General features: G+C 71.3%; 55 protein-coding genes and 3 tRNA genes (1 of these 58 only partly in view). 16 read left to right on the top strand and 42 right to left on the bottom strand.

Annotation, left to right across the window (positions count from 1 at the left end):
- The 4 genes in view from E1212_RS17095 to E1212_RS17080 are tightly spaced (at most 57 nt apart) and all read left to right on the top strand, a layout consistent with a single transcriptional unit that may run on beyond the window.
- Positions 1-5: the 3' end of a hypothetical protein gene (locus E1212_RS17095; RefSeq protein ID WP_131984575.1), read on the top strand. The gene continues 469 nt to the left of window position 1, outside the view; only the last 5 of its 474 coding nucleotides appear in the window; the start codon falls outside the window, past its left edge; the stop codon is at positions 3-5.
- A 45-nt stretch (positions 6-50) separates the two neighbouring features.
- Complete coding sequence (locus E1212_RS17090) at positions 51-680, top strand: hypothetical protein (RefSeq protein WP_131984573.1); 630 nt, start codon at positions 51-53, stop codon at positions 678-680.
- Between the two features lie 57 nt (positions 681-737).
- Positions 738-1,964 carry a pyridoxal phosphate-dependent aminotransferase gene (locus E1212_RS17085; protein WP_131984571.1) on the top strand — a complete coding sequence of 409 codons (1,227 nt, stop codon included), beginning with the start codon at positions 738-740 and terminating at the stop codon, positions 1,962-1,964.
- Between the two features lie 10 nt (positions 1,965-1,974).
- A complete protein-coding gene (locus E1212_RS17080) occupies positions 1,975-3,003 on the top strand; it encodes an adenosine deaminase (protein ID WP_131984569.1) in 1,029 nt (342 codons plus the stop codon).
- A 581-nt stretch (positions 3,004-3,584) separates the two neighbouring features.
- On the opposite strand, the gene E1212_RS17075 is transcribed toward E1212_RS17080, so the two are convergent.
- Both E1212_RS17075 and E1212_RS17070 read right to left on the bottom strand, forming a co-directional pair.
- A complete protein-coding gene (locus E1212_RS17075; protein WP_131984567.1) occupies positions 3,585-4,382 on the bottom strand; it encodes a PIG-L family deacetylase in 798 nt (265 codons plus the stop codon).
- A 192-nt stretch (positions 4,383-4,574) separates the two neighbouring features.
- Positions 4,575-5,015 carry a winged helix-turn-helix transcriptional regulator gene (locus E1212_RS17070; protein ID WP_131984565.1) on the bottom strand — a complete coding sequence of 147 codons (441 nt, stop codon included), beginning with the start codon at positions 5,013-5,015 and terminating at the stop codon, positions 4,575-4,577.
- A gap of 82 nt (positions 5,016-5,097) precedes the next feature.
- On the opposite strand from E1212_RS17070, the gene E1212_RS17065 reads away from it, so the two are divergent.
- Positions 5,098-6,501 (top strand): MFS transporter, encoded by a 1,404-nt coding sequence (locus tag E1212_RS17065; RefSeq protein WP_203416937.1) that lies wholly within the window; start codon positions 5,098-5,100, stop codon positions 6,499-6,501.
- A 40-nt stretch (positions 6,502-6,541) separates the two neighbouring features.
- Here the strand turns inward: E1212_RS17065 and E1212_RS17060 are convergent, their stop codons facing one another.
- The 7 genes from E1212_RS17060 to E1212_RS17030 form a co-directional block, all read right to left on the bottom strand.
- The gene (locus E1212_RS17060; RefSeq protein ID WP_238992382.1) at positions 6,542-7,630 is read right to left on the bottom strand and encodes a UDP-N-acetylmuramate dehydrogenase; all 1,089 of its coding nucleotides are present in this window, start codon (positions 7,628-7,630) and stop codon (positions 6,542-6,544) included.
- Positions 7,627-8,073, bottom strand: a complete 447-nt coding sequence (locus E1212_RS17055) for a MaoC family dehydratase (RefSeq protein WP_131984561.1) — start codon at positions 8,071-8,073, stop codon at positions 7,627-7,629. The genes E1212_RS17060 and E1212_RS17055 overlap by 4 nt, the downstream gene beginning before the upstream one ends.
- Positions 8,066-8,530 carry an FAS1-like dehydratase domain-containing protein gene (locus E1212_RS17050; RefSeq protein ID WP_131984559.1) on the bottom strand — a complete coding sequence of 155 codons (465 nt, stop codon included), beginning with the start codon at positions 8,528-8,530 and terminating at the stop codon, positions 8,066-8,068. The genes E1212_RS17055 and E1212_RS17050 overlap by 8 nt, the downstream gene beginning before the upstream one ends.
- Positions 8,531-8,598: 68 nt before the next feature.
- Positions 8,599-8,769, bottom strand: a complete 171-nt coding sequence (gene rpmG, locus E1212_RS17045) for a 50S ribosomal protein L33 (protein WP_026877526.1) — start codon at positions 8,767-8,769, stop codon at positions 8,599-8,601.
- Positions 8,770-8,868: 99 nt separating this feature from the next.
- Positions 8,869-8,945, bottom strand: a tRNA-Met gene (locus E1212_RS17040).
- Positions 8,946-8,988: 43 nt separating this feature from the next.
- Positions 8,989-9,061: transfer RNA gene (locus tag E1212_RS17035), tRNA-Thr, on the bottom strand.
- A 116-nt stretch (positions 9,062-9,177) separates the two neighbouring features.
- A tRNA-Tyr gene (locus E1212_RS17030) sits at positions 9,178-9,259 on the bottom strand.
- A 98-nt stretch (positions 9,260-9,357) separates the two neighbouring features.
- On the opposite strand from E1212_RS17030, the gene E1212_RS17025 reads away from it, so the two are divergent.
- Positions 9,358-9,852 (top strand): YajQ family cyclic di-GMP-binding protein, encoded by a 495-nt coding sequence (locus tag E1212_RS17025; protein ID WP_131984557.1) that lies wholly within the window; start codon positions 9,358-9,360, stop codon positions 9,850-9,852.
- A gap of 89 nt (positions 9,853-9,941) precedes the next feature.
- Entirely contained in the window at positions 9,942-12,185 is a 2,244-nt protein-coding gene (locus E1212_RS17020) for an esterase-like activity of phytase family protein (protein ID WP_131984556.1), read from the top strand.
- Between the two features lie 176 nt (positions 12,186-12,361).
- On the opposite strand, the gene E1212_RS17015 is transcribed toward E1212_RS17020, so the two are convergent.
- The 4 genes from E1212_RS17015 to E1212_RS17000 form a co-directional block, all read right to left on the bottom strand.
- Positions 12,362-12,916: a hypothetical protein gene (locus tag E1212_RS17015; protein ID WP_131984554.1), complete on the bottom strand. Its 555-nt coding sequence runs from the start codon at positions 12,914-12,916 to the stop codon at positions 12,362-12,364.
- Positions 12,917-12,972: 56 nt separating this feature from the next.
- Positions 12,973-13,821: a M48 family metalloprotease gene (locus tag E1212_RS17010; RefSeq protein ID WP_131984552.1), complete on the bottom strand. Its 849-nt coding sequence runs from the start codon at positions 13,819-13,821 to the stop codon at positions 12,973-12,975.
- Positions 13,822-13,928: 107 nt separating this feature from the next.
- Positions 13,929-14,132 carry a YbdD/YjiX family protein gene (locus E1212_RS17005; RefSeq protein ID WP_131984550.1) on the bottom strand — a complete coding sequence of 68 codons (204 nt, stop codon included), beginning with the start codon at positions 14,130-14,132 and terminating at the stop codon, positions 13,929-13,931.
- On the bottom strand, positions 14,129-16,357 hold the full coding sequence (locus tag E1212_RS17000) for a carbon starvation CstA family protein (RefSeq protein WP_131984548.1): 2,229 nt from the start codon (positions 16,355-16,357) through the stop codon (positions 14,129-14,131). Before E1212_RS17000 ends, E1212_RS17005 begins: the two co-directional genes overlap by 4 nt.
- Before the next feature lie 140 nt (positions 16,358-16,497).
- Here E1212_RS17000 and E1212_RS16995 point away from each other — a divergent pair, with 140 nt between their 5' ends.
- The 3 genes from E1212_RS16995 (at position 16,498) to rarD (ending at position 20,523) form a co-directional block, all read left to right on the top strand.
- On the top strand, positions 16,498-18,465 hold the full coding sequence (locus E1212_RS16995; protein ID WP_131984546.1) for a 2-oxoacid:acceptor oxidoreductase subunit alpha: 1,968 nt from the start codon (positions 16,498-16,500) through the stop codon (positions 18,463-18,465).
- Positions 18,466-18,479: 14 nt separating this feature from the next.
- A complete protein-coding gene (locus E1212_RS16990) occupies positions 18,480-19,520 on the top strand; it encodes a 2-oxoacid:ferredoxin oxidoreductase subunit beta (protein ID WP_131984599.1) in 1,041 nt (346 codons plus the stop codon).
- Between the two features lie 76 nt (positions 19,521-19,596).
- The gene (gene rarD, locus E1212_RS16985) at positions 19,597-20,523 is read left to right on the top strand and encodes an EamA family transporter RarD (protein WP_203416936.1); all 927 of its coding nucleotides are present in this window, start codon (positions 19,597-19,599) and stop codon (positions 20,521-20,523) included.
- Between the two features lie 116 nt (positions 20,524-20,639).
- Here rarD and E1212_RS16980 read toward each other — a convergent pair whose 3' ends face one another.
- The gene (locus E1212_RS16980) at positions 20,640-20,921 is read right to left on the bottom strand and encodes a GntR family transcriptional regulator (protein ID WP_131984542.1); all 282 of its coding nucleotides are present in this window, start codon (positions 20,919-20,921) and stop codon (positions 20,640-20,642) included.
- A gap of 81 nt (positions 20,922-21,002) precedes the next feature.
- On the opposite strand from E1212_RS16980, the gene E1212_RS16975 reads away from it, so the two are divergent.
- The gene (locus tag E1212_RS16975; protein ID WP_131984540.1) at positions 21,003-21,272 is read left to right on the top strand and encodes a hypothetical protein; all 270 of its coding nucleotides are present in this window, start codon (positions 21,003-21,005) and stop codon (positions 21,270-21,272) included.
- Between the two features lie 4 nt (positions 21,273-21,276).
- Here the strand turns inward: E1212_RS16975 and E1212_RS16970 are convergent, their stop codons facing one another.
- From E1212_RS16970 to E1212_RS16885, 19 genes are all read right to left on the bottom strand, one after another.
- Positions 21,277-22,317 (bottom strand): polyprenyl synthetase family protein, encoded by a 1,041-nt coding sequence (locus tag E1212_RS16970; RefSeq protein ID WP_131984538.1) that lies wholly within the window; start codon positions 22,315-22,317, stop codon positions 21,277-21,279.
- Between the two features lie 5 nt (positions 22,318-22,322).
- Entirely contained in the window at positions 22,323-23,849 is a 1,527-nt protein-coding gene (gene nuoN / locus E1212_RS16965) for an NADH-quinone oxidoreductase subunit NuoN (RefSeq protein WP_131984536.1), read from the bottom strand.
- Complete coding sequence (locus E1212_RS16960; RefSeq protein ID WP_238992377.1) at positions 23,846-25,372, bottom strand: NADH-quinone oxidoreductase subunit M; 1,527 nt, start codon at positions 25,370-25,372, stop codon at positions 23,846-23,848. Before E1212_RS16960 ends, nuoN begins: the two co-directional genes overlap by 4 nt.
- 11 nt (positions 25,373-25,383) lie before the next feature.
- Positions 25,384-27,237, bottom strand: a complete 1,854-nt coding sequence (gene nuoL, locus E1212_RS16955; protein WP_420814388.1) for an NADH-quinone oxidoreductase subunit L — start codon at positions 27,235-27,237, stop codon at positions 25,384-25,386.
- A gap of 121 nt (positions 27,238-27,358) precedes the next feature.
- Entirely contained in the window at positions 27,359-27,658 is a 300-nt protein-coding gene (nuoK, locus tag E1212_RS16950) for an NADH-quinone oxidoreductase subunit NuoK (RefSeq protein WP_131984532.1), read from the bottom strand.
- Positions 27,655-28,509 carry an NADH-quinone oxidoreductase subunit J gene (locus E1212_RS16945; RefSeq protein WP_131984530.1) on the bottom strand — a complete coding sequence of 285 codons (855 nt, stop codon included), beginning with the start codon at positions 28,507-28,509 and terminating at the stop codon, positions 27,655-27,657. Before E1212_RS16945 ends, nuoK begins: the two co-directional genes overlap by 4 nt.
- Positions 28,509-29,060: an NADH-quinone oxidoreductase subunit NuoI gene (gene nuoI, locus E1212_RS16940; protein WP_131984528.1), complete on the bottom strand. Its 552-nt coding sequence runs from the start codon at positions 29,058-29,060 to the stop codon at positions 28,509-28,511. The genes E1212_RS16945 and nuoI overlap by 1 nt, the downstream gene beginning before the upstream one ends.
- Entirely contained in the window at positions 29,029-30,342 is a 1,314-nt protein-coding gene (gene nuoH / locus E1212_RS16935; RefSeq protein ID WP_131984526.1) for an NADH-quinone oxidoreductase subunit NuoH, read from the bottom strand. The genes nuoI and nuoH overlap by 32 nt, the downstream gene beginning before the upstream one ends.
- On the bottom strand, positions 30,339-32,795 hold the full coding sequence (locus E1212_RS16930) for an NADH-quinone oxidoreductase subunit G (RefSeq protein ID WP_131984524.1): 2,457 nt from the start codon (positions 32,793-32,795) through the stop codon (positions 30,339-30,341). The genes nuoH and E1212_RS16930 overlap by 4 nt, the downstream gene beginning before the upstream one ends.
- The gene (nuoF, locus tag E1212_RS16925; protein WP_131984522.1) at positions 32,795-34,114 is read right to left on the bottom strand and encodes an NADH-quinone oxidoreductase subunit NuoF; all 1,320 of its coding nucleotides are present in this window, start codon (positions 34,112-34,114) and stop codon (positions 32,795-32,797) included. The genes E1212_RS16930 and nuoF overlap by 1 nt, the downstream gene beginning before the upstream one ends.
- Entirely contained in the window at positions 34,111-34,824 is a 714-nt protein-coding gene (gene nuoE / locus E1212_RS16920) for an NADH-quinone oxidoreductase subunit NuoE (protein ID WP_131984520.1), read from the bottom strand. Before nuoE ends, nuoF begins: the two co-directional genes overlap by 4 nt.
- A complete protein-coding gene (locus E1212_RS16915; protein ID WP_131984518.1) occupies positions 34,821-36,179 on the bottom strand; it encodes an NADH-quinone oxidoreductase subunit D in 1,359 nt (452 codons plus the stop codon). The genes nuoE and E1212_RS16915 overlap by 4 nt, the downstream gene beginning before the upstream one ends.
- Positions 36,179-37,123: an NADH-quinone oxidoreductase subunit C gene (locus E1212_RS16910; protein ID WP_131984595.1), complete on the bottom strand. Its 945-nt coding sequence runs from the start codon at positions 37,121-37,123 to the stop codon at positions 36,179-36,181. Before E1212_RS16910 ends, E1212_RS16915 begins: the two co-directional genes overlap by 1 nt.
- A 53-nt stretch (positions 37,124-37,176) precedes the next feature.
- Positions 37,177-37,731: a NuoB/complex I 20 kDa subunit family protein gene (locus E1212_RS16905; RefSeq protein WP_131984516.1), complete on the bottom strand. Its 555-nt coding sequence runs from the start codon at positions 37,729-37,731 to the stop codon at positions 37,177-37,179.
- A 9-nt stretch (positions 37,732-37,740) separates the two neighbouring features.
- Complete coding sequence (locus E1212_RS16900; protein ID WP_131984514.1) at positions 37,741-38,100, bottom strand: NADH-quinone oxidoreductase subunit A; 360 nt, start codon at positions 38,098-38,100, stop codon at positions 37,741-37,743.
- A 49-nt stretch (positions 38,101-38,149) separates the two neighbouring features.
- On the bottom strand, positions 38,150-39,475 hold the full coding sequence (locus E1212_RS16895; protein WP_131984512.1) for a geranylgeranyl reductase family protein: 1,326 nt from the start codon (positions 39,473-39,475) through the stop codon (positions 38,150-38,152).
- Between the two features lie 174 nt (positions 39,476-39,649).
- Positions 39,650-40,507, bottom strand: a complete 858-nt coding sequence (locus tag E1212_RS16890) for a DUF1707 SHOCT-like domain-containing protein (RefSeq protein ID WP_162605520.1) — start codon at positions 40,505-40,507, stop codon at positions 39,650-39,652.
- Positions 40,504-41,148 (bottom strand): hypothetical protein, encoded by a 645-nt coding sequence (locus tag E1212_RS29535; RefSeq protein WP_162605519.1) that lies wholly within the window; start codon positions 41,146-41,148, stop codon positions 40,504-40,506. The genes E1212_RS16890 and E1212_RS29535 overlap by 4 nt, the downstream gene beginning before the upstream one ends.
- A gap of 20 nt (positions 41,149-41,168) precedes the next feature.
- Positions 41,169-41,861: a demethylmenaquinone methyltransferase gene (locus E1212_RS16885; protein ID WP_131984508.1), complete on the bottom strand. Its 693-nt coding sequence runs from the start codon at positions 41,859-41,861 to the stop codon at positions 41,169-41,171.
- A gap of 86 nt (positions 41,862-41,947) precedes the next feature.
- Here E1212_RS16885 and E1212_RS16880 point away from each other — a divergent pair, with 86 nt between their 5' ends.
- The gene (locus E1212_RS16880; RefSeq protein ID WP_131984593.1) at positions 41,948-43,174 is read left to right on the top strand and encodes an isochorismate synthase; all 1,227 of its coding nucleotides are present in this window, start codon (positions 41,948-41,950) and stop codon (positions 43,172-43,174) included.
- A gap of 42 nt (positions 43,175-43,216) precedes the next feature.
- On the opposite strand, the gene menD is transcribed toward E1212_RS16880, so the two are convergent.
- On the bottom strand, positions 43,217-44,881 hold the full coding sequence (gene menD / locus E1212_RS16875; RefSeq protein WP_131984506.1) for a 2-succinyl-5-enolpyruvyl-6-hydroxy-3-cyclohexene-1-carboxylic-acid synthase: 1,665 nt from the start codon (positions 44,879-44,881) through the stop codon (positions 43,217-43,219).
- On the bottom strand, positions 44,878-45,441 hold the full coding sequence (locus tag E1212_RS16870) for a CGNR zinc finger domain-containing protein (protein ID WP_131984504.1): 564 nt from the start codon (positions 45,439-45,441) through the stop codon (positions 44,878-44,880). Before E1212_RS16870 ends, menD begins: the two co-directional genes overlap by 4 nt.
- Before the next feature lie 55 nt (positions 45,442-45,496).
- On the opposite strand from E1212_RS16870, the gene E1212_RS16865 reads away from it, so the two are divergent.
- Entirely contained in the window at positions 45,497-46,789 is a 1,293-nt protein-coding gene (locus E1212_RS16865; protein ID WP_131984502.1) for an MFS transporter, read from the top strand.
- Between the two features lie 22 nt (positions 46,790-46,811).
- Here E1212_RS16865 and E1212_RS16860 read toward each other — a convergent pair whose 3' ends face one another.
- Together E1212_RS16860 and E1212_RS16855 are read right to left on the bottom strand one after the other, a co-directional pair.
- Positions 46,812-47,963, bottom strand: a complete 1,152-nt coding sequence (locus tag E1212_RS16860; RefSeq protein ID WP_131984500.1) for a hypothetical protein — start codon at positions 47,961-47,963, stop codon at positions 46,812-46,814.
- A 97-nt stretch (positions 47,964-48,060) separates the two neighbouring features.
- Entirely contained in the window at positions 48,061-49,071 is a 1,011-nt protein-coding gene (locus E1212_RS16855) for a hypothetical protein (protein ID WP_131984498.1), read from the bottom strand.
- 164 nt (positions 49,072-49,235) lie between these two features.
- On the opposite strand from E1212_RS16855, the gene E1212_RS16850 reads away from it, so the two are divergent.
- Complete coding sequence (locus E1212_RS16850) at positions 49,236-50,156, top strand: 1,4-dihydroxy-2-naphthoyl-CoA synthase (protein WP_131984497.1); 921 nt, start codon at positions 49,236-49,238, stop codon at positions 50,154-50,156.
- 78 nt (positions 50,157-50,234) lie between these two features.
- Here the strand turns inward: E1212_RS16850 and E1212_RS16845 are convergent, their stop codons facing one another.
- Together E1212_RS16845 and E1212_RS16840 are read right to left on the bottom strand one after the other, a co-directional pair.
- The gene (locus E1212_RS16845) at positions 50,235-50,630 is read right to left on the bottom strand and encodes a PIN-like domain-containing protein (RefSeq protein ID WP_131984496.1); all 396 of its coding nucleotides are present in this window, start codon (positions 50,628-50,630) and stop codon (positions 50,235-50,237) included.
- A complete protein-coding gene (locus tag E1212_RS16840) occupies positions 50,608-51,297 on the bottom strand; it encodes a DUF433 domain-containing protein (protein WP_203416933.1) in 690 nt (229 codons plus the stop codon). The genes E1212_RS16845 and E1212_RS16840 overlap by 23 nt, the downstream gene beginning before the upstream one ends.
- A gap of 820 nt (positions 51,298-52,117) precedes the next feature.
- Here E1212_RS16840 and menE point away from each other — a divergent pair.
- Positions 52,118-53,326 carry an o-succinylbenzoate--CoA ligase gene (gene menE / locus E1212_RS16835; protein WP_131984494.1) on the top strand — a complete coding sequence of 403 codons (1,209 nt, stop codon included), beginning with the start codon at positions 52,118-52,120 and terminating at the stop codon, positions 53,324-53,326.
- Entirely contained in the window at positions 53,326-54,201 is an 876-nt protein-coding gene (locus E1212_RS16830) for a 1,4-dihydroxy-2-naphthoate polyprenyltransferase (RefSeq protein WP_131984492.1), read from the top strand. The genes menE and E1212_RS16830 overlap by 1 nt, the downstream gene beginning before the upstream one ends.
- Positions 54,202-54,330: 129 nt before the next feature.
- Here the strand turns inward: E1212_RS16830 and E1212_RS29530 are convergent, their stop codons facing one another.
- From E1212_RS29530 to E1212_RS16820, 3 genes are all read right to left on the bottom strand, one after another.
- Complete coding sequence (locus E1212_RS29530) at positions 54,331-54,504, bottom strand: hypothetical protein (protein WP_162605518.1); 174 nt, start codon at positions 54,502-54,504, stop codon at positions 54,331-54,333.
- A gap of 105 nt (positions 54,505-54,609) precedes the next feature.
- Positions 54,610-54,840, bottom strand: coding sequence for a hypothetical protein (locus E1212_RS16825; RefSeq protein WP_131984490.1), 231 nt, complete (start codon positions 54,838-54,840; stop codon positions 54,610-54,612).
- Positions 54,841-54,919: 79 nt separating this feature from the next.
- Positions 54,920-55,189, bottom strand: a complete 270-nt coding sequence (locus E1212_RS16820) for a DUF4229 domain-containing protein (RefSeq protein ID WP_131984488.1) — start codon at positions 55,187-55,189, stop codon at positions 54,920-54,922.
- Positions 55,190-55,971: the final 782 nt, after the last annotated feature.

Below are 55,971 nucleotides of genomic sequence, written 5' to 3'. Positions count from 1 at the left end.
GCTAGGGTGCCTTGCCTACAGGTACCACTCGAGACGATGGAGATTCGACCATGAGCGGCACCACCCCTCCGCCGGGCTCCGGTCCGGGCGACCAAGAGAACCCCTATGCGCAGTCAGGTCAGGGCCGGCCGCCGGAGCAGCCGTGGCAGTCCGCGCCGCCGCCCTCGGGCCCGCCCGCGTGGACCGGCCCCGTCGACGGCGGCTCGGCATGGGGCGACCCCGCCGTGCCGGCCGAGCCGCCGCCTTCGATCAGCCGCGCGGTCATCCTCATGTACGTGGGGGCAGCCATCTCGGCCGTCACCGCGCTGATCCCGCTGCTGTTCCGCGGCTCGATCCGCGATGCGATCGAGGAGTCCGACACCAGCCTCACCGCCGACGAGGTCGACGCCGCGGTCAACGTCACCGTCGGCGTCGGCCTGGTCGTGGGCCTCATCGGCGTGGCGCTCTGGCTGTGGATGGCGTCGGCGAACAAGGCCGGCAAGTCCTGGGCCCGGGTCGTCGCGACCGTGCTCGGTGGTCTCAACATCCTGTTCACGGTCCTCTCGCTGAGCACTGGGGGCGGCGGCATCGCGCTGATCGTCAACCTGATCTCGATCGGTTTGGCCGGGTACATCCTCTATCTGCTCTACCGGCCGGAGTCGAGCCAGTACTACGCGGCCCGGAGCGGCAAGCAGCGCTGAACGCCGTCCGGCTGAAACGCGCAACCCCTTGGCGTGGCGCGGCGGGATGATGCCAGGATGGACCGCATGATCTCGCCTGCGCCCGCCGGCGCCACCGCCCGCGTCTCTGCCCGCATCGCCGCCATCGCCGAGTCGGCCACGCTCGCGGTCGATGCGAAGGCGAAGGCGCTCAAGGCGGCCGGGCGGCCGGTCATCGGCTTCGGGGCCGGCGAGCCCGACTTCCCGACGCCCGACTACATCGTCGAGGCCGCCGTCGAGGCCTGCCGCGACCCCCGCAACCACCGCTACACCCCCGCCGGCGGCCTGCCGGAGCTGAAGGAGGCCGTCGCCGCGAAGACGGCACGCGACTCCGGCTACCAGGTCGAGGCCGGCCAGGTGCTCATCACCAACGGTGGCAAGCAGGCCGTCTACCAGACCTTCGCCGCCCTGCTCGACGCGGGCGACGAGGTGCTCATGCCGACGCCCTACTGGACCACGTACCCCGAGTCCATCGCGCTGGCCGGCGGCGTCCCCGTCGAGGTCCTGGCCGACGAGACCACCGGCTACCGCGTCAGCGTCGAGCAGCTCGAGGCCGCTCGCACCGCGCGTACCAAGGTGCTGCTGTTCGTGTCGCCGTCGAACCCCACCGGTGCCGTGTACCCGCCCGAGACGGTCCGCGAGATCGGCCGCTGGGCACACTCGCACGGGCTCTGGGTCGTCACCGACGAGATCTACGAGCACCTCGTCTACGGCGACGCGACGTTCTCGTCCATCGTCACCGAGGTGCCCGAGCTGGCCGACACCTGCGTCGTCGTCAACGGTGTGGCGAAGACCTACGCCATGACGGGCTGGCGGGTCGGCTGGATGATCGGCCCCAAGGACGTCATCAAGGCCGCCGCCAACCTGCAGTCGCACGCCACGTCCAACGTCGCCAACGTGTCGCAGCGGGCCGCGCTGGCCGCCGTCGCCGGCGACCTGTCCGCCGTCGCCGACATGCGGGCGGCGTTCGACCGGCGCCGTCGCACCATCGTCGCCATGCTCAACGAGATCGACGGCGTCTACTGCCCGGAGCCCGAGGGCGCGTTCTACGCGTACCCGTCGGTCAAGGACGTGCTCGGCCGGACCATCGCCGGGCGCACGCCGAAGACAAGCGCCGAGCTCGCCGAGCTGATCCTCGAGGAGGCCGAGGTCGCGGTGGTCCCGGGCGAGGCGTTCGGACCCAGCGGCTACCTGCGGCTGTCCTACGCGCTGGGCGACGACGACCTCGCCGAGGGCGTCGGCCGGATCCAGCGGCTGCTCGGCTGAGCCGCGTCGCGTGACCGAACCGGCTCCTCGCGACCTGCGGGCCCTGCCCAAAGCGCACCTGCACCTGCACTTCACCGGGTCGATGCGGCACTCGACGCTGCTCGACCTGGCCGACGAGCACGGCGTGCGGCTGCCCGACTCGCTGCGCGAGGACTGGCCGCCGCTGCTGTCGGCCGCCGACGAGAAGGGCTGGTTCCGGTTCCAGCGCCTCTACGACGTCGCGCGCTCGGTGCTGATGACGGAGGCCGACGTGCGCCGCCTGGTGCTCGAGGCCGCGCAGGACGAGGCGGCCGAGGGCTCGCACTGGCTCGAGATCCAGGTCGACCCGTCCGGGTACGGGGGCCGGTTCGGCGGCATCACGGCGTTCACCGACCTCGTGCTCGACGCCGTCCGCGCGGCGTCGGACTCGACGGGGGTCGGGATCGCCGTCGTCATCGCGGCGAACCGGACCCGGCATCCGCTCGACGCCCGCACGCTGGCCCGGCTGGCCGTGCAGTACGCCGGGCGCGGCGTGGTCGGCTTCGGACTGTCCAACGACGAGCGCCGCGGCGTCATCGCCGAGTTCGCCCCCGCCTTCGCCATCGCCGCCCGGGCCGACCTGCTGGCCGTGCCGCACGGCGGCGAGCTGCGCGGACCCGACAGCGCCCGCGCCTGCCTCGACGACCTCGGCGCGGTCCGCCTGGGCCACGGCATCCGGTCGACGGAGGACCCGGCGCTGCTGGAGCGCATCGTGGAGTCGCAGATCACCCTGGAGGTCTGCCCCGCCTCGAACGTCGCGCTCGGGGTGTACTCGGCGCCCGAGGACGTGCCGCTGCGGACCCTGGCCGACGCCGGCGCCCGGGTGGCGCTCGGGGCCGACGACCCGCTGCTGTTCGGCTCGCGGCTGCTCGACCAGTACGAGACCGCCCGGCACGTGCACGGGTTGAGCGACGCGGAGCTGGCCGCACTGGCCCGCGGTTCCATCGAGGGCTCGGCCGCCCCGTCCGACGTCCGCAAGGAGTTGTTGGAGGGCGTCGACGCCTGGTTGGCCGGGGTGTGAGGTGGGCCGGGGGTGAGGTGGGCCGGTGGTTTGAGGTTGGCTCCCCGTCCCCCTGCTGCCCATTCTCTTAACCCCGGCCACCCGCCTCAAGCCGGCGCTCTCTGTGGTCACCTCGCCGCTGTGCTCGGGGGGCTTCGGCTTGACCCGGGCACCCGCGGCCTAAGAACGGGCAGCTATCAGGGGGACGGGGAGACCCTGGGCACGCCTCGCCGCTTCGCGTGCCCGTTTCGCCCCGGTTCGCCGGACTCTGCACCGCGATGATCATCGGCGATCCGCTACATCACCAGGCGTTCTGCCACATCACCAGGCATGCAGGCCTGGTGAAGCGGCAGAGAACCTCGTGACGGCCCCGCCAACGCCGCCAAATCCCGCCATGCGGACGCACGCGGGCCCGCTAGGACCCGTGCCCGTCGCCAGACTCCCCCCGTCCCCCTGATAGCTGCCCGTTCTTAGGCCCCGGACGGGCGGGTCAAGCGGACCCCCAGGGCGCGCAGCGCCCACCGGTCCGCTTGAGGCGGCCGTTCGGGGCTAAGAGAATGGGCAGCAGGGGGACGGGGGAAACCCCACCATCCCAGCCGACCTCAAACAGCGGCAACGGCCGGCAGGGCCAGCTCGTCGAGGATCCCCGACGACGCGCCGGAGCGCAGGTACCACTCGTAGCCGTACGCCTCGTCGAAGCCGGCGTGGCCGAGGGAGTCGGGGCTGACCTGGCTGGCGTGCACGCCGATGGCGGCCCGCTTGACCGCCAGCTCCGACGCCGTCGCGCCGATGCGCAGTGCGACGTCGTCCGCGGGCACGCCGAACGGCAACCCGGTCGCCTCGGCGGCGGCGTGGATGAGGTGCGAGCGGGTGCGGCGGTCGTGCAGGTGGTCGCGGTCGACGGTGGACTCGTAGGACACCACGCCGGTCAGCCGGGCCGCCGCCGCGCCGATGCGGTGCGCCGCCAGATGGTCCGGGTGGCCGTAGATGCCGCGGCCGTCGTCGTGGACGATCGCCTCGGCGGACTCCTCGTCGACCAGGGTGGCGATGCGGCGCGCGACGCGCGAGGGGTCGGCGGCGGCCAGCGCGTCGGGGTGGACGTTGTCCGCGGCGCCGGGCAGCCCGGAGTCGCGTGCGCCCAGCAGCACCAGCCGCGACACGCCGAGCAGCGCCGCCGCGCTCTCCAGCTCGGCGACCCGGCGCTGCGCCATGGTCTCGCCGGGCGCGAGCGGCACGTGTACCTCGCCCAGCTCGCCGAGCGTGGCCGTGACCAGCACGACCCGCGCGCCGGCGTCGGCCAGGCGGCGCAGCGTCACGCCGGTGAAGATGGCCTCGTCGTCAGGGTGCGCGTGGAGGACGAGTACGGTGCGCCCACTGAGGGCCGAGTGGTTCGAGAACATGCCTGCCTGCTGTCGGACGAGGGCGGCCGGCGCCGAGCCGGTCCCGCCGGAGGGTCGGGGTCGCGGGAGAGGTCAGCGACAGCGACAACAGCAGGGCATGCCGGCGACCGCCGCGAGGGCGGTGCGGAGCGGCATGCTGATCACGAGCGGAGAGTCTGCCACATCCCCGCTCGCCCGTACACCGGTTTTCGCTCAGGCGTCGACCAGCTCGTCGGTGCGAGCGGCCCGCCGGTCGTACTCGTCGCGTGCCGCGGCGATCTCCTGCCGGTGCTCCTCGGTCCAGGTGACCAGCGCCTCGATGGTGTCGTGCAGCGTGGCGCCGAGGGGCGTCAGCTCGTAGTCGACGCGGGGCGGCACGACGGGGTGGACGGTGCGGCGCACGAGGCCGTCGCGCTCGAGCTGGCGCAAGGTGACCGTGAGCATGCGCTGGCTGATGCCGTCGATCTCGCGTCGCAGCTCCGTGAACCGCAGGCTCCGGAGGTCGAGCAGGGCGATGACCAGCAGCGACCACTTGTCGGCGACGCGGTCGAGGATCTGCCGGACCTCGCAGTCCTCGCGCGGGTCCCACTTCTGGCAGTACGCGGGGTCGGTTACCGGCGTGTGCCCGGGTGACTTCGAAGTGCCTTCTTCCATGGTCAGCAATGGTGCCGGAAGATGCGATCAGGCACAAGAAGTAACTGACCCTCAGTTCGATAACCAATCAAGGAGTCCACCCGTGGCACCGTCCGACCGGCTCACCTCCCGAGGCTGGGCCATCCTCCTCGTGCTGAGCAGCGCGATCTTCCTCGAGGGGATCGACATCTCGATGATGGGCGTCGCCCTGCCGTCGATCCGCGACGACCTCGGCATGTCCACATCGTCCCTGCAGTGGGTGGTGAGTGCCTACGTCCTCGGCTACGGCGGGTTCGTGCTGCTCGGCGGCCGTGCGGCCGACCTGCTGGGCCGGCGGCGGATGTTCGTGCTCTGGCTCACCGTGTTCCTGCTCTTCTCCGGCCTCGGCGGACTGGCCACCGACGGCTGGATGCTGATCGTCGCGCGGTTCGTCACTGGTGTGGCGGCGGCGTTCATGACGCCGGCCGGCCTGTCCATCATCACGACGACGTTCCCCGAAGGCCCGCAGCGCAACCAGGCCCTGCTGGTCTACGCCGGCATCGCGGCCGGCGGCTTCTCGCTCGGCATGGTCACCGGCGGACTGCTGACGGCGATCGACTGGCGCTGGGTGTTCTTCGCCCCGGTCATCATGGCGGCGTTCATCCTGGCGGCGGCGGTCCGGCTGATCCCGCACGACACCCCGGCCGCGCGCACCCGCGGCGGCTACGACGTCGGCGGCACGCTGAGCCTCACCGGCGCGATGCTGCTGCTCGTCTACACCGTCGTCATGCTGCCGGAGGTGAGCATCGGCTCGACGGCGACGACGGCGGCAGCGGGGGTCGCGCTGCTGGTGGCGTTCGTGGCGATCGAGCGCCGGACCCGAAGGCCGCTGCTGCGGCTGGGCCTGCTGCGCTCCGCGCCGCTGGTGCGGGCGAACCTGGGCGCGATGATGCTGGTCGGCGGGTTCTTCGGCTTCCAGTTCATCGCCGTGCTGTACCTGCAGGAGTTCCGCGGCTGGTCGGAGACGGAGACCGGGCTGGCCCTGATGATCCTCGGCCTGGACGCCATCCTGGCGCCGACGCTGACGCCGATCCTGGTTCGCCGGTTCGGGAACCCGACGGTGATCGTCGTCGGGCTGGTGCTCGCCGCCGTCGCGTACGCGCTGTTCCTGCGGGTCGGCGCCGACTGGACGTACGCGGCCATGCTGCCGGCGTTCCTGACACTCAGCGTCGCGTTCGCGCTGGCGTACGGGCCGCTCACCATCGCCGCCACCGACGGCGTCGCGGAGGAGGAGCAGGGCCTCGCCAGCGGCGTGCTGACGACGTCGTTCCAGTTCGGCGGCGCCCTCGGGCTGGCCGTCGTGACGGCGGCCGTCGTGGCCGGGAGCGGCCCGGCCGGCGCCGACCTCGACACGTTCCGGACCGCGCTGCTGGTCCCGCTCGCCGCCGCTCTGATCGGCGTGGTCGTCACGGGCTCGGGCCTGCGCCGCCGGGCCCGGGTCCCTGCCGAGCAGGAGGTCGCCGTGTGAGCGCGAGCGTCGCGGACGGCGAGGAGCGCGAGGATCGCGCCTAGAAGGTGCAGCCGACGAGCGTGGGCTCCGGCGCCAGCTCGACGCCGAAGGCGGAGCGCACGCCGTCGCGCACCTCGCGGGCGAGGCCGAGCAGGTCGGCGGTGCTGGCCTCGCCCCGGTTGGTCAGAGCCAGCGTGTGCTTGGTCGACAGCGAGACGCCGGACCGGCCGCCGGTGTGGCCGCGTCCGAACCCGGCGTGCTCGATCAGCCAGGCCGCGCTGGCCTTGACCAGACCATCGCCGGCGGGCCAGCGGGGCGCGTCGCCGGGCAGTGCGGCGGCCTGCGCCTCGGTGAGCACCGGATTGGTGAAGAACGACCCCGCGCTCCAGGTGTCGTGGTCAGCGGCGTCGAGCACCATGCCCTTGCCGGCGCGCAGCGCGAGCACGGCCTCGCGCACCGAGCCGAGCGGTGCCCGCCCGCCCACCTCGATCCCGAGCCGGCGGGCCAGCTCGGCGTACGCCACCGGCATCGCGAGGCTTCCCTCGCGCAGCTGGTAGCTGACGGTCAGGATGATGTAGCGGTCGGTGCCCTTGAACCGGCTGTCGCGGTAGGCGAAGCGGCAGTCGGCGTTGGCGAAGGTGCGGACGCGGCGGTCCTGGCGGTCGTACGTGCGCACCTGCCAGACCGTCTGCCGCACCTCCTGTCCGTATGCGCCCACGTTCTGCATGGGGGTGGCGCCGACCAGGCCGGGGATGCCGGACAGCGCCTCGATGCCCGGCCACTCGTTCGCGACGGTGTAGGCGACGAGGTCGTCCCACGACTCGCCGGCGGCCGCCGTCAGCAGCACGCCGCCGCAGGCGGCCAGGGCGTCGCTGTCGCAGGAGGCACTGTCGTCGACGGTGACGCCGCGGGTGGCGACCCGCACCACCGTCCCGTCGAACCCGGAGTCGCCGATGACGAGGTTCGAGCCGCCGCCGACCAGCAGCACCGGCTCGCCGCGCTCGTCGCAGTCGCGGACCAGGCCGATCAGTTCGTCCTCGGTGGCCGCCTCGACGACGCGCTTCGCCGGGCCGCCGAGCCGCAGCGTGGTGAGGCCGGCGAGGGGGACGTCGAAGGTCTCGCGCACCGTCCGGACCCCCGCGTTCACGGCTGCGACGGCCGGTCGGCCGGGAGCCGGCACAGCGCCCGGGCCTGCGTCAGCACCTTCTGGTCGCCGACCTTGACGGTGAGCTCGAGGGCCACCAGGCCGTCGTCGCGGACCTGAGTGACGGAGGCGGCCACGCGGACGGCGACGCCGATGTCGTCGTCGGGGACCACCACCGGGCGGGCGAAGCGGGCGCCGTACTCGACGACGGCGGCGGGGTCGCCCAGCCAGTCGGTGAGGAGGCGGCCGGCCAGCCCCATGGTCAGCATGCCGTGGGCGATGACGTTGGGCAGCCCCACGGACGTGGCGACGCGCTCGTTCCAGTGGATCGGGTTGAAGTCGCCCGAGGCCCCGGCGTACCGGATGAGGTTCTCGCGGGTGATCCAGTACGTGTGGTCGGCGACGACGTCACCGACGGCCAGCTGCTCGGTGACCCGCTCAGTCACTCGCGTCTCCCCCGTCGAAGTCCTCGGGCCGCACCAGCAGCGTGGCCTCGGAGAGGCAGAAGTCGGTGCCGTCCTGCTCGTCGCGGACCTCGGTGCGGATCTTGAGCAGGTCGTTGCCGGCGACGGCACGAACCCCGTCGAGGCGGGTGGTCGCCTCGACCCGGGTGCCCACCGGCAGCGACCGCGAGTAGGTGAAGCGCTGGTCGACATGCACGACCCGGGCGAACTCGATGCCCAGGTCCTTCATCAGCAGGTCGAAACCGTTCATCACGATGATCATCATGAAGGTGGGCGGCGCGACGACGTCGCCGTGCCCGTAGCCGCGAGCCGCTGCGGTGTCGACGTACGCCGGGTTCGCGTCGCCGATGGCCTCCGCAAACTCGCGGATCTTCTCCCGGCTCACTTCGTAGTACTGGGGAGGGTAGACCCGTCCGGCGACCGAGGGATCAATGGGCATGCGCTGACGTTACCGTCACCAGGGCCGGGCTCCGACGGAGACCCTGGCCACGAGCCTGCGCGAACGCGTCAGCGGGTCTCGCGGTGGACGGTGTGCGTGCGGCAGCGCGGGCAGAACTTCTTCAAGTCGAGCCGGTCGGGGTCGTTGCGCCGGTTCTTCTTGGTGATGTAGTTGCGCTCCTTGCACTCCGTGCAGGCCATGGTGATCTTGGGACGGATGTCAGCGCTCTTGGCGGCCACGGGTGCCTCTTTCGGGACGTCTGGATCGTCGGAACCGTGCAAGGGTACCCGACCTGGTCACGACTCATCCAATCGAGCCGAGCGGGCCGGCCGGGGTGGTGGTAGCGGGGGCGGGACTCGAACCCGCGACACAACGATTATGAGCCGTTTGCTCTAACCACCTGAGCTACCCCGCCGAGGGGAGTCGGCGCCGCACAGACTGCGGCGCATCCTCACCAGAGCCCCAATACGGAATCGAACCGTAGACCTTCTCCTTACCATGGAGACGCTCTGCCGACTGAGCTATTGGGGCGTGCGCCAGACGAGGGTATACGACCTCGGGCCGTGGTGCGAAATCGGCCGTCGGCGTGGAGTTGACGTCCCGAACCGGCCGGTACCGGGACGTGCGCTCACAGACCTCGAGAGGCGTGGCAGGTGCAGGATTCGAACCTGCGTAGGCTGTGCCGGCTGATTTACAGTCAGCTCCCTTTGGCCGCTCGGGCAACCTGCCGCGGTTCCGGGCCTTCGGCTCGGACCGGTGAGAGAATACATCAGTGCGCAGGGCGCCGGACAATCGGTTCGGGCCCGAGACATCCCGAAGGAGCCGACGTGGCAAGCGAGTCCTCGTTCGACGTGGTGAGCAAGGTCGACCGGCAGGAGGTGGACAACGCGCTGAACCAGGCGTCCAAGGAGATCTCCCAGCGTTTCGACTTCCGTGGCACCGGCGCCTCGATCCGCTGGCTGGGCGAGCTCGGCATCGAGATGGAGGCCTCGGCCGAAGACCGCGTCAACGCCGTGCTCGACGTCTTCAAGGACAAGCTCGTCAAGCGCAAGGTCTCGCTCAAGGCGCTCGACGCCGGCGAGCCGCGCGCCTCCGGCACTGTGTACAAGATCACGGCGACGCTCCAGGACGGCCTCGACCAGGACCAGGCGAAGAAGATCACGAAGGCCATCCGCGACGAGGCGCCCAAGGGCGTGAAGACGCAGGTGCAGGGCGACGAGGTCCGGGTGTCGTCGAAGAGCAAGGACGACCTGCAGGCGGTCATGACGCTGCTGCGCGAGCAGGACTTCGACTTCGCGGTGCAGTTCATCAACTACCGCTGAGCCCGAGTTCGCGGGGACTTCGGCCGTGCGCCGAGCTGCGTTCACGACGACGTCGCGTCGTCGTCGCGGGACGCCGTTGTGATCTGCTGATGAGAACCCCACTCGCGCGTTCCGTCGCGGCCGCCGTCGCCGCGACCCTGCTGCTCCCGGCAGCCGCGGCCGCCGGAGAAGACCACGACCGCGGGCACTCCTCGCGCGGCCAGGTCACCCACCCCGTCCTCGAGGGCCGGGCCACGCTGTCCGCGGACTACCTGGCCGAGGGCCCGCCGTCGGGCGCCCTGGCGTCGCCGGCCAACGGCCGCCGGGGCCCGTGGGAAGGGCAGGTCATCCCCGGCTTCTCGGCCATGGCCGACAACGGCGACGGCACCTTCTGGGCGCAGCCCGACAACGGCTTCGGCTCGAAGGGCAACTCGGCGGACTTCCTGCTGCGCAACTACCTGGTCCGGCCGCAGTGGAACACCGGCGACGGCGGCTCGGGCGAGATCGAGGTGCTGCGGTACGTCTCGTACAACGACCGCAACGACGTCCTCGACTTCCCGATCGTCAACGAGGCCACCACGGACCGGCTGCTGACCGGCGCCGACTTCGACATCGAATCGGTCGTCCGCGCCAAGGACGGCACGTTCTGGGTGGGCGAGGAGTTCGGCCCGTTCATCCTGCACTTCGACCGCGACGGCACGCTGCTCGAGCCGCCGGTCGCGCTGCCGCGCGGGCTGAAGTCGCCGCAGAGCCCGTACCTGCAGCCGGGCGAGACCCCGCAGGTGCGCTCCAGCCGCGGCTTCGAGGCCATGGCCGCGTCGCCCGACGGCCGCTACCTCTACCCGATCGTCGAGGGCGCGTACGCCGACGACCCCGACCAGCGCCGCCGCGAGATCCACGAGTTCGACACCCGCCACGACCGCTACACCGGGCGCACCTGGAGCTACCAGACCGACCAGGTGGCCAACGTCATCGGTGACGCCTTCACCGTCGGCCGGGGGAAGTTCTGGATCATCGAGCGCGACGACTTCGAGGGCGACCAGTCGGTCACCAAGCGCATCTACGAGATCGACCTGCACCGCCGCGACCGCGACGGCTATGTCGGCAAGACGCTGATCCTCGACGCGCTGCGCATCGACAACCCCGAGGGCATCGACGCCGGCGAGGGCTACGGCCTCGGCGAGACGTTCGCACTGCCGGTGCAGTCGTTCGAGACGGTGCTGCGGCTGAAGGACGGCCGCATGCTCATCGGCAACGACAACAACTACCCGGGCAACGACGCGCGCAACACCGGCACGCCGGACGACACCGAGATGGCGATCGTCGACCTGCGTCGCGTGCGGCCGAGCGACGACGGCGTCACCGTCGTCGGGCATCGGGGCGCCTCGGGCTACCGGCCGGAGCACACGCTGGCCGCGTACGAGACCGCGATCCTGCAATGCGCGGACTTCATCGAGCCCGACCTCGTCTCGACCAAGGACGGCGTGCTGGTCGCCCGGCACGAGAACGAGATCGGCGGCACCACGGACGTCTCGACCCGGCCCGAGTTCACCGGCCGCCGCACCACCAAGGTCATCGACGGCGTCAGCATCACCGGCTGGTTCACCGAGGACTTCACGCTGGCCGAGCTGCGCACGCTGCGGGCGAAGGAGCGCATCCCCGCCGTCCGCCCGCAGAACACCGCGTTCGACGGCCTCTACCTGATCCCGACGCTCGACGAGGTGCTCGACCTCGCCCGCAACTCACGCACCTGCGATGGGCAGCCGGTCGGCGTCTACCCGGAGACCAAGCACCCGACCTACTTCGACTCCATCGGGCTCTCGCTCGAGGAGCCCCTGGTCCGCACGCTGAAGGCCAACGGCATGAACGACGAGAACGCCCCGGTCATCCTCCAGTCGTTCGAGACCGGCAACCTCAAGGAGCTGGACCGGATGACCGGCGTCCGGATCGCCCAGCTGATCAGCTCCAGCGGCGCGCCGTACGACCTGGTCGCCGCCGGTGATCCGCGCACGTACGCCGACCTCGCGACCGCGAACGGCCTGCGCGCCATCGCCCGCTACGCCGACGGCGTGGGCCTGGAGAAGAACGTCATGATCCCGCGGACGGCCGCCGGCACACTCGGGCAGCCGACCCCGGTGATCCGCGACGCCCACCGTGCGGGTCTCGAGGTGCACGGGTGGACGTTCCGCCGCGAGAACCAGTTCCTGCCCGCGGAGTTCCGCTCGTCGGCCGACCCGAGCGGCATCGGTGACGTGGAGGGCGAGATCCGGGTGTTCCTCGAGGCCGGCATGGACGGCTTCTTCACCGACAATCCCGACCACGGCGACGCCGCCGTCGAGGAGTTCGAGGACTGACGGCTGGCGCAGACCGGGCGCCCGGTCCGTGCACCCGCACGGGCCGGGCGCTCGCCGTTTCGTCCGCTTGGCAACGCGGCGTGGGCGGCGTTAAAGTGTGGAGTGCCGAGGGCAGTAGCCCGAGGAAGTGGGCCCCGCAGTCGTCCGGACGGTCGGTGAGCGGGGCATCGCGCTGTCTAGGGCCGGATCACCGTGCTGTAGGCCGACACCCGGTCTCGCCAACGCCCGCCCTTCGTGTAGCACCAGGCGACGGCGTCGGCCACGCACAGCAGCAGGTCCTCGTGGGCACGCAGGTGCCGGTACTCCAGGTCGCAGGCGTGCTTGCGGGTCAGCTCGAACAGCGCTCGCCGGTCGGCATCGACCAGCGGATCGCTGCGCTCGAGCACGAGCCGTGTCACGCCGAGCGTTGCGAGATCGGGCACCATGCGCTCCAGGCACACGCTTCGGGCGTCGCGCCCGTTCTCGGCCAGGTAGACACGGACGGTGAGGTCCAGCGCCTCCAGCCCGGTGAGGATCTGCGCCCGGCGGGCGTCGCTCTCCTTCTTGAAATGGATGCGCTCCTGGCCGGGCCTGAGCAGCCGGCGCACGGCCGCCCGAGCCCCGTTCACATCGTTCGCGGGGACTACCGCAGCCGCCACGATGTAGTCGCCGGCGAACGACTCGTCGACGAACGCATGCAGCGTCACTTGCCCGACCTCCTCTGCCGGGCCGGGCCTGTGGTCGACGGTCAAGAGTGCACTGCGATCCGATCGACGGACAAACGACCTGGACGCCGCCGGATCGTGCGTCAGCGGCGGTAGCCGGCCCGTTGTTCCAGGCGGGCCACACGCTCGGCCATGGGCGGGTGCGAGGCGAACAGCTTGGCGATGCCGGTCTGCTGCAGCGGGCTGGCGATCATCAGGTGGCTGGTGGCGACGATGTCGCGCTCCGGCGGCAGCACCAGCCGGCGGGTGCTGGCGTCGAGCTTGCGCAGGGCGGCGGCCAGCCCGAGCGGATCGCCGGTGATGCGGCTGGCCTCGGCGTCGGCCTCGTACTCGCGGTCCTCGCTGACGGTGGCACGCACGACGGCGGCGGCCACCGGGCCGAGCACCGTCAGCAGCGCCCGCCCGACGGGACCGGCCTGGTCGCGGTCGCGGCGGCCGAAGAGCCGCAGTCCGGCCGCCACCATGACGACGCTGGCGACGGCGCCCGCCGTGGACGAGACGACGGTGTCGCCGCGGCGGATGTGGGCGAGCTCGTGGCCGACGACGGCGCGCAGCTCGCGCTCGTCGAGCAGCTCGAGGACGCCCTCGGTGCAGCAGATGGCGGCGTGGCCGGGGTCGCGGCCGGTGGCGAACGCGTTCACGGCGCGTGTCGGGCTGACGTAGAGGCGCGGCATCGGGACTCGGGCGGGCGCCGTCAGCTCGCGCACCACTCGGTGCAGGACCGGCTGCTCGGCCTCGCTGACGGGGTAGGCACGCATGGCCCGCAGCGCGATGGCGTCGGAGCGCACGACGATGTAGCAGTCGAGTGCGACGACGACCACCGCGGCCACGGCGAGGCCCGCCGCGCCGAACCACGAGCCGACCAGCAGGCCCAGCGTCGACAGCCCGGCCAGCAGCACCACGGCCTTCACACGATTGCGTTGCACGTCCACCTCTCGGGGCACCCGGTCCGCCGATCACGGCGCCCTGCGGGTCAACGCACGGTGGGCCTGCGGGGTTCCACCCGGACGGCCCGGCCGCCCGGCCGGTCCCCGCGGTCTCAGCAGCAGCGCTGCTGCGGCGTCCGGTCGCGGTCGTCCTGCCGGCGACGCTCGAACTCGCGCCGCGAGAGCACCCGCGCCGCGGCGTCGTGCCGGCGACAGTGCTCGACGTAGCGATCGTAGGCGGTCTCGCCGCTGACCTCGCGCAGATACCACCAGACACCCGCCACGGCGCGTCCGACCACGCCCCGGACGGCGCTCACCGGAGGCTCCCGCCGTCGCCGTCAGCGCCTGGACGCGCGTGCCGGCCGCCGCCACCGTCGCCGCCGGGACGGCTCGCCGCCGCCATGAGCTCGCGCTCCCGGCGGGTCGGGATGAGACCGGACGGCGCGACGAGCGTCGACTCGACGTACGGCGCCTCGGTGCTGGTGGCCTTCGACGGGTCGCGCAGCGCCCGGACGCACACCCGCGCGGCGTCGGCGATGATGATCACGACCAGCAGCGCGAAGAACGCCGCCAGGATGCCGTCGACGGTGGAGTTCGTCACCACCTGCTCCATGTCGTCGAGCGAGCGCGCCGGCGGCAGCACCTCGCCGTCGGCCAGCGCCTCGGAGAACCGCTCGCGCTGGGCGAAGAAGCCGAGCCCGGGGTCGTCGGAGAACACCTTCTGCCAGCTCGCCGTCAGCGTGACGGCAGCGTCCCACAGCAGCGGGATGCCGGTGACCCAGGCCCACTTCAGCCGGCCGGTCTTGATGAGGATCGTGGTCACCACCGTCAGCGCGATGGCCGCGAGCAGCTGGTTGGCGATGCCGAACAGCGGGAACAGCTGGTTGATGCCGCCGAGCGGGTCCGTGACGCCGGCCCAGAGGAAGTAGCCCCAGGCCGCCACGACGACGGCGCTGGTGAGCCAGAGGCCCGGCTTCCACGACACGTCGCGCATCGGCTTCCACACGTTGCCGAGGGTGTCCTGCAGCATGAACCGCCCGACCCGGGTGCCGGCGTCGACCGTCGTCAGGATGAACAGCGCCTCGAACATGATCGCGAAGTGGTACCAGAACGCCTGCGCGCCGACGCCGAACCCGTCGGTGAAGATCTGCGACATGCCGACGGCGAGCGTGGGCGCGCCGCCGGTCCGTGCCACCAGCGTCGACTCCTCGACGGAGGCCGCCGCCGCGGCGAGCTGGTCCGGTGAGATGGCGAAGCCCAGCCCGGCCACGGCCTCGGACGCCGACTCCAGCGAGTCTCCGAGGAAGCCGGCTGGGGCGTTCATCGCGTAGTAGAGGCCGGGGTCGATGACCGACGCGGCGATCAGGGCGCTGATGGCGACGAACGACTCCATGAGCATGCCGCCGTAGCCGATCATCCGGACCTGCGACTCCTTCTCGATCAGCTTCGGCGTGGTGCCGGAGGCGATCAGCGCATGGAAGCCGGAGAGCGCGCCGCAGGCGATGGTGATGAACACGAACGGGAACAGCGAACCGGCGAAGACCGGCCCGTCGCCCGTCGACGCGAACTCGGTGATCGCCTCGTTCTGCAGCGTCGGCCGGGCCAGCAGCAGGCCGACCGCCAGCAGCACGATGGTGCCGATCTTCATGAACGTCGACAGGTAGTCGCGCGGCGCGAGCAGCATCCACACCGGCAGCACGGACGCCACGAAGCCGTAGACGACCAGCGCCACCACGAGCGCCTCGGGTGACAGCGTGAACGCGTCGGCCCAGCTGGAGTCCTGGACCCAGCCCCCGCCGACGATGGCCAGCAGCAGGAGCGCCACGCCGATCAGGCTGGTCTCGATGACCTGGCCCGGCCGCAGCGTGCGCAGGTAGAAGCCCATGAACAGCGCGATCGGGATCGTCATCGCGATCGAGAAGGTGCCCCAGGCGGAGTCGGCCAGCGCGTTCACGACCACCAGCGCCAGCACGGCCAGCAGGATGATCATGATGGTGAACACGCCGATCAGCGCCGCGACGCCACCGACGACACCGATCTCCTCGCGCGCCATCTGGCCGAGGCTCTTGCCGTTGCGGCGCATCGAGAAGAACAGCACGACCATGTCCTGGACGGCGCCGGCGAAGATCACCCCCACCACGATCCAGAGCGTGCCGGGCAGGTAGCCCATCTGCGCCGCGAGGACGGGGCCGACCAGCGGGCCGGCGCCGGCGATGGCGGCGAAGTGGTGCCCGAACAGCACCCGGCGGTCGGTCGGCTGGTAGTCGGTGTCGTTGCGCAGGGTCTCGGCCGGGGTGGCGCGGGTGTCGTCGACCTTCAGGACCCGGCGGACGATGAACCGGGCGTAGAAGCGGTAGGCGATGGCGTACGACCCCAGTGCGGCCGCCAGCAGCCACAGGGCGGAGATCTCCTCGCCCCGGACCAGCGCGACGACGCCCCAGGACACCGCTCCCACGACGGCGACCAGCGTCCAGACGACGATCGACCTGAGCGGAGGCCGTCCGCGGGACGGTGCGGGCTCGGTGCGGACGGTGTCGACCATGACGACCTCCGAACTGATCGAGACCAGCTGCGTGACCGTAGAGATTACGCGTAGATGTCCCAACGGTCGAGAGTGGTCGGGCGCGAGAGATCTCTCACGCTTCGGACGGCAAGACGGCTCCTGTGGAAAGTCGCCGTAGCATGGATGGTCGGGATTCGAGTCGGGACACCCCGGCCATCGCGGAAGTACCCCGGCCAGACCAGGACAATCCGGCCGACACACAGGTCGTAAGGAGGCGTCGACACACGGTGACGGTGAAGCACGTACGCGAGCTCGACCGTGTGGTGATCCGATTCGCTGGCGACTCCGGTGACGGGATGCAGCTGACCGGCGACAGATTCACTGCCGAGACCGCCTCCTTCGGCAACGACCTCTCGACGTTGCCCAACTTCCCGGCCGAGATCCGGGCGCCCGCCGGCACCATGCCCGGCGTCTCCAGCTTCCAGCTGCACTTCGCCAACTACGACATCCTGACGCCGGGCGACGCACCCGACGTGCTGGTGGCCATGAACCCGGCCGCGCTCAAGGCGAACCTGCCCGACGTGCCCAAAGGCGCCACCATCATCGTCGACACCGGCGACTTCACGCCTCGCGCGCTGAAGAAGGTCGGCTGGGACACCAACCCGCTCGAGGACACCACGCTCAGCGCCTACAAGGTGCACGCGCTCGACCTCTCCGGCATCACCATGGAGGCGCTGGCGCCGTTCGACCTCTCGCGCAAGGACGCGTCGCGGTCGAAGAACATGTTCGCCCTCGGGCTGCTGTCGTGGATGTACGGACGCTCCATCGACGGCACCGTGACGTTCCTGCGCGAGAAGTTCGCCTCGCGCGAGACCATCCGCGACGCCAACATCGCCGCGCTCAAGGCCGGCTGGAACTACGGCGAGACCACCGAGGACTTCGCGGTCTCGTACCAGGTGAAGCCCGCCGCCATGCCGGCCGGTACGTACCGGAACATCACCGGCAACCTCGCGCTCTCCTACGGCCTCATCGCGGCCGCGCGCCAGTCCGGGCTGCCGCTGTTCCTGGGCTCCTACCCCATCACCCCGGCGTCGGACATCCTGCACGAGCTGTCGCGGCACAAGCGGTTCGGCGTGCGCACGTTCCAGGCCGAGGACGAGGTCGCGGCCATCGGCGCCGCGCTCGGGGCATCGTTCGGCGGCGCGCTCGGTGTCACCACCACCTCCGGCCCCGGCGTCGCGCTCAAGGGCGAGACGGTCGGCCTCGCGGTGTCGCTCGAGCTGCCGCTGGTCATCGTCGACGTCCAGCGCGGCGGGCCGTCCACCGGCCTGCCCACGAAGACCGAACAGGCCGACCTGCTGCAGGTGCTCTACGGCCGCAACGGCGAGTCCCCGGTCCCGGTGGTCGCCGCGTCGTCGCCGTCTGACTGCTTCCACGCCGCCATCGAGGCCGTGCGCATCGCCGTCACCTACCGCACCCCGGTCTTCCTGCTGTCCGACGGCTACCTCGCCAACGGCTCCGAGCCCTGGCGCGTGCCCGACGCCGAGTCGCTGCCGGTCATCCACCCGAACTTCGCCACCGAGCTCAATCACGACGACGATGGCGAGCGCGACTTCTGGCCGTACCTGCGCGACCCCGAGACGCTGGCCCGGCCGTGGGCCGTGCCCGGCACGCCCGGCCTCGAGCACCGCATCGGCGGCATCGAGAAGCTCGACGGCCCGGGCACCATCTCGTACGACCCCAACAACCACGAGCGCATGGTGCGGCTGCGCCAGGCCAAAGTTGATGGAGTGGCCGGCATCGGCGATCTGGAGGTCGAGGACCCCAGCGGCGCGGCCCGCCTGTTGGTCGTCGGCTGGGGGTCCACGTACGGCCCCATCGGCGCGGCCGTGCGGCGGGCGCGCAAGGCCGGCCACAATGTCGCCCAGGCGCACCTGCGTCATCTCAACCCGATGCCCGCCAACACCGGCGACGTGCTGCGCTCCTACGACCGCGTGCTCGTGCCGGAGATGAACCTCGGGCAGCTCGCCCTGCTGCTGCGCGGCACGTACCTCGTCGACGTCGTCGGGTACAACCGCGTGCGGGGGTTGCCGTTCAAGGCCGAGGAGCTGGCCGACGTGATCATGGAGGAGGTGGGTGCGCTGTGACCGCACCCGTCGAACTGGGCCGGCCCGGCCTCACCGGGGTTCCGACCACCGACGCCAAGCAGACCAAGAAGGAGTTCACCAGCGACCAGGAGGTCCGCTGGTGCCCCGGCTGCGGCGACTACGCCGTGCTCGCGGCCGTCCAGGGCTTCCTGCCCGACCTGGGGCTGGCCCGCGAGAACATCGTCTTCGTCTCCGGCATCGGCTGCTCCTCGCGCTTCCCGTACTACATGAACACCTACGGGATGCACTCGATCCACGGCCGCGCGCCGGCCATCGCCACCGGCTTGGCCGCGTCGCGCCCCGACCTCTCGGTGTGGGTCATCACCGGCGACGGCGACGCGCTGTCGATCGGCGGCAACCACCTGATCCACGCGCTGCGCCGCAACGTCAACCTGACGATCCTGCTGTTCAACAACCGCATCTACGGGCTGACCAAGGGCCAGTACTCGCCCACCAGCGAGCAGGGCAAGATCACCAAGTCCACACCCATGGGCTCGCTCGAGGCGCCGTTCAACCCGGTCTCGCTGGCCCTGGGCGCCGAGGCCACGTTCGTCGCGCGCACCATCGACTCCGACCGCCAGCACCTCACGTCGGTGCTGTCGGCCGCGGCGGCGCACCGCGGCACGTCGCTGGTCGAGATCTACCAGAACTGCAACATCTTCAACGACGGCGCGTTCGAGATCCTCAAGAACCGCGACAGCCGCGACGAGGTCCTCATCCGGCTCGAGCACGGCGAGCCGGTCCGGTTCGGCGCCGACGGCCGGCACGGCGTCCGGCGCAACCCGGCCACGGGCTCGCTCGAGGTGTGCGCGGGCGACGACCCCGGCATCCTGGTGCACGACGCCACGGCCGACGACCCCACTCAGGCGTTCGCGCTGTCGCGGCTGGCCGACCCCGGCACGCTGGCGCGCAGCCCCATCGGCGTCTTCCGCCGGGTCGAGCGGCCGGCCTACGGCGACCTCATGAGCGCCCAGCTCGACGAGGCCGCCCAGACGCAGGGCGAGGGCGACCTGCAGGCGCTGCTGCGCGGCAACGACTCGTGGACGGTCGGCTGACGCCGTTCGGCGCCGACGCCGTCTCGCGTCATGAGCTAATCGCGCGGTGGTTGCTGGCAAGCCGTAGCATGCCCTGGTGAGCGGCTCCCGGTCCGGCGTCCTGTACGGCGTCGGTGCGTATGCGTTGTGGGGCATCTTCCCGCTCTACATCAAGCTGCTGGACGAGACCGGCGCCATCGAGATCCTGGCGCATCGGGTGGTCTGGTCGCTGGTGCTGGTGCTCGGGCTGCTCGCCGTGGTGCGCCACGTCGGCCGCCTGCGGACCCTGGGCCGGCGGGCATACGGCCTGCTGACGCTGGCGGCGCTGCTCATCTGCGTCAACTGGGGCGTCTACATCTGGGCGGTCAACAACGACCACATCGTCGAGACCGCACTCGGCTACTTCATCAACCCGCTGGTGACGGTGCTGCTCGGCGTCCTGGTCTTCGGCGAGCGGCTGCGGTGGCTGCAGTGGTCGGCGCTCGGGCTGGCCCTGGTCGCCGTCGTCGTCCTCACCGTCGACTACGGCCGCCCGCCGTGGATCGCGCTGACGCTCGCGTTCTCGTTCGGCGCCTACGGCCTGGTCAAGAAGAAGGCCAACGTCGACGCCGTCGAGAGCCTCGCCGTCGAGACCGCAGTCCTGTTCGTGCCCTGCCTGGCCTATCTGCTGGTGCTGGGCGCGACCGATGCCGGCGACTTCGTGTCGGCCGGCTGGGGCACGACCCTGCTGCTGGCCGGATGCGGCATCGTGACGGCCGTGCCGCTGCTCTGCTTCGGTGCGGCGGCGGTCCGGGTGCCGCTGACGACACTCGGCACGCTGCAGTACCTGACGCCCACGCTGCAGTTCCTGCTCGGCGTGCTGGTCTACCGCGAGACCGTGCCGCCGGTGCGCTGGGTCGGGTTCGCGCTGATCTGGCTGGCCCTCGTCGTGCTGACGGCCGAGGTGCTGGTACGCCGCCGGCGCGAGCGCCGTGCCGCGCTGGACCGGCTGGTCCTCGACCCCGCCGCCACCGCCGCGCGCTGAGCTCCGCCCGTCCCTGCTCCGGGCCGATCGGGCATCCTTGATCATCAAGGAAACGGGTCGCTACCACAGCTGTGTGTTCCGGAGACAGTCGCTACCACAGCCCGAAACCTTGATGATCATGGAGATCGGCGAGGGTCAGGTGTCTGCCGGGGCTGGTCGGGGGCGACGAAGGTGCCCTTGCCGTGGACGGTGAGGATGCGGCCGCGCTCGCGCAGCTCGACCATGGCTCGCCGGACCGTGAGGTAGGCGACGCCGTACTCGACGGCGAGGTCGCGTTCGGGAGCGAGCCGGGCGCCGGGCTTGAGCTCGCCGGCGTCGATGCGGGCCGTGATGTGGTCGGCGATGGCGACGTACAGGAGCTCGTGCCCCTGCGGCCGGAACTCCGCGACCTCACCCATGCGTCCACGATAGAAGCTCTACTGACCTGCACAAAGACGCTGAGCTATACAAAGGTCTACAGTGCCACGTAAAGTCATCACATGCAGGAGGAGACCTTGACCGGCTGGCTGCTCTGGAGCCGGCCGCCCGCACGGCTGCTGGACGAGATCGTCGTCACGGATCAGGACGGCGTCACCGTCGCCAACCGCCCACTGCCCTACGGCACCGTCGGCACGCGTGGCTGGGACGTCACGCTGCGCGACCTCGGGTTCGAACGGCTCGGCGGCTGGATGCCGGCGACCGACGGCTACCTGTGCCGCATCCGGCGGACCCCGCCGCCACCGGCCGCCGTCCTGGCCCGGACGGCGTGAAGGCTCAGGACATCCGCGTGACGACGGAGTCGCAGAGCGCGTGCAGGGCGACGCGGGCCGGCAGGTCCGGCAGCGCGTCCAGGGTGGCGCGGGCGTCGTCGGCCCAGCGGCGGACGTCGGAGGAGGCCTCGGCCATGGCCGGGTGAGCGCGCAGCAGCTCGAGCGCCTCGGCGTGGTCGGAGTCGTCGGCCACCGGGCCCGAGAGCAGCGACAGCAGCCGCTCGTCGCCCGGCCGGGCGGCTCGGCGGGCATACAGCACCGGCAGCGTGGCCACGCCCTCGCGCAGGTCGGTGCCGGGCGTCTTGCCCGACAGCCGCTCGGAGCCCACGATGTCGAGGAGGTCGTCAGCCAGCTGGAAGGCCATGCCGATGCGCTCGCCGAACTGGCCGAGCACCTCGACCTGCGACGGGTCGACGCCGGCGTGCAGCGAGCCGAGGCGTGTCGACGCCGCGATGAGCGAGGCCGTCTTGTCCGAGAGCACCGACAGGTAGTGCGCGACGGGGTCCTCGCCGTCGCGCGGGCCGAGCGTCTCGTGCAGCTGGCCGTGCACCAGCCGCTGGAAGGTGCGCGCCTGGATGCGCACCGACTCGGGCCCGAGGTCGGCCAGCAGGTCCGAGGCGCAGGCGAAGAGGTAGTCGCCGGTGAGGATGGCGACGCTGTTGCCCCAGCGCGCGTTGGCGCTGACCGCGCCCCGCCGCAGCTGCGCCTCGTCCATGACGTCGTCGTGGTAGAGCGTGCCGACGTGGGTGAGCTCGACGACGACGGCGGCCGGCACGACCTTGGGGGCGTCGATGTCGCCGAAGCCGGCCGCCAGCAGCGTGAGCATGGGCCGGAACCGCTTGCCGCCGGCCTGGGCCAGGTGTCGCGAGCTCTCACTGAGCATGGCGTCGTCGGTCTTCACCGCCGCCAGCAACCGCGCCTCGACGTCGTCGAGGCCCGCGCTGATGGCCGCCTCGAGTGCCGCGTCGACGGACGGAATGCCCAGACCGCTGCTCACACCCGGCCCCTCCCCAGTCAGCCGGGCACGTTCACCCAGCAGGAGCATCCACTCTAACGAACGAACAACGACGCCTGCTGCGCCAGGTCCAGCAGCGGACCGGGCACGATGCCCAGCAGCAGTGTGGCCGCGGCGCCCAGGGTGATGCCGACCGCCGTCCACAGGCTCGGCACGGCCACCGTCGGGCCCTCCGGCGCGGGGTCGCTGAAGAACATCAGCACGATGACCCGCACGTAGAAGAACGCCGCGATGGCGCTGGCGATGACGCCGACCACGACCAGCGGGGCGGCGCCGCCGTCGATGGCCGCCGTGAACACCGACAGCTTGCCGACGAAGCCGCTGGTGAGCGGGATGCCGGCGAACGCGAGCAGGAACAGCGCGAACGTCGCCGCCAGCACCGGCGAGCGCCGCCCGAGCCCGGCCCACTTGGCCAGGTGCGTGGCCTCGCCGCCGGAGTCGCGGACCAGCGTGACGACGGCGAACGCGCCGAGCGTCGCGATGCCGTAGGTGGCGAGGTAGAACAGGATCGCCGCGGTGGCGGTCTGGTCGGCCGCCACCATGGCCGTCAGCACGAAGCCGGCGTGCGCGATGGACGAGTAGGCGAGCATCCGCTTGATGTCGGTCTGCGTCAGGGCGACGACGGCGCCGACCAGCATGGTGGCGATGGCGACGGCCCACAGCATGGGCTGCCAGTCGGTGCGCATGCCGCCGAACGCGACGTAGAACAGCCGCACCATGGCGCCGAACGCGGCCAGCTTGGTGCAGGCGGCCATGAACCCGGTGACGGGCGTCGGCGCGCCCTGATAGACGTCGGGCGTCCACGAGTGGAACGGCACCGCGCCGACCTTGAACAGCAGGCCCACCGCCATCAGCCCGACACCGGCCAGCAGGATGCCGTCCTGGCCGATGTTCGCCGTCAGCGCCTCGGAGATCTCGCCGAAGCGCAGCGTGCCGGCGTAGCCGTAGACGAACGCCATGCCGAACAGGAAGATCGCCGACGAGAACGCGCCCAGCAGGAAGTACTTGAGCGCGGCCTCCTGCGAGAGCAGCCGGCGCCGGCGGGCCATGCCGCACAGCAGGTACAGCGGCAGCGACATGACCTCCAGCGCGATGAACAGCATCAGCAGGTCGTTGGCGGCCGGGAAGAGCAGCATGCCGCCGACGGCGAACAGCGCCAGCGGGTAGACCTCGGTCTGCAGCATCCGCTCGCGGACGAGGATCCGCTCCTCCTCGCTGCCCGGCAGCGTCGAGGCGGCGGGGGCGAACGCGTCGCCGCCGGCCTCGAGCCGCCGCTCGGCGAAGAACGCCACGCTGATGATCGCCAGCACCAGGATGGTGCCTTGCAGGAACAGTGCGGGACCGTCGACGGCGACGGCGCCGACCGCGGCGACCATGCCGGTGCCGGCCAGCAGGATGACCTGGACCAGCGCGGCCACCAGGGCCAGCAGCGCCACCGCCACCTGGACCGGGTGCCGGACCTTCCGCGGGACGAACGCCTCGATCAGCACGCCGATGACGGCGGCGCCGAAGATCGTGATGAGCGGCGCGAGCTCGGCGTACTCGATGGTCGGGGCGTTCACCGGCCAGTCCCTTCCTCGACGTGTTCAGCGACGGGAGCCAGCGGCTCGGGTTCTTCGACGCCGACTTCGACGAGCGTCGGCCCGACGGCCTCGTCGATGGCGTCGGTCAGCGGCTTCGGGAAGAAGCCGACGACCACCAGCAGCGCGATCAGCGGGGCGACGACGGCGACCTCGCGGGTGCGCAGGTCGGGCATGCCTTCAACTGCTGGTCGGACGGGTCCTGTCATCGTTCGCTGGTAGAGCCACAGGATGTAGAGCGCCGACAGCACGATGCCCAGCGTCGCCACGATGGCGGCCGGCCGGTAGCGCAGGAACGTCCCGGAGATGACCAGGAACTCGGACAGGAACGTCGACAGCGGCGGCAGCGCCAGCCCGGAGAGGCCGGCGAACAGGAACACGCCGGCCAGCTTCGGCGCCGGCTTCTGCACGCCGCCGAAGTCGTCGACCTGCCGCGAGCCGCGCCGGCTGACGAGGAAGCCGACGACCACGAACAGCGCGATGGTCGACAGCCCGTGGTTCACCATGTAGAACGTCGCGCCGGTGGCGGCCTGGCCGGTCAGCGCGAAGATGCCCAGCACGATGAAGCCGAAGTGCGAGATCGACGTGTAGCCGATGAGCCGCTTCATATCGGTCTGGCCGATGGCCAGCAGCGCGCCGTAGATGATGCTGACGACCGCGAGCACGACGATGACCGGCGCGGCGTCGCGCGACGCGTCCGGGAACAGCGGCAGGACCAGCGCGATCATGCCGTAGGTGCCGACCTTGTCGGCCACGCCGGAGAGGAACGCCGCGTTCGCCGGCGTCGCCTCGGCCGCCGCGTCGGGCAGCCAGGTGTGGAACGGCCAGAGCGGCGCCTTGATGGCGAACGCGAGCATGAAGCCGAGGAACAGCCACCACTGGGTGGTGGTGTCGATGTCGAGCGCGACGAGGTCGGGCAGGAAGAACGACGGGTCGCCCGCGTCGATCGACTGCACGTACAGCCCGATGACCGCGGCCAGCATGGCCAGCCCGCCGACCAGGTTGTAGAGCAGGAACTTCACGGCCGCGTAGCGGCGCTGCGGGCCGCCGTACATGCCGATCATGAAGTACAGCGGGATCAGCATGGCTTCGAACACGACGTAGAACAGCAGCACGTCCTGCGCGAGGAAGGCCGTGAGCGTCAGCGCCTCGACCGCCAGCAGCAGCGCGAAGAACGCCTTCGGGTCGCGCTTCTCGTCCTCGGCCTCGTGCCACATGGCCAGCGCGACGATCGGCGTCGCCAGCACCGTCAGCGCGACCAGCGCGAGGCTGATGCCGTTGACGTCCAGCGCCCACGAGGCCCCGAACTCGGGGATCCACTCGTAGGTCTCCGCCTCGACGCCCATGTCGACGTCGAAGAGGAACTGGATGCTGATCAGCGCGCCGATGACGAGCGTCACCAGGGCGGCGCCCGTCGCGACCTGCTTGGCGAGCGTGCCCCGCCCGGACGGCACCAGGGCGGTCAGCACCGCCCCCAGCGCCGGCAGCGCGATGAGCGTGGTCAACCAGGGAAAGGTCACGGCAGCCTCACTACCAGCATGGCCAGCACGACGACGCCGACGCCGCCGAGCATCGTCACGGCATAGGAACGGACGAAACCGGTCTGCAGGCGCCTCAGCCGGGACGACAGGCCGCCGAAGGCGGTGGCCGTGCCGACCACGGCGCCGTCGACGCCCCGGTTCTCGAAGTAGACCAGCGAGCGGGTCAGGTACTGCCCCGGCCGCATGAAGACCGCCTCGTTGAACGCGTCGCCGTACAGGTCGTTGCGGGCGGCGACGGTGAGCGGGCTGCCGGCCGGCACGTCCTCGCGGACGGCGCGGCGGCCGTACATGAGCCACGCGACGGCGACGCCGGCGACGACGGTGGCGAGCGTGATGGTGATGAGCAGCCAGAGCGGCATCGGCAGCTCGTGGTGCTCCTCGCCGGTGACCGGCGCGAGCCAGTCGACGATGCCGGCGCCGAAGTACAGCAGCGCGAACCCGCCGACCACCGACAGGAAGGCCAGCGCCCACAGCGGCGCGGTCATGACCGACGGCGACTCGTGCGGCGGCTCGCTCTGCTTCCAGCGGCGGTTGCCGAAGAACGTCATCAGCATGAGGCGGGTCATGTAGAACGCGGTGATGCCGGCGCCGAGCAGCGTGGCCAGGCCGGTGATCCAGTTGTCCGCGAACGCCGCCTCGATGATCTTGTCCTTGGAGAAGTACCCGGCGAACGGCGGGATGCCGATGATGGCCAGGTAGCCCATGGCGAAGGTGATGAACGTGACCGGCATGGCGATGCGCAGCCCGCCGTAGCGGCGCATGTTCACCTCGTCGTGCATGCCGTGCATCACCGAGCCGGCGCCGAGGAACATGTTGGCCTTGAAGAAGCCGTGCGTCAGCAGGTGGAAGATCGCGAATGCGTACCCGGCCGGGCCGAGGCCGGCCGCCAGCGTCATGTAGCCGATCTGGCTCATGGTCGAGCCGGCCAGCGCCTTCTTGATGTCGTCCTTGGCGCAACCGATGATCGCACCCATCAGCAGCGTGATGGCGCCGACGATGACGACGGCGGTGCGCGCGTCGGGCGCGAGGTCGTAGATCGCGGCGGACCGGACGATCAGGTAGACGCCGGCGGTGACCATGGTCGCCGCGTGGATGAGCGCCGACACCGGGGTCGGGCCCTCCATGGCGTCCAGCAGCCAGGACTGCAGCGGGAACTGCGCGGACTTGCCGCAGGCGCCGAGCAGCAGGAACAGGCCGATGGCGGTGACCCAGCCGGTCGAGGCGCCCTCGGCCGAGGCGAACACCACGTCGAACGCCGTCGAGCCGAAGACCAGGACCATCGACGACATCGCGAGCACCATGCCCATGTCGCCGACGCGGTTGACGACGAACGCCTTCTTGGCCGCCACGGCCGCCGAGTTCTTGTGCTGCCAGAACCCGATGAGCAGGTACGACGCCAGGCCGACGCCCTCCCAGCCGATGAACAGCACCAGGTAGTCCGCGGCCAGCACCAGCAGCAGCATCGCCGCGACGAACAGGTTCAGGTAGCCGAAGAACCGGCGGCGCCGCTCGTCGTGCTCCATGTAGCCGATCGAGTAGACGTGGATCAGCGACCCGACACCGGTGATCAGCAGCACGAACGAGATGGACAGCTGGTCCAGCAGCAGGCTCACGTCGACGGTGTAGCCGCCGGCGTTGACGTACTCCCAGAGCTGCGACGTGAACGCGCGGCCGTCGGAGGGCTCGCCGAGCATGGCGGCGAAGAGCACCACGCCCATGACGAACGAGGCGATGGACGCCCCGCAGCCGATGAGGTGGCCGACCTTGTCGGTGCGCCGCCCGCCGAGCAGCAGGATCGCGGCGCCCAGCAGCGGGAACGCGATGAGCAGCCAGGTGAGGTCGAAGACGCCGGTGGCCTCGGCGACCGCCTGGCCGCCGCCGTGCCCGCCCTCGGTGGCGACAGCCGTCGCCAGCGCGCTGAGTGTGGAAGTCACTGGTTCCTCACGCCCGTCAGAGCTTCAGCAGGCTGGCGTCGTCGACCGACGCGGACCTGCGAGTTCGGAAGATCGTCACGATGATGGCCAGCCCGACGACGACCTCGGCCGCGGCCACGACCATGACGAAGAACGCGACGATCTGGCCGTCGAGGTTGCCGTGCATCCGGGCGAAGGTGACGAACGCGAGGTTGGCCGCGTTGAGCATGAGCTCCACGGACATGAACGCCACCAGCGCGTTGCGCCGGACCAGCACGCCGGCCGCGCCGATCGAGAAGAGGATGACCGACAGCACCAGGTAGTTGGTCGGGTTCATGCGCGCTCACCTCCGGTGGTGTCGTCGTCACCGGCGGCCGGCTCGTCGGCGTCGCTCGCCAACCGACCTTCTCCCTCGACGGAGGAGCGTGTCTCGGTCGCACCTGCCTCGATGTCGGCCGGAGTCGGGCGGTGCCTGAACTCCTCGGTCGAGCGGGCCGCGCCGCGCGCCACCAGCACCCGGTTGATCGACGCCTCGCTCGGGGTGCCGTCGGGCAGCAGGGCCGGGGTGTCGACGGCGTTGTGCCGCGCGTAGACGCCCGGGACCGGCAGTCCGGCCGCATCGCCGGGTGCGCCCTCGGAGAACCGCTTGATGGACAGTTCCTTCTGCGTCGGCCGGTTGAAGATCCGCTCGCGGTGGGTCAGCGTCATGGCGCCGACGGCGGCGGTGATCAGCAGCGCGGCCACCACCTCGAAGGCCCAGACGTAGGTGCCGAAGATCAGGTCGGCGATGGCCGCGACGTTGCCGTCGGGCGTCGCCTGCGTGAGCCCGGCCGGCTCCTCGGGCAGGGTGGCCCGCACCGTCACCGCCGTCAGCAGGACGATGACACCGAGCACGGCGAGCGTCGCCGCTGCCCGCTGGTTGCGGATCGTCTCGACCCGCGAGTCCGACGAGTCGACGCCGACCAGCATGATCACGAAGAGGAACAGCATCATGATGGCGCCGGTGTAGACGACGATCTGCACGACGCCGAGGAACGCCGCCTCCTGGGCGATGTAGAACAGCGCCAGCGAGATCATCGTGACGGCCAGGCTCAGGGCGCCGTGGACGGCCTTGCGCGAGAGCACCAGGCCGAGCGCGCCCAGCACGGCGATCGGCGCCATGATCCAGAACAGGGCTGCCTCGCCCATCACGCCCCCTCGCCGGTGGAGCGGCCGATGCCCGCGCCGAGGTAGTAGTCGCGCTCGTCGTCGCCGAGCCGCATGGGGTGCGGCGGCTCCTCCATGCCGGGCAGCAGCGGCGCGAGCAGGTCCTTCTTCTCGTAGATGAGGCTCTCGCGCGTGTGGTCGGCCAGCTCGTACTCGTTGGTCATCGTGAGCGCCCGCGTGGGGCACGCCTCGATGCACAGCCCGCAGAGGATGCAGCGCAGGTAGTTGATCTGATAGACGCGGCCGTACCGCTCACCGGGCGAGAAGCGCTCGTCGTCGGTGTTGGAGGCGCCCTCGACGTAGATGGCGTCGGCGGGGCACGCCCAGGCGCACAGCTCGCACCCGACGCACTTCTCGAGGCCGTCGGGGTGCCGGTTGAGCTGGTGCCGCCCGTGGAACCGCGGCGCCACCGGGTGCGGCTGCTCCGGGTACTGCTCGGTGACCGGCTTGCGGAACACGTTGCGGAACGTGACCCCGAAGCCTGCCACCGGGTCGAGGAACTTAGGCACGACTGCTCTCCTCGGTACGGTCATCGGTCTGGGTGGTGGCCGCGGGGATGCGGGCCGCCACGAACTCCTGGCCCGGCATCGGCGGCACCGGGTGGCCGCCCGCGAACGCGTCGAACTCGCGCTCCTCGGGCTCCGGCTCGGCCGGCGTCTTCTTCTCCGGGATCAGCAGGCTGCCGATCAGCAGCACCGCGACGACGATGCCGCCGTACAGGAGGATCTGGTTGCGCTCGAGGCCCTCGTTGAACGCCAGTCGCATGCCGGCCACCGCGACGATCCAGACCAGCGAGATCGGCAGCAGCACCTTCCAGCAGAAGTGCATGAACTGGTCGTAGCGCAGCCGCGGCAGCGTGCCGCGCAGCCAGATGAAGATGAAGATCAGCAGGACGACCTTGCCGAGGAACCACAGCAGCGGCCACCAGCCGGTGTTGAACATGCCGTCGTTGATGGCGGAGATGGGCCATGGCGCGCGCCAGCCGCCCAGGAACAGCGTGGTGGCGATGGCCGAGACGTTGACCATGTTGAAGTACTCGGCCTGGAAGAACATGGCGTACTTGAACGACGAGTACTCCGTGCCCCAGCCGGCCACCAGCTCGCCCTCGGCCTCGGGGAGGTCGAACGGCGCCCGGTTGGTCTCGCCGACCATCGAGATGAGGTAGATGAGGAACGACGGCAGCAGGATGATGCCGTACCAGAGCCGCTCCTGCTCCGCGACGATGCCCGAGGTCGACATGGTGCCGGCGAACAGGAACACCCCGACGAACGACAGCCCCATGACCAGCTCGTACGAGATGACCTGGGCGGTCGAGCGCAGGCCGCCGAGCAGCGGGTAGGTCGAGCCGCTGGACCAGCCGGCCAGCATCAGGCCGTAGACGCCGACCGAGGCGATGGCCAGGGTGAACAGCACGGCGACCGGGAGGTCGGTGAGCTGCAGCCGGGTCTCGGTGCCGAAGATCGAGACCTCGGGGCCCATGGGGATGACCGCGAGGATGAGGAACGACGGCACCAGCGCGACGATGGGCGCGAGGACGTAGACGACCTTGTCGGCCGCCTTCGGGATGATGTCCTCCTTGAACATCAGCTTGGTGCCGTCGGCCAGACTCTGCAGCCAGCCCTTGGGGCCGGTGCGGTTCGGGCCGAGGCGGTGCTGCATGCGCGCCACGACCTTGCGCTCGAAGACGATGTTGAACAGCGTCAGCAGGATCAGCAGCACGAAGATCGCCACGACCTTGATGGCGATGATCCACCACGGGTCGCTGCCGAAGCCGGCGATCTCGTTCGCGTTGGTGTCTGCGGACAAGCCGATCATGCGGGGGCACCTCCACCTGCGAGCTCGACCACGGAACCGGCGCCGGCGCCCAGCGACCGCTGCAGCGTCGTGCCGTTCGAGTTCTCCGGCAGCCAGACCACGCGGTCGGGCATGTCCGTCACCCGCACCGGGACGCTGACCTGGCCGGCCGTCGTCCGGACGGTGAGCCAGTCGCCGTCGGCGACGCCCACCTCCGCGGCGGTGCCGGCCGAGATGCGCGCCTCGGCCTTCTTCGCCGTCGCCGCGAGGTGCGGCTCGCCGTCCTGCAGCCGGCCGCCGTCGAGCATGAGCTTCCAGGTGGCCAGCACCGCCTCGCGCTCGCCGGGTCGCGGCGGGCCGGCGGGCGGGGTGTCGGTGGACTCGGGCCGTGCGCCGTCCCAGGCGCCGAGCTCGGCGATCTCGGCGCGGGCGTCGTCGACGTCGCGTACGCCCAGCCGGATGCCCAGCTCGCGTGCGATGGCGTCGAGCACGGCGGCGTCGCTGAGCGACGGCGTCTGCGCGAGCACCGCGGGGAACGGCCGGGCTCGGCCCTCCCAGTTGAGGAACGTGCCGGCCTTCTCGACCGGCGGCGCGACCGGCAGCACGATGTCGGCGAGCTCGGTGACCTCGCTGTGGCGGACCTCGAGGCTGACGACGAAGCCGGCGGACTCGAGCGCGCGCTTCGCGGCGGCCGGGTCCGGCAGGTCGGCCAGCTCGACGCCGGCCACCAGTGCGCCGGCCAGCACGCCGCTGGTCAGCGCGGCCAGGATGCCGGTGGTGTCGCGCCCGGGCAGCGACGGGAGCGTGTCGACGGACCAGGCGGCGGCGACGTCGACCCGGGCCTCCGGGTCCGACACCGGCCGGCCGCCGGGCAGCAGGGTCGGCAGAGCGCCGGCCTCGAGCGCACCGCGCTCGCCGGCCCGGCGCGGCACCCAGGCCAGCCGGGCGCCGGTGACGGTGGCGACGCGGGTAGCGGCGGACAGCGCGCCCGGGATGGTCGCCAGCCGCGAGCCGATGAGGATGACGGCGCCCTTCTTGCGCAGCGCCTCGCCCAGGTAGGCGACGCGGTCGTCGCCCAGCGTGATGGCGTTGAGGATCTCCGGCTCGGTGCCCGGCGCGGCCGGCAGCAGCGTGCCGCCGGTCTTCGTCAGGCCCCGGGTGGCGAACGGCGCGACGGCGTGCACCTGCGTGCCGTTCTTGCGGTTGGCCTTGCGCAGCCGCAGGAACAGCGCGCCGGCCTCTTCCTCGGGCTCCAGCCCGATGAGCAGCACCGCGGGCGCGTTCTCGACGTCGGTGAACGTGACACCCAGGCCCGAACCGGCCACCGACCCCAGGAACCCGGCCTCCTCGGCCGAGTGCGGCCGCGCGCGGAAGTCGATGTCGTTGGTGTCCAGCGCCACCCGCGCGAACTTCGCGTAGGCGTAAGCGTCCTCGAGCGTCAGCCGGCCGCCGGTGAGGACGCCGACGCCGCCGGCGTCGCGCGAGCGGGCCAGGCCCTGCGATGCCAGCGTCAGCGCCTCGGGCCACGACGCCGCGACCAGCTCGCCGGTCTCCTCGTCGCGGACCAGCGGGTGCGTGATGCGGTCGTCGAGCGTGGACCAGCGGAACGCGAAGCGGTCCTTGTCGGTGATCCACTCCTCGTTGACTTCGGGGTCGTCGCCGGCCAGCCGGCGCATGACCGTGTCGCGGCGGTGGTCGACGCGGATCGCGCTGCCGCACGCGTCGTGCTCGGCGACCGACGGGACCGACACCAGATCGAACGGGCGGGACCGGAACCGGTACGCCGCGCTGGTCAGCGCGCCGACCGGGCAGATCTGAATGGTGTTGCCGGAGAAGTAGCTCTCGAACGGCTCCTTCTCGTAGATGCCGACCTGCTGCAGCGAGCCGCGTTCGAGCAGCTCGATGAACGGGTCGCCGGCGATCTCCTTGGAGAACCGGGTGCACCGGGCGCACAAGACGCACCGCTCGCGGTCGAGCAGGACCTGCGCGGAGATGTTGATCGGCTTCGGGAAGGTCCGCTTCTTGCCCTCGTAGCGGGAGTCGCCGCGGCCGTTGCTCATCGCCTGGTTCTGCAGCGGGCACTCGCCGCCCTTGTCGCAGACGGGGCAGTCGAGCGGGTGGTTGATCAGCAGGAACTCCATGATCCCCTGCTGCGCCTTGTCGGCGACCGGCGAGGAGAACTGGGTGTTGATCACCATGCCCGGGGCGACCGTGAGCGTGCAGGACGCCTGCGGCTTGGGCATGCCGCGGCCGTTGCCCATGTCGGGCACCTCGACCATGCACTGGCGGCAGGCGCCGACGGGCTCGAGCAGCGGGTGGTCGCAGAACCGCGGGATCTGGATGCCGATGAGCTCGGCGGCGCGGATGACCAGCGTGCCCTCGGGAACGCTCACCTCGAAGCCGTCGATGGTGACCGTCACCAGGTTCGGCTGCGGCTCCACGGCGTCGGACGTGGAGTTGGTCGTCACGGTCATCAGGCCTTGGCCCCCAGTTCCTGCGCGAAGAGCGTCGAGGCGGCCGGGTCGAACGGGCAGCCGCCGTGCTCGAAGTGGGCGATGTACTCGTCGCGGAAATGCTGGATGGACGAGACCACCGGCGCCACCCCGCCGTCGGCGAGTGCACAGAACGAGCGGCCAGCGATGTTATCGCTCATGTCCAGCAGCTTGTCCAGGTCGGCTTCGGTGCCGTCGCCCTTCTCGAGGCGCTCGAGGATCTGCACCATCCACCAGAAGCCCTCGCGGCAGGGCGTGCACTTGCCGCAGGACTCGTGCTTGTAGAACTCGATCCACCGCTCGGTGGCGCGCACGACGCACGTGGTGTCGTCGAAGATCTGCAGCGCGCGGGTGCCGAGCAGCGAGCCCACGCCGGCCATGCCCTCGAAGTCGAGCGGGACGTCGATGTGCTCGGCCGTCAGCATGGGCGTCGACGAGCCGCCGGGCGTCCAGAACTTCAGCTCGTGACCGGCCCGGATGCCGCCGGCCATGTCGAGCAGCTCGCGCAGCGTGATGCCCAGCGGCGCCTCGTACTGGCCCGGCTTCGTGACATGGCCCGAGAGCGAGAAGATGCCGTAGCCGGGCGACTTCTCGTTGCCCATGCCGCGGAACCACTCCGCGCCACCGGCCACGATGGACGGAACCGAGGCGATGGTCTCGACGTTGTTGATGACAGTGGGCGACGCGTACAGGCCGGCGACCGCCGGGAAGGGGGGCTTGAGCCGGGGCTGGCCCCGCCGGCCCTCCAGCGAGTCCAGCAGCGCGGTCTCCTCGCCGCAGATGTACGCGCCGGCGCCGGCGTGCACCACCACGTCGAGGTCGAACCCGGAGCCCAGGATGTTCTGGCCCAGGTAGCCGGCCTCGTACGCCTCGGCGACGGCGTTCAGCACGCGGCGGAACACGTGCAGCACCTCGCCGCGCACGTAGATGAACGCGTGCTTGGCGCCGATGGCGTACGCGGTGATGATGACGCCCTCGACCAGCACGTGCGGGTCGGCCATCATCAGCGGGATGTCCTTGCACGTGCCCGGCTCGGACTCGTCGGCGTTCACCACCAGATACACCGGTTTGGGCGAGGCAGGGTCTTGAGCCGGGATGAAGCTCCACTTCATGCCCGTCGGGAAGCCCGCGCCGCCGCGGCCGCGCAGGCCGGAGTCCTGCACGATCTGGACGATGTCGGCGGGCGTGCGCTGCAGCGCGCGGCGCAGCGCCTTGTAGCCGTCGGCCTTCTCGTAGTTGCGCAGCGTGAACGCGTCGGACTGGTCCCAGCGGGCGGTCAGGACAGGGGTGAGCGTCGTCACTTGGTGCTGCCTCCCAGCTCGCGCTGACCGCCCTCGGGCGCCGTCCAGCCGTTCTCGTGTGCCAGCTCCAGACCCACCAGCGAGGCCGGGCCGGCGGCGACGCCCTCGGTGGCCAGCTCGTCGGGGAACCCGGCCAGCACACGCTCGGCCTGCTTCCAGGTGCAGATGCGCGGGCCGCGGGTCGAGGTGACCTGCTCGCCGGCGCGGAGGCGGTCGACCAGCTCGCGCGCGGACTGCGGCGTCTGGTTGTCCATGAACTCCCAGTTGACCATCATGACCGGCGCGTAGTCGCAGGCCGCGTTGCACTCGACCCGCTCGAGCGACACCTTGCCGTCGTCGGTGGTCTCGTCGTGCCCGACGCCCAGGTACTCGGACAGGTCGTCCCAGATGGCGTCGCCACCCATGATCGCGCAGAGCGTGTTGGTGCAGACGCCGACGTGGTAGTCGCCGACGGGCCGGCGCTTGTACATCGTGTAGAACGTGGCGACGGCGGCGACCTCGGCCTCGGTGATGTCGAGGACCTCGGCGCACAGCTCGATGCCCTCAGGGGTGACGTACCCCTGGTGCGACTGCACGAGGTGCAGCATCGGCAGCAGAGCCGAGCGCGGCTCCGGGTACCGGGCGATGATCTGCGCCATCTCGGCCCGGACGGTGTCGCCGAGCGGGCCGGGAGCAGCCTGTACGTCGTTCACGTCGTTCACGTCGGTCATCGGTCACATCCACCCATCACCGGGTCGAGGCTCGCGACGGCCACGATGACGTCGGCCACCATGGAACCCTCGCACATCGCCGGTACGGCCTGCAGGTTGTTGAAGGACGGGTCGCGGAAGTGCATCCGCCAGGGCCGGGTGCCGCCGTCGGACACCACGTGCGCGCCGAGCTCGCCGCGGGGGCTCTCGATCGGCACGTACACCTCGCCGGCCGGGACCCGGAAGCCCTCGGTGACCAGCTTGAAGTGGTGGATCAGCGCCTCCATCGACTCACCCATGATGTGCCGGATGTGGTCGAGGGAGTTGCCCATGCCGTCGCTGCCGATGGCCAGCTGCGCCGGCCAGGCGATCTTCTTGTCACCGATCATGACGGGGCCCGGCTCGAGCCGGTCGAGGCACTGCTCGACGATCTTCAGCGACTCCTTCATCTCCTCGATGCGGACGCGGAAGCGCCCGTAGGCGTCGTTGGTGTCCCAGGTGGGCACCTCGAAGTCGTAGGTCTCGTAACCGCTGTAGGGCTGGGACTTGCGCAGGTCCCACGGCAGGCCGGTCGAGCGCAGCACCGGGCCGGTGATCCCCAGCGCCATGCAGCCGGCGAGGTCGAGGTACCCGACGCCGACGGTGCGGCCCTTGAAGATCGGGTTCTCGTTGCAGAACGCCTCGTACTCGCCGATGTGGTCCCACATCCAGCGCAGGTACTCGCGGACGCTCTCGACCGCACCCGGCGGGAGGTCCTGCGCGACGCCGCCCGGGCGGATGTACGCGTGGTTCATGCGCAGCCCGGTGATCAGCTCGAAGAGGTCGAGCGTGCGCTCGCGCTCGCGGAACCCGTTGGTCATGACGGTGAGCGCGCCCATCTCCATGCCGCCGGTCGCGATGCAGACCAGGTGCGAGGAGATGCGGTTGAGCTCCATCATCATGACGCGAATGACGTTGGCGCGGTCCGGGATGTCGTCGGTGATGCCGAGCAGCTTCTCGATGCCCAGCACGTAGGCGGCCTCGTTGAAGAACGGGGACAGGTAGTCCATGCGGGTCACGAACGTGACCCCCTGGGTCCACGTCCGGTACTCCATGTTCTTCTCGATGCCGGTGTGCAGGTAGCCGATGCCGCAGCGGGCCTCGGTGACCGTCTCGCCGTCGAGCTCGAGGATGAGCCGGAGCACGCCGTGCGTCGACGGGTGCTGCGGGCCCATGTTGACGACGATGCGCTCCTCGCCGGCGGCCGCGCCGACCACGTCGTCCCAGTCCTGGCCGGTGACGGTGTAGACGGGGCCCTCGGTGGTCTCGCGGACGCCCGCGTACGGGTCGTCGGTGTCGTCGCCGGCCGGGGTGAAGGTGACGTCCTGCTGGCTCATCAGTTGTACGCCCTCCGCTCGTCGGGCGGCGCGATGGTCGCGCCCTTGTACTCCACGGGGATGCCTCCGAGCGGGTAGTCCTTGCGCTGCGGGTGCCCCGGCCAGTCGTCCGGCATCTGGATGCGCGTGAGGGACGGGTGGCCGTCGAAGAGGATCCCGAAGAAGTCGTACGTCTCGCGCTCGTGCCAGTTGGCCGAGGGGTACGTGTGGACGATCGACGGGACGTGCGGGTCGGACTCGGGGCAGGTGACCTCGAGGTTGACCCGGCGGTTGTGCGTGATCGAGAGCAGCTGGACGACGACGTGCAGCTCGCGCCCGATCTCCTCCGGATAGTGCACGCCGTTGACGCCCATGCACATCTCGAACCGCAGCTGCGGGTCGTCGCGGAACGTGCGGGCGAGGTCGGCCAGCTTCTCGCGCTTCACGAAGAACGTGATCTGGCCGCGGTCGACCAGCACCTTCTCGAAGACGTCGGCGTCGGTGCTGCCGGCGTCGGCCAGGGCGGCGGTGACGTCGTCGCCGAGCTTCTCCAGCTCCTCGGGCCACGGCCGCGGGGTCGAGCCGCCGCGGACCGGGTTGGTGTCGCGGACCACCAGGCGGCCGTAGCCGGAGGTGTCGCCGCTGCCGCCATAGGAGCCGAACATGCCGCGCCGCGACGGGTGCTCCGGCGGCAGCGCCGGGCCCTCGGGCTCGGCGGGGAGGGACTCCTCCTCGGCCGCGGCCTCCTCGGCGTCCTCGGGCGCCGCCTCGTCCTTCGACTCGTCCTCGGTCTGCGCCTGCTCACCGGGGCGGGCGTCGCCGCCCGTGGTGACCTCTTCCTTCGACGGCTGCTCGGGTCCGCCGCCGGGCTCGGCGGCCGTGCCCGGCTGGTCGACCGGGCTGGACTCGGAGCGGGTCTGCGCGGCCTCCGCGACGTCGTCGGGGTGCTGCGTGCCGCTGGTCATGCCCTGCGCGTCGTCCGCGCTGTCGGCGGCGTCGGTCCGCTTCTCGTCGTCGCTCACCGGAGCAGGCCCTTCATCTCGTGCGTGGCCTCGGCCCGCAGCGCGATCCGCTCGGCCTCGGTGTCGGCCGCGACCTTGTGCGCGCCCAGCTTGGTGTGCTGGATCTGGTCGTGCAGCTTGAGGATGGCATCGATCAGCATCTCGGGCCGGGGCGGGCAGCCGGGCAGGTAGACGTCGACGGGAACGACGTGGTCGACGCCTTGGACGATGGCGTAGTTGTTGAACATGCCGCCGGACGAGGCGCAGACGCCCATCGACAGCACCCACTTCGGGTTGGCCATCTGGTCGTAGATCTGCCGCAGCACCGGCGCCATCTTCTGGCTCACCCGGCCGGCGACGATCATCAGGTCGGCCTGCCGCGGCGAGGCCCGGAAGACCTCCATGCCGAAGCGCGCGGAGTCGTGCCGCGGCCCGCCGAACGCCATCATCTCGATGGCGCAGCAGGCCAGGCCGAACGTGGCCGGCCAGACCGAGCCCTTGCGGAGGTAGCCGAGCAGGTTCTCCATGGTGGCCAGCAGCACACCGGAGGGCAGCTTCTCTTCAACACCCATGATTCGCCTCTAGTCCCAGTCGAGCCCGCCGCGCCGCCATTCGTAGATGAACGGCACGGTGATCAGGAAGATGAACGTCACCATCGCGACGAAGCCGAAGACCCCCAGGTGGTCGAACCGGACCGCCCACGGATACAGGAAGATGATCTCGATGTCGAAGATGATGAAGGTCATCGCGGTCAGGTAGTACTTGACCGGGAACCGGCCACCGCCCACCGGCTGCGGCGTCGGCTCGATACCGCATTCGTAGGAGTCCAGTCGCGCGCGGTTGAACCGCTTCGGGCCGGCCACCACTGAGAAGGCCACCGAGCCCACCGCGAAGACCGCGGCGAGCAGGATGAGGCCGAGGATCGGTGCGTAGGCGTTCACGCCGGGCCACTCCTCTGCACGGGGTTGGTGATGTCCTGCATGGGGCTCCTCACGCCGCCGGGGCGAGTCGGGTCATCGCGTTGATGACGCGGTCGTACACGTCGCCGTCGCGGTGGTCGGTCAGATTGGCCAGCAGCTTCAGGGTGAACTTCATCAGCCAGGGGCGCGGCAGGCCGTGGTTCCGGGCGATTCTCATGATCCGTGGGTCACCGATCAATCTGACGAAGATGCGGCCGAGCGTGAAGTAGCCACCGTGTTCGTGCTTCAGCGCAGCAGGGTAGCCCTGCAGCACCCGCTCCCGACCGGCGGCGTCCCGTGACCGCGCGTCGGCGATCACGGTGGCGGCGAGGTTGGCCGCCTCCATCGCGTAGTCGATGCCTTCGCCGTTGAAGGGGTTGATCATGCCGCCGGAGTCGCCGACCAGGAGCAGGCCACGACTGTAGTGCGGCTGGCGATTGAATCCCATCGGCAACGCCGCGCTGCGGATCTCACCGACCTGGTTCTCCTCGGTGAAGCCCCACTCGGGCGGGGTCTGCGCCGCCCAGCGGCGCAACATGTCCTTGTAGTCGACCCGGCCGAAGGCCTTCGAGGTGTTCGTGATGCCCAGGCCGACGTTGCTGGTGCCGTTGCCGGTGCCGAAGATCCAGCCGTAGCCCGGCAGCAGGTCGCGCCCGCCCGACGGGTTCTCGGCCCACAGCTCCAGCCACGACTCCATCCACTCGTCGTCGTGGCGCGGCGTCTCGTAGTACGTGCGGACGGCGACGGCCATGGGGCGGTCGTCGCGCTTGTGGATGCCCATGGCGGTCGAGAGCCGCGACGACGTGCCGTCGGCGGCGACCACCAGCGGGGCGCGGTAGGTGACGGTCTCGCCGGCGGCCCGGCCGCGCTCGTCCAGCGGCCTCGCGGTGACGCCGACGATGTGGCCGGTGCGCTCGTCGAGGACCGGAGCGGTGACGTTGGTGCGTTCGTGCAGCCGGGCGCCCGCGGCCGCGGCGTGCCGGGCGAGCAGCTCGTCGAAGTCGGTGCGGGTGCGGACCAGGCCGTAGTCGGGGTAGCTGGCCAGCTCGGGCCACGGCAGGTGCAGGCGCATGCCGCCGCCGATGATCCGCAGCCCCTTGTTCTTGATCCAGCCGGGCGCACCGGTGTCGACGCCCATGCGGACCAGCTGGCGCACCGCGCGCGGGGTCAGGCCGTCGCCGCAGACCTTGTCGCGCGGGAAGGACGCCTTTTCGAGGAGCAGCACGTCCAGCCCGGCACGCGCCAGGTAGTACGCGGTGGTCGAGCCGGCCGGCCCGGCGCCGACGACGATGACGTCGGCCTCGCCGGCGGTGCGGCTCGGGGCGCTCGGTCGCTCAGGACCAGTGCGCTGGCTCATCGAAGGGTCCTCGGGTGCGTGTCACTGTTCGGTTCGGGCATGGGCGCTCGTGAATCCGTTCACGAGCGCACACTCGGACCCAAGTGTAGGGGTTGCCCGTCCTGTCACTCACCCCGGGTCACCCACTCTGACCTGCGGATTTACGCAGCAACATCGTTGCGTAAATCGATCGTGTCAAGACGTGCCGATGAGCTGCCCGCTCGCGTCGAATCGGGCGTAGGTGATGTCGGTGTCACCCTCCGGATACACGCTGATGGTGACCTGCCCGTCGAAGTCGTTGTCGATGCTGATGTGACTGACGGTGACACCCGGCATGGCACTGATCGCGGCCAGCACCGCCTCGGGTGTGACGTCGGCCCATGTGAACGACTGGTCGCCGGCCATCACATCGCGATAGGGCTCCGGCGGCAGGACGAGCTCACCCACGTACTCGACCCGGACCGTGCTGGGCCGCGAGGTACCCGCCAAGGCCTCCACCGTCGCGCGGTCAGGACGAAGCGCGATCTCGTAGAGGTCGGTGTGGCCGGCTGCGGGCATCGCGTTCCAGAGCTCGCCCAGGCCGTCGTCGGTGAACAGACTGTCCTTCACCGTGTCGATGGGCGGCAGGTCGGCGAGGTCCGGGGCCGGCAGGCCGGGCGGCTCGGGCGGTTCCGGCGGCTCCGGCGGCGGGTCGACCACCGCCCAGTCGTCACTGGACGAGTCGGCCGAGGTGAAGCCGTCGGTGATGGAGCTCAGCACCGCGAACATGATCACCAGCACGGCGGCGACCGCCCCGACGACCCAGCCGACGCCGATGCCGGACGACCTCGTCGCGGTGTCCTGGGCGGCCGGGGCCGGAGTGGCGGCGGGCGCGGGCATGTCCTCGACCAGCGCGTCGAGGTCGGCTATGGACTTCGCCTCGTAGATCAGCGCAGTGCGGGTCTCCATGTCGGCGGCGTCGATGCGGCCCTCGGCGAACGCCTGCGAGACGGCGCTCGCGTACCGCTCGCGGTCGGAGTCCGACGGCCGCCACTTCCGGTCCGGGCGGCTCACCGGTCGCTCCCGTCGTCGAGCAGGTGCTGCCCGCTGGCGTCCCAGGTGAGCGACGGGCTGACGCCGTACGCGTCGGCCTCGAGGTGCACGCGGATCGTCACGATGTCGCCGTAGAAGACGTTCCGCTCGACGACGACGAGCGAGACCGGCCGGCCCTCGTAGCCGGCGACCTCGTCCGCGCGGGCGGCGACGGCGGCGATGACGGCCGGGTCGACCTCGGCGAGCGGGAAGAACACCGCGGCCGGGTCGTCGCCCGACGCGACACCGCCGGCCTCGAACGATCCGAGTTCGCCGTCGTACTCGACCTCGTCGTAGTGCAGGACGCCGGGATCGGCCTGGACCTCGAGGTCGGCCCACTCGGAGTGGATGTACACGATCCTGATGCCAGCGACCTGCGCCGTGCCGAGCGCGTCCCACATCGCCGTCAGCTCGGCGAGGGAGTACATGTCGGCGGGGGCGGCCCCGTCGCCGGCGGGGGCGGCCCCGTCGCCGGCGGGCGTGCCCTCGACGAGCCCGGCCGGCTCGTCGGTCGCGCTCGCGGCGTCGTCGTCTCCGTCACGCGCGGCGACGATGCCGATGACCAGCGCCGCGACCACCGCGACACCGGCCAGGACCAGCGTCGCCCATCGCCCCCCAGCCATGCGGCGATCGTAGCGGGCGGCTACGACTTCACGGCGTGGTGCAGCGCGACGATGCCGCCGCTGAGGTTGCGCCAGCGCACGTCGCCCCAGCCGGCCTCGCGCAGCCACTCGGCCAGGCCGCGCTGGTCGGGCCAGGCGCGGATCGACTCGGCCAGATAGACGTAGGCGTCGGGGCTGCTGGACACCCTGCGGGCGACCGGCGGCAGCGCCCGCATCAGGTACTCGACGTAGACCTTGCGGAACGGCGCGAACGTCGGGTGGCTGAACTCGCAGACCACGAGCCGGCCGCCGGGGCGCGTGACCCGCAGCATCTCGCGCAGCCCGGCGACCGGGTCGTTCACGTTGCGCAGGCCGAAGGAGATGGTGACCGCGTCGAACCGGTCGTCGGCGAACGGCAGCCGGGTGGCGTCGCCGGCCACGAACGGCAGGTCCGCATGCGCCCGCCGTCCCGTCCGCACCATGCCGAGGGAGAAGTCGCACGGCACGACGAACGCGCCGCGGGCCCGGAACGGCTCGCTGGACGTGCCGGTGCCGGCGGCGAGGTCGAGCACCCGCTCCCCCGGCGCGACGCCGATGGCCGCGGTGACCTGGCGTCGCCAGGCGCGGTCCTGGCCGAGCGAGAGCACGTCGTTGGTGCGGTCGTACTTCTCGGCGACGTCGTCGAACATCGCCGCCACCTCGTGCGGTTGCTTGTCCAGAGAGGCCCGGGTCACGTCCACAGAGTAGCCGCGGCCACAGCCACGGCGGCGACTCGGCCGTACCCTTGGAGATCGTGACGAGCCTGCCCGTTTCCGCGCCGATGGTCGTGCGCACCACGGAGGTCCCCAACCCGGGACCGTTGCTGGAGCTGCTGCCCGAGGACCACCCCATGGCGTGGGTCCGCCGCGGCGAGGGCATCGTCGGCTGGGGCCAGGCGGCGCGGTTCGACACCATCGGCGCCAACCGGTTCGTCGCCGCCGACCGCTGGTGGCGGCGCATGGTCGGCACCGCCGTCGTGCGCGACGAGGTGCGGCTGCCGGGCACCGGACCGGTCGCGTTCGGCTCGTTCGCCTTCGACGACGTCCCCGGCTCGTCCTCGCTGGTCCTGCCGGACACCGTCGTCGGGCACCGGTCCGGCCGCTGGTGGGTCACCACCATCGACGTCACCGGCAACCTGCCCGGCGGGGCGGCGCTGCCGGAGGTGCCGCCGGCGCGGCGGCCGCTCTCCGTCGTCTATGGCGACGGCTCACGCAGCGGCACCGAGTGGGAGGGCATCGTCGCCGAGGCGGTCCGGCGCATCACCGCGGGCGAGCTCGAGAAGGTGGTGCTGGCGCGCGACCTCGTCGCCGAGTGCCCCGAGCCCGTCGACATCCGCTGGCCGCTGCAGCGGCTCTCGGCGGGCTACCCGCACTGCTGGACCTTCAGCGTCGACGGCATGATCGGCGCGACGCCGGAGCTGCTGGTGCGGCGCGAGCGCGGCCTCATCACGTCACGGGTCCTGGCCGGCACCATCCGCCGCACCGGCGACGACGAGCACGACCTCGCGCTGGCCGCCTCGCTGGCGCGGTCGAGCAAGGACCTCGAGGAGCACGAGTACGCCGTCCGCTCCGTCGCCGACGCGCTGGCGCCGTTCTGCTCGAGCATGAACGTGCCCGAGACGCCGTTCGTGCTGCACCTGCCCAACGTCATGCACCTGGCGACGGACCTGGCCGGGGTCAGCGACTCGGCGGGCGACGGCGTCACCTCGCTGGCGCTGGCCGCAGCCCTGCACCCGTCGGCCGCGGTCGGGGGCACACCGACTCCCGTCGCGCTGCAGGTCATCCGCGAGATCGAGGGCCTCGACCGCGACCGCTACGCCGGCCCGGTCGGCTGGATGGACGCCCGCGGCGACGGCGAGTGGGGCATCGCGCTGCGCTCGGCCGAGGTGTCGGGGGCGCGACTGCGGCTCTTCGCCGGCTGCGGCATCGTCGCCGGCTCCGACCCCGCCGCCGAGCTCGCCGAGAGCGTGGCCAAACTGGTGCCGATGCGCGACGCGCTGTCGTCCTGATCCGGCGAACCCTGGTACGCCGGAACCTGACGTTCCGCGCGGCTAGCCGAGCGCGGCGGCGACAGCGGCGCGGATGCGGGCGTGCAGGTCGCGCAGGCCGGACCGGTCGACCGAGACCTCGACCACGCTGCGACCCGAGACCGGCTCGGCCAGCGCCGAACGCAGTGACTCCAAGTCGGCCACCCGGCGGTGGACCACGCCGTAGGCCGCGCACAGCGCGCCGAGGTCCGCACCGTGCGGGGTGCCGAAGACGCGCTCGAACCGCTCGGCGTGGGCCGGGTCGCCGTGTTCGAGCAGCGCGAAGATGCCGCCGCCGTCGTCGTTGACGACCACGATCTGCAGGTCGGGGTGGTCCTCCAGCGGGCCGATGAGCAGGCCGCCCGCGTCGTGCAGGAACGTGAGGTCGCCGACCAGCGCCCGCACCGGCGCGCCCGACGCCAGCGCCACGCCGGCCGCCGTCGACAGCGTGCCGTCGATGCCGGCCAGGCCGCGGTTGGCCAGCACCGGCCCGGCGTCCGCCTCGTCTCCGGCAGCCGGTGCCGCCGCGAGGTCGAGGTCGCGGATGGGGTTCGACGAGCCGGCCACGAGGGCCTCGCCGGGCCGCCGCGCCGCCCAGACCCGCGCGGCCACGGCCGGCCCCGACACCGGACCCGACGCGAGCACCTCGTCGACGGCGTCCTGGGCGGCCTTCGCGGCCCGTTGCCACGACGCCAGCCACTCGCCGTCGCCCGGGCCCGCGGTCCCGCCCGCCGCCACCGCGGAGACCACGCGGCCGGCCCGGCTGCCGGGGTCGATCCAGTCGGGGGTGCGGCCGGCGACGACCACCACCTCGACGCCGTCCCGGACCAGCAGGGCGCTGACCTGCCGCGACAGCGTCGCGTGGCCGAACACGACCACCCTCTCGATGCGGCCGCCCAAGGACGGCTGGTCGAGCAGGAGCCGGTAGGGGCCGACGGCGTTCGCTCCGGCCCGGGCACCGGACGAGGGCTCGGCCAGCAGCGGGACGCCCGCGGCCTCGGCGAAGGTCCGCGCGGCCGCGCCGGCGCCGTCGCCCGCCACGACCACCGTCCGCGGTCCGTCGTCGAGGACGGCCGGCACGATCTCGGCCCGGTCGGCGACCACGTCGATCGACCCGCTCGTGTCCGGCCAGGCATCGTCGTCGGGGACGAGGGGCTCGCGGAAGGCGAGGTCGAGGTGGACGGGGCCCGGATGGCCCGACCGCGCGCCGGCGGCGGCGGCCACGGCCCGGCCCAGCAGCGACCGCAGGTCGTCGGACTCGCCCGGGCGGCCGTACGGCGCGGGCACGTCGGCGAAGTAGCGGACCGCGGACCCGAACAGGCGCACCTGGTCGGTGGTCTGGTTGGCGCCGGTGCCGCGCACGTCGTGCGGCCGGTCGGCGGTGAGCAGCAGCAGCGGCACCCCGGAGTGCGACGCCTCGAGCACGGCCGGGTGCAGGTTGGCCGCCGCCGTCCCGGATGTCGTCACGACGGCGACCGGCCCGGCCACGCGGGCCAGCCCCAGGGCGGTGAACGCGGCGACCCGCTCGTCGATGCGCACGTGCAGCCGCATCTCGCCCCCCGCCGACGCCGCAGCCAGCGCGTGCGCCAGCGGCGCCGACCGCGACCCGGGCGCCAGCACCACGTGCCGGACGCCGCGCCGGACCAGCTCGGCGACCACCGTGCGGGCCGCCGACGTCGAGGGGTTCACGTGGTCGATTCTGCCTTGCGGTCGCGCCACGCCCGCTGCTTGGCCCGGTTGCCGCACACCTGCATGGAGCACCACTTGCCCGACCGCGCCCGCGACTCGTCGTAGAACGCCCACTGGCAGGTGTCGTTGACGCAGATCTTGAGCCGCGCCCACGTGCCGTCGGCCATGGCGTCGCCGACCAGCGCGAGCAGCCCGCCCAGGGCGCCGTCGACACCGCCGGCCGCCGGACGGGGACGCCAACCGTCGCGGGCGGTCAGGGTCGCCGTGAGCCGGGCCCGCGCGGCAGCGTCGTTGAGGACGGCGAGCGCGCCGGCCGGGATCGGGTCGCCGCCGTGGTTCGCGGTCAGGGCCGAGCGCAGCGCCTCGCGGACGACGACGGCGCGGGCGAGGTCGTCCGGTCCCACCGACGTCGCCCCGGCCAGCAGCGACGCCGACCGCAGCCAGTCCTCGAGCTCGCCCGGCGTCGTCAGCGCGTCCGTCGCCGAGTCGATGTCGAGGGTGTTGACGAAGCGCCGGACGGTGTCGAGCCGGCCGGGCGCAGGCGTGGTGGCTCCGGACATGTCACGAGCATAACCCTCTTGCGCTCTTCATTGGTTATCCATAACCTCTGACTTCATGACAGCGGTTACGGAGCCGGGGACGCGGGCCTGGGCGAGTCGCGACTTCCGCCGCCTCTGGGCCGGCTCCGCGGTGTCGACGTTCGGCTCGGAGGTCGCCGAGCTGGCCGTGCCGCTGCTGGCCATCGGCGTGCTGGCCGCCACGCCCGGCGAGCTGGGCGCGCTGCGGACGGCGCAGTTCCTGCCGTTCCTGCTGGCGACGCTGCCGCTGGGCATGCTGGTCGACCGTCGGCGCCGGCTGCCGCTCATGGTCGGCGCCGACGTCGGGCGGTTCGGGCTGATCCTGGTCATCCCGCTCGCCGTCTGGGCCGGGTTCGCCGAGATCGAGCTGCTGTACGTCGTGATGTTCCTCGCCGGTGTGCTGACGGTGCTCTACCAGGTCGCCGACTTCGCGTTCGTCCCCGAGGTCGTCACGCCGCACCAGCTGGTCGACGCCAACGGCAAGCTCGCCGCGGCCCAGTCGGCGAACGAGATCGGCGCCCGCGGTTTCGGCGGCCTGCTGGTCCAGGCGGCCTCGGCCCCGGTCGCGATGCTGGTCAACGCCATCACGTACCTCGTGTCGGCGGTCAGCCTGCGCGGCATCTCCGTGGTCGAGACCGCACGCCCGACGGCGTCCGCCCGGCCGTCGTGGGCCGAGGTGACCGCCGGGCTGCGCGAGGCTCTGGGCAACCGCTACGTCCGCGCGCTGCTCGGCGAGGCGACGACGTTCAACCTGTTCAACGAGATCTTCATCCTCGGGTTGATGCTGTTCACCGTGCGCGAGGTCGGCCTGAGCCCGCTGCAGATCGGCATCGTGTTCACCGCCGGCGGCGTCGGCTCCTTCCTCGGTGCCTGGTTCGGGTCGCGGGTCACCGGCCGGTTCGGCTACGGCCGGGTGCTGCTGATCACGCTGGTCCTGGGCAACACCGCGCCGGTGCTGGTCGCACTGGCCGGCACGGACGCCGTCGGCACCCTGGTGCTGTTCTGCGCGGTCTTCGTCGTCATGGGCGTAGGCATCGGGATCGCCAACGTGCACGCGGTGACGCTGCGGCAGGCGGCGTTGCCCCAGGAGCTGCGCGGGCGGGTCAACGCGGCGTACCGGCTGATCTCGTGGGGCGCGATCCCGGTCGGCGCGACGCTCGGCGGCGTGGTGGCCGGGATCACCGACGCCCGGGCGGCGATGGTCTCGGGTGCCTGCGGCATGGTGCTGGCGACGCTGTGGGTGGCGATCTCGCCGGTGCGCCGGCTGGCCTCGATCGACGAGGCGGCCCGGCTGTCGCGCGCGGGTGACCCGCCGCGGACCGCAGGCTGACGCCGTCGTCGATCGAAGGTCGTCAGGTCTGCGGCTGCTCGGCCGGCGGCTCCTCGCCCTCGGCCTTGCGCAGCCAGGTGAAGCCGGTGTTGCTGCCCTGGCAGGTCTGCAGGACGATGTCGCAGTCGTCGCCGCAGGTCCAGTTGGACGCGGAGCCGAGCGCGGAGCCGCGGCCCTGCGCGATGACGCGGTCGACCACCTCGTACAGGCCGGTGAACTCGCCTTCGAGCTGCACGAACGTGCCCGTGGGAATGGAGTTCCACCACGAGTTGCCGAGGTAGTCGTGCGCGACGACGAACGTGCCGGACTCGACCGGGGTGTAGTGGCAGCCGACGCCGCGGCCGAGGTTGTCGATGTCGACGTCGTCGTCGCAGGTCTCGACCGGGATGGTGCGGACGTCGTCGCCGAGCGCGATGGCCTCTTCGCTGACGACGGCGCCGAAGCGGCTGCCGCCGGCGTAGCTGAACCGGAACCGCGTGGTGTGCTCGGCGGTGGCCTCGGCGACGGCGGTGCCCTCGCCCGTGGTGGTGACGGCGGAGACCGGCGCCCACTCCTCGCCGTCGGACTGCTGCTCGAGGCCGATGTCGCCGACGATGGGGACGCCGCCCTCGGTGGTCCACGCGGCCGTGACGCCGACACCGTCGTCGGACTTCTCCGCGGTGGCGGTGATGCGCGACACCAGCGGAGTGCCCGCGGTGACGACGACCTCGTGCGACGCGACCGCCTCGACCTCGGGGCCGCCGCCGTACGCGAGCCGGTAGATGCCCGACGACTGCACCTGCACCTCGACCTCGCCGCGGCCGCTCTCGACCGGGACGGTGGTGACGGTGGCCCAGGAGTTGCCCTCGATGCGCTGCAGGTCGACCTCGCCGCTGACGGGGTCGCCGCCCGCGGTGACCCAACTGGCGCCGAACGTGACCGAGCCGCCCGGACGCACGTCGGCCGGTGCCGTGAGCGTCAACGGCAGCGCCTCGGCGTCGGCCGGCGGCTCCGCGGCGACGGCGCCGGCGACCTGCTCGGGTGCCGGCGAGGCGGCGACCTGGACGATGGTCGCGTCGGCCCCGCCGTCGCCACTCGCCGTCGGGTCGTCGCCGTTCGTGGTCTCGAGGATGGCGAACACCGCCGCCACGAGGAGGACCAGGACACCGGCTACAGCCGCCACGCGGTACTTCATGCGTCCATTTTCCATGATCACCGACGCATGTCGGCCCCTACCCGGCGCACCCACGCAGATTTGGACGCTCGAACCCGCCCATTCGTTCCATCCGATCTCACGGGATCGTCGCCGCGTCGCTCACCATCTCGACCCATTCCCGGGCCCGGCTCACGTTCTCCGCGAGGTTGCCCGCGTAGATCACGACGACATGCTCGTCCAGGACGACGACGCGATGCACCCAGATCCAGCCGCGGTCGAGAATCTCGGCCTGGACCGCCTCGTGGCCGACCACATCGCTGGGCCCCGGAGACTGGACCTCACCGTCCAGGTCCTCGGCCCGCGCGGCAAGTGCCTCCTCGTGAGTGAACGCGTCGGCCCCGGCGTCGATCACGATGACGCCGGACGAGGTGTTCCAGTCGGCGTACTCGCGGGCCGGCACGCTGGAACCGTCGGCGGCGGTGACGAACCGCTCCCGCGGCTCGATCGCGGAGCGGAACGGCGCGACGACCCCGCTCGGCTCGTCGGTGACGAAGACCCAGTCGACCGCGGCGCGCATGTCCAGCGAGAGGGTCAACCGGGCGAATTCGGACTCCAGCCGGTCGCGGTCCTCCGACGGCCCGCCGACGAAGCCGCTCCACAGATCGCCCTCCGTGTTCACCACGACGATGCGGAACAGCATAAGGTGGTCGTCGCCGTAGACGATCTCTCCGTCGGCGGCGGCCGCCTGGGTGACGTCGGCCGGCGCGATCGACCGCACGGTCCCGTCGACGCTGGCGGCCAGCATCGCCGACAGCTTGGTGAAGTCGTCCCCGGTGGCGTAGTCGTCGATCAGTTCGTATCCGATGACGCCGTCGGCGTGTTCGAAGACGTGACCGCGGGACAGGATCGTCGCACCGTCCCGGCCGGGGAGCTCATTCTCGATCGGCTCCGCGCCTTCCGGAAGAGCGGTGCGGGTGTAGCTCTCCGCGTCGTCGAACGGCACCCAGTCGAACACGACGCCCGCCTCACGGCTGCGCGTCACCGCCGGCGGAACCGTGCCGTCGGGTGCGGCCGGCACGTCCGTGGTCGGCGTCGCCGCGGCGGCCTCCGTCGCCCCGTCACTGCCCGCGCACGCTGCCACCGTCATCGATGACAGCACCATGAAGGCGGCGAGCACCCACCGTGTGCCGGGCCTGCGCATTGCGTCCCCCCGAACGTCTCGGCGCGCCGGGATCGGTGACCCAGGTCGGCATCCGATGCGGATGCTATCCGAGCGCCCGGACACGTACGCGCCGAGCGCGACCGGCTAGCGTGACCGGGGTGACGACCGCACCGTTCGACCCGGCCCGCTGGCGCCCCGTCGAGGGCTTCGAGCTCACCGACATCACCTACCACCGCCACGTCGACGACGGGCGCGACCGCGGCACCGTCCGCATCGCGTTCGACCGGCCCGAGGTGCGCAACGCGTTCCGCCCGCACACCGTCGACGAGTTGTATCGGGCGCTCGATCACGCCCGCATGACCCCCGACGTCGGGTGCGTGCTGCTGACCGGGAACGGGCCGTCGCCCAAGGACGGCGGCTGGGCGTTCTGCTCCGGCGGTGACCAGCGCATCCGCGGCCGGTCGGGCTACCGGTACGCCAGCGGCGACACCGCCGAGTCCGTCGACCCCGCGCGGGCCGGCCGGCTGCACATCCTCGAGGTGCAGCGGCTGATCCGGTTCATGCCGAAGGTCGTCATCGCGGTGGTGCCGGGTTGGGCGGCCGGCGGCGGGCACAGTCTGCACGTCGTCTGCGACCTCACCCTGGCCAGCGCCGAGCACGCCCGCTTCAAGCAGACCGACGCCGACGTCGGCTCGTTCGACGGCGGCTACGGGTCGGCATACCTGGCCCGGCAGGTCGGGCAGAAGTTCGCGCGCGAGATCTTCTTCCTCGGGTCCGAGTACTCGGCGGACGACGCGCACCGCATGGGCATGGTCAACGCCGTCGTCCCGCACGCGCGGCTGGAGGAGGTCGCGCTGGAGTGGGCGGCGAAGATCAACGGCAAGAGCCCGACGGCGCAGCGGATGCTCAAGTTCGCCTTCAACGCCGTCGACGACGGCATGGTCGGCCAGCAGGTCTTCGCCGGTGAGGCGACGCGCCTGGCCTACATGACCGACGAGGCGGTCGAAGGCCGGGACGCCTTTCTCGAGAAGCGCCCTCCGGACTGGTCGCCCTTCCCCTGGTACTACTGACCACCGCGTTTGCACAGCATCGAAGTGGTGTAAGGCGCACAGTCGGTCCGCATCGTGATGCGTCCTTGCGGAGGTGGATCACGGCCACATGCGCCTGATGGTCCCATCGGCGTAGACATGCCAGAAGCCCGTTGCCCCACGCTGGACGGCTCGACCGATCGCAGGCATGGCGGCGGCCCATGTGTCCGAGATCGTGTCTAAGCTGGCGTTGCCATCAGCTAGGCAAAAGAGAAAGCCGCCCTCAAGGGCAGCCAACTCCTGCGCTCGGTAGCGGATCCGGCGGTCCTTCGTTAGCAGGACCCAGCCGCGACGACAACCTTCCGCGATCCAGTCCTCGTCAGCGATCGTCTGTGCGTCGTCTGGATAGAACTCTGCGATCAGGTGGACCACGTATCCCTGATCCCGGAGCCTGCGCGCCGAGATCTTCCCCAGGCTCCGGTCGAAGAAGAACTCAGGCCGCCAGTCGGAGGACATCCTCTACAGCAGACTCTGTCAGGTCGTACTCGTCAGCTACCTGTTTGATGGATTCCCCGGCGCGCCACAGCGCGACGAGGTCGTCGACCTTGACCTTGTTCCGCTCGAGGACCGGCGCGCCCCAGCCGAATCGTGGATCGATGACTACGTCGGCCTCGCTCGGATACTGCGGCAGCCGCAGGCGTTTCGCTGAGCCGTCACTAGACCACTCGATGTACCGGAGGCAGCCATCAAGCACTTCACGGAACGCTCCTTGGCTGTCGCGGGCATGTACCAAGGAGTCGTCTGCAAGCCGCACAAAGACAGCCACACCGTCCGTCGCGATCCGTCTGCTCGCCAGCGCGTATGGGTCGTCAAACTCGGCGCGTACGATCTCCGCAGCCTTTCTGATATCCGCCAGAGGCATGCCGAGATCGCGCAGCGCACGAAGGACGTACGCCTCGATCACGCCGACGAACGGCACGCGGGGCCATCCCCGTCGTTCGGGAGTAACCGCGTGAACGAGCGGATCACCGGACTTTGACGCAGCGAGCCAGTTGTCCAATGTGCTTTCGGGCATGCGGAGATGGCGGGCCGCCTCGCGAGCGGTGAGGAGCGGAGTCGAGTAGATGTCGATCGCCATCATCTCCTCCCAATGGCTTCGGCGGTCGTCGAAGACTAGCGCCACGTCTGGACGGAGTCCTCACCGGCCAGTATGGCGCGCCCCGCCGACATTCGTGGGATTGCGGACGGCCTCACGGCGTACCGAGTGTGGGCGGCGGCCCCTTCCTCAACGTTCCTCGGCGGTCAGCCCACAGGTGGCTGTAGGTGTTCGGTGGGGTCGCGGCGGTCGAGTGCTCAAACGCGCGCTGAACGGTGAAACGCCGCAGCCTGCGGCGAACAGGCCGCTGGCACGTGGTGCCAGGGCCGCGCAGCGGAACATGCGGCGGCGCCACCGTGGGCCTACGCCACCGCCGCGTGATCGTGCGGTCGCGCATCGGCTCGTCAGCCCATGGTGAACGACCTCGCAGCTGTTTCGGGTAGGAGCTGTGACGTGCTCGTTGAAAGCGTCACCGGGTCGTCGAGAACCGGCCGAGCGCGCGAAGCAAGGCTTCGGCACACCCCGACGTTGCCCGAGATCATCCCCACTGGAACTGCCCGCGAGGCAATGAGCCTGCGGTGCCGAAGACCCTCCATGGTCGTGATCAGTCGACGGATCTCGCAGATTTACCTCGGCGGTGCCTCGTCCCGCAAGAGCAACAGCGAGCCAGAGCTGAACTTCACGTTTCTCGGCAGACTGGCCTGTCGGCAGTTCGTCGTGAGCTGCTCCAGGTCTCGCGGATCTGGAGCGGCGCGTCGTACCTGCCGACCACGTTCGGTGGCCGAACGTTGCGCAGCGTGTCGACTCACGTCGCGCCAGAACGTGGCGGCAGTCTTCCGGCCACCCCGGACATCCCCGCCCAGGCCGTCTCCGGCCGCCGCGGACCGGCATCTAGGGTGGAGGGGCGATGCAGACGCAGACCCCGCCCTCCGGATCTCCGGCCCGCCGCGCCCTGACCACGGTCGAGGTGCCGTTGCGCCCCGCGGTCGTCCCACGGCTGCTGCCCGCGGTGGCGGCCGCCCTGGCCGGCGGGTCGGCGCTGCTGCCGCTGCCGACGGCGCCCACCGCGGTCCGGGACGACCTCCTCCGCGAGTTCGCCCCGCGCAAGCCGCTCGAGAACGACGTCGCGTTCATCGTGCCGACGTCGGGGTCGACGGGGCGGCCGAAGGGGGCGCTGCTCAGTGCCGCCGCCGTCGAAGCCGCCGCCACCGCGACCCTCGAGCGCCTCGGCGGCCCCGGCCGCTGGCTGCTCGCGCTGCCGGCCACGCACATCGCCGGGCTCATGGTGCTGGCCAGGTCGGTGGTCGCCGGCACGGAGCCGGTCGCCGTCGACCTCACGGGCGGGTTCGACCCGGAGCTGTTCGCGGCCGCCAGCGTGCAGGTCTTCGCCGGCGGCGGACGGCGCTACACCGCGCTGGTGCCGCGGCAGCTCAGCGCGCTGCTCGAGGCCGGCGGCGCCCCGCTCTCGGCGCTGAGCGGCTACGACGCCGTCCTGGTCGGCGGCGCCGCGGCCGACGGCGCCCTGCTCGACCGCGCCCGCAAGGCCGGTGTCGAGGTCGTCACCACCTACGGCATGACCGAGACCTGCGGCGGCTGCGTGTACGACGGCGTCCCGCTCGACGGCGTCCGGGTCACCCTGGCGGCCGACGGGCGGATCCGGCTCGCCGGTCCCACGCTGGCGCACGGCTACCGCCTGCGCCCGGACCTGGCGCGCGACTTCGCCGACAGCGTCTTCACCACGTCCGACCTGGGCGAGCTGGACGACGATGGGCGACTCACCGTGCGAGGCCGGGCCGACGACGTCGCGGTGTCCGGTGGCGAGAACGTCCCGCTGGCCACCGTCGACCTGGCCGTCGCCTCGCATCCGGACGTCGCCGAGGCGCTCAGCGTCGCCGTCCCCGATGCCGAGTGGGGCGAGCGGGTCGTCGTCGCCGTCGTCGCCGCCGATGCCGCTCGGCCGCCGTCGCTCGACTCCGTCCGCGCCCATGTGCGCGAGCGGCACCCCGTCGCCTACGCCCCCAAGGAGCTCCACGTGCTCGACGCGCTGCCCACCCTGCCGGGAGGCAAGACCGACCGCCGCGCGCTGGCGGCCCGGCTGAGACTGGCCGGCTCCTGATGACCACGTTCGGGCAGTGGGCCGAGGGCGCCCGGCCGAAGACGCTGCCGGCGGCCGTCGCTCCGGTGCTGGTGGGGACGGGGGCAGCTGCGGCCGCCGACGCGGCACACCTCGGGAAGGCGGCGCTGGCGCTGCTCGTGGCGCTGGCCCTGCAGGTCGGCGTGAACTACGCCAACGACTACTCCGACGGCATCCGCGGCACCGACGAGAACCGGGTCGGCCCGTTCCGGCTGGTCGGGTCGGGGTCGGCGCGGCCGGCCGCGGTGAAGACGGCGGCGCTGGGGAGCTTCGCGGCGGCAGGCGTGGCGGGCGCGGCGCTGGTGGCGTGGTCGGGGCACTGGTGGCTCTTCGCCGTCGGGGCGCTGGCGATCCTGGCGGCCTGGTTCTACACCGGCGGACGCAACCCGTACGGTTACCGCGGGCTGGGCGAGATCTCGGTGTTCGTGTTCTTCGGGCTGGTGGCCGTCGCAGGGACGACGTACGTGCAGGCCGACCGGCTGACGGTGACGTCGGTGGTGGCGGCGGTGGCGATCGGCTGCCTGGCGTGCGCGCTGCTGCTGGTCAACAACATCCGTGACCTGCACACCGACGCGGTGAGCGGCAAGCGGACGCTGGCGGTGACACTCGGCGAGCAGCGCAGCCGGATGCTCTACGTGCTGCTGGTGGCGGCGCCGTTCCTCATCGTGGCGGGACTCGCCGTCACCGGCCGGCCGTGGGGCGCCCTCACGCTGCTGTGCGCCCCACTGGCCGTGGTGACCGCCCTGCCGGTGGTGCGGCGGGCGACGGGCCGGGACCTGATTCCCGTGCTGAAGCGGACCGGTCTGACCGAGCTGGTGTTCGCGGTGTTGCTGACCGTCGGCCTGGCGGTGGGCTGAGGGGTTCGCCCACGCGCCCGGCCGGGATCGTGGACCGGCTGGCTGCCGGCCCGGAGTCGGGCGGGACCGCTGGCTGCGGCCGTCCGCGTGCTGGTGGGGATGTGCCGGGACGGTTCTCCCGCCGGCACCTCAGGCGTGCCGACGGGCGCGACGAGGGCCTGTGAAGCCGCGGTCCTCGGTGGGGATGCGCGCGACGATGACGGCCCGCAGGTCCTGCAGCAGCGACATGGTCTCGCCGCGGTGCCGGCCTCGCTTGGCCTGCTTGGTGTCGTCGGCGTGGCGCTCGTATTCGTCGGTCATCATGTGAACCTCCTGTGTGAGGACGGCACCTCGCGGTGCCATCTGACCCACAAGACAGGGGGACGGCCGGATCATGACGCGCCCCGCAAAGATTTTCTCGCGACGTGGTCAGCTCTCGTCTCGGAGCTTGGGAACATCGACGTCATCGTCGAGCTCATGCAGGTCACGGCCCGGGGCGTCCGAGCTGAGACCTAGTTCGCCGGTACTGGGCTGGGGATGGACGACGCCCTCGTAGCCGTCCATCTCTTCGAGCGCGGCGTCGCCGCGGCGCTCCCGGTCGATCTCTCGCGGGTCCTCGCCGGGCGTGGCCCCGGGTTTCGTACGCCGGTCGTCGGTCATGGCGCTGCCATACCCAGTGGACGGGGATCGCACGCCCGTTCGGGCCTGGCCTCAGGACCGGGCCGGGCGACAACCGAGGTCAGGCATCCTTCGGGCCGTCGGCCCGGGCGCGCTGCTCGTCGTCCCACGCGTCCTCGGCGTGGGTGCGCTCGCGGATGGTCCGAAGCCGGCGGTCGAAGGCGATGGACACCTGGTCGCGGCTGCCACGCAGCACGAAGTAGCTGGCCAGACCGGAGACGAGCAACGCCACGACCACGAGCAGGAGCCCGCGGAAGCCGACGAGGAACAGCAGCGCGGCGACGACGGCGAAGACCAGCGCGCGCAGGACGGTGTATCGAACGACAGCCATAGCGCCACGCATTCTACGCCGCCGCGTCACCGGAGCAGTGCCCCGGTGACGCGCCCCGGCGTGCACCCGGCGATCGACAGGGGCCGCCGCCAACCGGACGGGGAAGCCCGGCGGCGGCCCCTGCTGATCACCCCGGGGAGGGTGGTGGCCTGGAGTGGCGGCTCGGCTGCTGCCCGGAGCCGGCCGCCGGTGTGATGGGCGGAAGGACCATGGCGACGACACTATCGAACAGGTGTTCGAGCGTCAATCCCCGCAGGCAGTTGGTCCGTCGTGGCCGGTCTCCCACCGCCCCCGATTGATCACGTTCAGCAGGGGATCGCCTGCCTCACTAGGCCTGCATGCCTGGTGAGGTGGGATAACGCCTGGTGACGTGGGACGGGCAATCGCGTCCAGCCGTGTGGTGATGCACACCACGAGGATGGCCTGACCATCACCACGCCTGGCGAGGTGGGAACGCCTGGCGACGTGGGACGGGCAATCGCGTCCAGCCGTGTGGTGATGCACACCACGAGGATGGCCTGACCATCACCACGCCTGGCGAGGTGGGAACGCCTGGCGACGTGGGGCGGGCAATCGCGTCCAGCCGTGTGGTGATGCACATCACGAGGATGGCCTGACCATCACCATGCCTGCAGACCTGGTGCAGTACGGAATTGGGTGGTGAACGACGCTCCTATGTGGTCAAGGCGGCGAGGTCTGCGGTGAGGATGGGGTGGAGTTCGCGGGCGATGTAGCGCTTGAGGCAGCGGCGGATGTCGCGGGGTGTGAGGCCTTCGGTGGTG

Source organism: Jiangella ureilytica, assembly GCF_004348545.1.
GTDB lineage: Bacteria > Actinomycetota > Actinomycetes > Jiangellales > Jiangellaceae > Jiangella > Jiangella ureilytica.
The sequence above is the reverse complement of the archived record's forward strand: the minus strand, read 5'-3'. Positions and strand labels throughout refer to the sequence as shown.

Excerpts from the sequence above, each read along its gene's own strand:
- E1212_RS17090 (WP_131984573.1), top strand. The coding sequence starts at position 51 with ATGAGCGGCACCACCCCTCCGCCGGGCTCCGGTCCGGGCGACCAAGAG.
- E1212_RS17085 (WP_131984571.1), top strand. The coding sequence starts at position 738 with ATGGACCGCATGATCTCGCCTGCGCCCGCCGGCGCCACCGCCCGCGTC.
- E1212_RS17075 (WP_131984567.1), bottom strand. The coding sequence starts at position 4,382 with ATGTTCTCGAACCACTCGGCCCTCAGTGGGCGCACCGTACTCGTCCTC.
- E1212_RS17070 (WP_131984565.1), bottom strand. The coding sequence starts at position 5,015 with ATGGAAGAAGGCACTTCGAAGTCACCCGGGCACACGCCGGTAACCGAC.
- E1212_RS17050 (WP_131984559.1), bottom strand. The coding sequence starts at position 8,530 with ATGCCCATTGATCCCTCGGTCGCCGGACGGGTCTACCCTCCCCAGTAC.
- E1212_RS17020 (WP_131984556.1), top strand. The coding sequence starts at position 9,942 with ATGAGAACCCCACTCGCGCGTTCCGTCGCGGCCGCCGTCGCCGCGACC.
- E1212_RS17000 (WP_131984548.1), bottom strand. The coding sequence starts at position 16,357 with ATGGTCGACACCGTCCGCACCGAGCCCGCACCGTCCCGCGGACGGCCT.
- E1212_RS16995 (WP_131984546.1), top strand. The coding sequence starts at position 16,498 with ATGGATGGTCGGGATTCGAGTCGGGACACCCCGGCCATCGCGGAAGTA.
- E1212_RS16980 (WP_131984542.1), bottom strand. The coding sequence starts at position 20,921 with ATGGGTGAGGTCGCGGAGTTCCGGCCGCAGGGGCACGAGCTCCTGTAC.
- E1212_RS16975 (WP_131984540.1), top strand. The coding sequence starts at position 21,003 with ATGCAGGAGGAGACCTTGACCGGCTGGCTGCTCTGGAGCCGGCCGCCC.
- E1212_RS16970 (WP_131984538.1), bottom strand. The coding sequence starts at position 22,317 with ATGCTCCTGCTGGGTGAACGTGCCCGGCTGACTGGGGAGGGGCCGGGT.
- nuoK (WP_131984532.1), bottom strand. The coding sequence starts at position 27,658 with ATGAACCCGACCAACTACCTGGTGCTGTCGGTCATCCTCTTCTCGATC.
- E1212_RS16945 (WP_131984530.1), bottom strand. The coding sequence starts at position 28,509 with ATGGGCGAGGCAGCCCTGTTCTGGATCATGGCGCCGATCGCCGTGCTG.
- nuoI (WP_131984528.1), bottom strand. The coding sequence starts at position 29,060 with ATGACCGTACCGAGGAGAGCAGTCGTGCCTAAGTTCCTCGACCCGGTG.
- nuoH (WP_131984526.1), bottom strand. The coding sequence starts at position 30,342 with ATGATCGGCTTGTCCGCAGACACCAACGCGAACGAGATCGCCGGCTTC.
- E1212_RS16930 (WP_131984524.1), bottom strand. The coding sequence starts at position 32,795 with ATGACCGTGACGACCAACTCCACGTCCGACGCCGTGGAGCCGCAGCCG.
- nuoE (WP_131984520.1), bottom strand. The coding sequence starts at position 34,824 with ATGACCGACGTGAACGACGTGAACGACGTACAGGCTGCTCCCGGCCCG.
- E1212_RS16915 (WP_131984518.1), bottom strand. The coding sequence starts at position 36,179 with ATGAGCCAGCAGGACGTCACCTTCACCCCGGCCGGCGACGACACCGAC.
- E1212_RS16910 (WP_131984595.1), bottom strand. The coding sequence starts at position 37,123 with ATGACCAGCGGCACGCAGCACCCCGACGACGTCGCGGAGGCCGCGCAG.
- E1212_RS16905 (WP_131984516.1), bottom strand. The coding sequence starts at position 37,731 with ATGGGTGTTGAAGAGAAGCTGCCCTCCGGTGTGCTGCTGGCCACCATG.
- E1212_RS16895 (WP_131984512.1), bottom strand. The coding sequence starts at position 39,475 with ATGAGCCAGCGCACTGGTCCTGAGCGACCGAGCGCCCCGAGCCGCACC.
- E1212_RS29535 (WP_162605519.1), bottom strand. The coding sequence starts at position 41,148 with ATGGCTGGGGGGCGATGGGCGACGCTGGTCCTGGCCGGTGTCGCGGTG.
- E1212_RS16880 (WP_131984593.1), top strand. The coding sequence starts at position 41,948 with ATGGTCGTGCGCACCACGGAGGTCCCCAACCCGGGACCGTTGCTGGAG.
- E1212_RS16870 (WP_131984504.1), bottom strand. The coding sequence starts at position 45,441 with ATGTCCGGAGCCACCACGCCTGCGCCCGGCCGGCTCGACACCGTCCGG.
- E1212_RS16865 (WP_131984502.1), top strand. The coding sequence starts at position 45,497 with ATGACAGCGGTTACGGAGCCGGGGACGCGGGCCTGGGCGAGTCGCGAC.
- E1212_RS16860 (WP_131984500.1), bottom strand. The coding sequence starts at position 47,963 with ATGAAGTACCGCGTGGCGGCTGTAGCCGGTGTCCTGGTCCTCCTCGTG.
- E1212_RS16855 (WP_131984498.1), bottom strand. The coding sequence starts at position 49,071 with ATGACGGTGGCAGCGTGCGCGGGCAGTGACGGGGCGACGGAGGCCGCC.
- E1212_RS16845 (WP_131984496.1), bottom strand. The coding sequence starts at position 50,630 with ATGTCCTCCGACTGGCGGCCTGAGTTCTTCTTCGACCGGAGCCTGGGG.
- menE (WP_131984494.1), top strand. The coding sequence starts at position 52,118 with ATGCAGACGCAGACCCCGCCCTCCGGATCTCCGGCCCGCCGCGCCCTG.
- E1212_RS16830 (WP_131984492.1), top strand. The coding sequence starts at position 53,326 with ATGACCACGTTCGGGCAGTGGGCCGAGGGCGCCCGGCCGAAGACGCTG.
- E1212_RS29530 (WP_162605518.1), bottom strand. The coding sequence starts at position 54,504 with ATGATGACCGACGAATACGAGCGCCACGCCGACGACACCAAGCAGGCC.
- E1212_RS16825 (WP_131984490.1), bottom strand. The coding sequence starts at position 54,840 with ATGACCGACGACCGGCGTACGAAACCCGGGGCCACGCCCGGCGAGGAC.
- E1212_RS16820 (WP_131984488.1), bottom strand. The coding sequence starts at position 55,189 with ATGGCTGTCGTTCGATACACCGTCCTGCGCGCGCTGGTCTTCGCCGTC.